Source organism: uncultured Eudoraea sp., from assembly GCF_947260015.1.
Classification (GTDB): domain Bacteria; phylum Bacteroidota; class Bacteroidia; order Flavobacteriales; family Flavobacteriaceae; genus Eudoraea.
In genome coordinates this window covers 1-55,622 of the sequence record NZ_CAMYOM010000019.1, presented here as the reverse complement: position 1 = coordinate 55,622, position 55,622 = coordinate 1, and the positions used below count along the sequence as shown (strand labels likewise).

At 39.1% G+C, this 55,622-nt stretch carries 43 protein-coding genes, 1 tRNA gene and 1 pseudogene; 22 read left to right on the top strand and 23 right to left on the bottom strand.

Annotated features, from left to right (window positions below; genetic code table 11):
• The first annotated feature begins 28 nt into the window (after positions 1 to 28).
• The 6 genes from Q0X66_RS09705 to Q0X66_RS09680 all read left to right on the top strand — a co-directional run bounded on the left by Q0X66_RS09705 (position 29) and on the right by Q0X66_RS09680 (position 11,824).
• On the top strand, positions 29 to 5,401 hold the full coding sequence (locus Q0X66_RS09705; RefSeq protein WP_297705781.1) for a SprB repeat-containing protein: 5,373 nt from the start codon (positions 29 to 31) through the stop codon (positions 5,399 to 5,401).
• A complete protein-coding gene (locus Q0X66_RS09700) occupies positions 5,373 to 5,945 on the top strand; it encodes a hypothetical protein (RefSeq protein WP_297705779.1) in 573 nt (190 codons plus the stop codon). Before Q0X66_RS09705 ends, Q0X66_RS09700 begins: the two co-directional genes overlap by 29 nt.
• Before the next feature lie 425 nt (positions 5,946 to 6,370).
• Positions 6,371 to 10,339 (top strand): T9SS type B sorting domain-containing protein, encoded by a 3,969-nt coding sequence (locus Q0X66_RS09695; RefSeq protein ID WP_297705777.1) that lies wholly within the window; start codon positions 6,371 to 6,373, stop codon positions 10,337 to 10,339.
• 20 nt (positions 10,340 to 10,359) lie between these two features.
• Positions 10,360 to 11,301, top strand: coding sequence for a type IX secretion system membrane protein PorP/SprF (locus Q0X66_RS09690; RefSeq protein WP_297705775.1), 942 nt, complete (start codon positions 10,360 to 10,362; stop codon positions 11,299 to 11,301).
• Between the two features lie 45 nt (positions 11,302 to 11,346).
• The gene (gene folB / locus Q0X66_RS09685) at positions 11,347 to 11,706 is read left to right on the top strand and encodes a dihydroneopterin aldolase (RefSeq protein WP_297705773.1); all 360 of its coding nucleotides are present in this window, start codon (positions 11,347 to 11,349) and stop codon (positions 11,704 to 11,706) included.
• Positions 11,707 to 11,753: 47 nt separating this feature from the next.
• Positions 11,754 to 11,824: transfer RNA gene (locus Q0X66_RS09680), tRNA-Cys, on the top strand.
• Between the two features lie 101 nt (positions 11,825 to 11,925).
• Here the strand turns inward: Q0X66_RS09680 and Q0X66_RS09675 are convergent.
• The 3 genes from Q0X66_RS09675 to rnr are packed head-to-tail and all read right to left on the bottom strand — an operon-like array spanning position 11,926 to position 15,536.
• Positions 11,926 to 12,591 carry a LysE family translocator gene (locus tag Q0X66_RS09675; RefSeq protein ID WP_297705771.1) on the bottom strand — a complete coding sequence of 222 codons (666 nt, stop codon included), beginning with the start codon at positions 12,589 to 12,591 and terminating at the stop codon, positions 11,926 to 11,928.
• Between the two features lie 17 nt (positions 12,592 to 12,608).
• Positions 12,609 to 13,289: a head GIN domain-containing protein gene (locus tag Q0X66_RS09670; protein ID WP_297705769.1), complete on the bottom strand. Its 681-nt coding sequence runs from the start codon at positions 13,287 to 13,289 to the stop codon at positions 12,609 to 12,611.
• 57 nt (positions 13,290 to 13,346) lie between these two features.
• Positions 13,347 to 15,536: a ribonuclease R gene (gene rnr / locus Q0X66_RS09665; protein WP_297705768.1), complete on the bottom strand. Its 2,190-nt coding sequence runs from the start codon at positions 15,534 to 15,536 to the stop codon at positions 13,347 to 13,349.
• Positions 15,537 to 16,149: 613 nt separating this feature from the next.
• Here rnr and rpiB point away from each other — a divergent pair.
• The 3 genes from rpiB to Q0X66_RS09650 are packed head-to-tail and all read left to right on the top strand — an operon-like array spanning position 16,150 to position 17,952.
• The gene (gene rpiB, locus Q0X66_RS09660; RefSeq protein WP_297705766.1) at positions 16,150 to 16,581 is read left to right on the top strand and encodes a ribose 5-phosphate isomerase B; all 432 of its coding nucleotides are present in this window, start codon (positions 16,150 to 16,152) and stop codon (positions 16,579 to 16,581) included.
• A gap of 9 nt (positions 16,582 to 16,590) precedes the next feature.
• A complete protein-coding gene (locus Q0X66_RS09655; RefSeq protein ID WP_297705764.1) occupies positions 16,591 to 17,508 on the top strand; it encodes a cation diffusion facilitator family transporter in 918 nt (305 codons plus the stop codon).
• A gap of 3 nt (positions 17,509 to 17,511) precedes the next feature.
• Complete coding sequence (locus Q0X66_RS09650) at positions 17,512 to 17,952, top strand: GNAT family N-acetyltransferase (protein WP_297705762.1); 441 nt, start codon at positions 17,512 to 17,514, stop codon at positions 17,950 to 17,952.
• 57 nt (positions 17,953 to 18,009) lie between these two features.
• Here Q0X66_RS09650 and Q0X66_RS09645 read toward each other — a convergent pair whose 3' ends face one another.
• The 7 genes from Q0X66_RS09645 to rnpA all read right to left on the bottom strand — a co-directional run bounded on the left by Q0X66_RS09645 (position 18,010) and on the right by rnpA (position 25,442).
• Positions 18,010 to 19,233, bottom strand: coding sequence for an acyl-CoA synthetase (locus tag Q0X66_RS09645; RefSeq protein WP_297705760.1), 1,224 nt, complete (start codon positions 19,231 to 19,233; stop codon positions 18,010 to 18,012).
• Entirely contained in the window at positions 19,188 to 19,439 is a 252-nt protein-coding gene (locus Q0X66_RS09640; RefSeq protein WP_297705758.1) for an AMP-binding protein, read from the bottom strand. Before Q0X66_RS09640 ends, Q0X66_RS09645 begins: the two co-directional genes overlap by 46 nt.
• A 56-nt stretch (positions 19,440 to 19,495) precedes the next feature.
• Positions 19,496 to 20,557: a Gfo/Idh/MocA family oxidoreductase gene (locus tag Q0X66_RS09635; protein ID WP_297705756.1), complete on the bottom strand. Its 1,062-nt coding sequence runs from the start codon at positions 20,555 to 20,557 to the stop codon at positions 19,496 to 19,498.
• A gap of 182 nt (positions 20,558 to 20,739) precedes the next feature.
• Positions 20,740 to 21,603: a fructosamine kinase family protein gene (locus Q0X66_RS09630; protein WP_297705753.1), complete on the bottom strand. Its 864-nt coding sequence runs from the start codon at positions 21,601 to 21,603 to the stop codon at positions 20,740 to 20,742.
• A gap of 35 nt (positions 21,604 to 21,638) precedes the next feature.
• Entirely contained in the window at positions 21,639 to 23,282 is a 1,644-nt protein-coding gene (gene glgP, locus Q0X66_RS09625) for an alpha-glucan family phosphorylase (RefSeq protein WP_297705751.1), read from the bottom strand.
• 161 nt (positions 23,283 to 23,443) lie between these two features.
• Entirely contained in the window at positions 23,444 to 25,072 is a 1,629-nt protein-coding gene (locus tag Q0X66_RS09620; RefSeq protein ID WP_297705749.1) for a S41 family peptidase, read from the bottom strand.
• Entirely contained in the window at positions 25,053 to 25,442 is a 390-nt protein-coding gene (rnpA, locus tag Q0X66_RS09615; protein WP_297705746.1) for a ribonuclease P protein component, read from the bottom strand. The genes Q0X66_RS09620 and rnpA overlap by 20 nt, the downstream gene beginning before the upstream one ends.
• A 128-nt stretch (positions 25,443 to 25,570) precedes the next feature.
• Here rnpA and Q0X66_RS09610 point away from each other — a divergent pair, with 128 nt between their 5' ends.
• Together Q0X66_RS09610 and Q0X66_RS09605 are read left to right on the top strand one after the other, a co-directional pair.
• Positions 25,571 to 27,421: a CBS domain-containing protein gene (locus tag Q0X66_RS09610; protein WP_297705744.1), complete on the top strand. Its 1,851-nt coding sequence runs from the start codon at positions 25,571 to 25,573 to the stop codon at positions 27,419 to 27,421.
• A 3-nt stretch (positions 27,422 to 27,424) separates the two neighbouring features.
• On the top strand, positions 27,425 to 28,630 hold the full coding sequence (locus Q0X66_RS09605) for a succinylglutamate desuccinylase/aspartoacylase family protein (RefSeq protein ID WP_297705742.1): 1,206 nt from the start codon (positions 27,425 to 27,427) through the stop codon (positions 28,628 to 28,630).
• Positions 28,631 to 28,668: 38 nt separating this feature from the next.
• On the opposite strand, the gene Q0X66_RS09600 is transcribed toward Q0X66_RS09605, so the two are convergent.
• The 6 genes from Q0X66_RS09600 to Q0X66_RS09575 all read right to left on the bottom strand — a co-directional run bounded on the left by Q0X66_RS09600 (position 28,669) and on the right by Q0X66_RS09575 (position 37,088).
• Positions 28,669 to 30,534: a M1 family metallopeptidase gene (locus Q0X66_RS09600; RefSeq protein WP_297705740.1), complete on the bottom strand. Its 1,866-nt coding sequence runs from the start codon at positions 30,532 to 30,534 to the stop codon at positions 28,669 to 28,671.
• A 12-nt stretch (positions 30,535 to 30,546) separates the two neighbouring features.
• Positions 30,547 to 32,175: a S8 family peptidase gene (locus tag Q0X66_RS09595; RefSeq protein ID WP_297705738.1), complete on the bottom strand. Its 1,629-nt coding sequence runs from the start codon at positions 32,173 to 32,175 to the stop codon at positions 30,547 to 30,549.
• A gap of 13 nt (positions 32,176 to 32,188) precedes the next feature.
• The gene (locus tag Q0X66_RS09590; RefSeq protein WP_297705736.1) at positions 32,189 to 33,085 is read right to left on the bottom strand and encodes an SMP-30/gluconolactonase/LRE family protein; all 897 of its coding nucleotides are present in this window, start codon (positions 33,083 to 33,085) and stop codon (positions 32,189 to 32,191) included.
• Positions 33,069 to 33,929 (bottom strand): MBL fold metallo-hydrolase, encoded by an 861-nt coding sequence (locus Q0X66_RS09585; protein ID WP_297705734.1) that lies wholly within the window; start codon positions 33,927 to 33,929, stop codon positions 33,069 to 33,071. The genes Q0X66_RS09590 and Q0X66_RS09585 overlap by 17 nt, the downstream gene beginning before the upstream one ends.
• A gap of 73 nt (positions 33,930 to 34,002) precedes the next feature.
• Complete coding sequence (locus Q0X66_RS09580) at positions 34,003 to 36,228, bottom strand: SulP family inorganic anion transporter (protein ID WP_297705731.1); 2,226 nt, start codon at positions 36,226 to 36,228, stop codon at positions 34,003 to 34,005.
• Complete coding sequence (locus tag Q0X66_RS09575) at positions 36,225 to 37,088, bottom strand: universal stress protein (protein ID WP_297705729.1); 864 nt, start codon at positions 37,086 to 37,088, stop codon at positions 36,225 to 36,227. Before Q0X66_RS09575 ends, Q0X66_RS09580 begins: the two co-directional genes overlap by 4 nt.
• 185 nt (positions 37,089 to 37,273) lie before the next feature.
• Between Q0X66_RS09575 and Q0X66_RS09570 the strand changes: the two genes are divergently transcribed.
• Positions 37,274 to 39,109, top strand: a complete 1,836-nt coding sequence (locus tag Q0X66_RS09570; protein WP_297705727.1) for a sodium:proton antiporter — start codon at positions 37,274 to 37,276, stop codon at positions 39,107 to 39,109.
• 111 nt (positions 39,110 to 39,220) lie between these two features.
• On the opposite strand, the gene Q0X66_RS09565 is transcribed toward Q0X66_RS09570, so the two are convergent.
• The 3 genes from Q0X66_RS09565 to Q0X66_RS09555 form a co-directional block, all read right to left on the bottom strand.
• A complete protein-coding gene (locus tag Q0X66_RS09565; protein WP_297705724.1) occupies positions 39,221 to 39,454 on the bottom strand; it encodes a GTP-binding protein LepA in 234 nt (77 codons plus the stop codon).
• 89 nt (positions 39,455 to 39,543) lie between these two features.
• Positions 39,544 to 41,340 carry a translation elongation factor 4 gene (lepA, locus tag Q0X66_RS09560; RefSeq protein WP_297705722.1) on the bottom strand — a complete coding sequence of 599 codons (1,797 nt, stop codon included), beginning with the start codon at positions 41,338 to 41,340 and terminating at the stop codon, positions 39,544 to 39,546.
• Between the two features lie 52 nt (positions 41,341 to 41,392).
• Positions 41,393 to 42,499 (bottom strand): hypothetical protein, encoded by a 1,107-nt coding sequence (locus Q0X66_RS09555; protein ID WP_297705720.1) that lies wholly within the window; start codon positions 42,497 to 42,499, stop codon positions 41,393 to 41,395.
• A 38-nt stretch (positions 42,500 to 42,537) separates the two neighbouring features.
• Here Q0X66_RS09555 and Q0X66_RS09550 point away from each other — a divergent pair, with 38 nt between their 5' ends.
• From Q0X66_RS09550 to dusB, 3 genes are all read left to right on the top strand, one after another.
• Positions 42,538 to 43,761 carry a M28 family peptidase gene (locus Q0X66_RS09550; RefSeq protein ID WP_297705718.1) on the top strand — a complete coding sequence of 408 codons (1,224 nt, stop codon included), beginning with the start codon at positions 42,538 to 42,540 and terminating at the stop codon, positions 43,759 to 43,761.
• Positions 43,762 to 43,948: 187 nt separating this feature from the next.
• Positions 43,949 to 46,360, top strand: coding sequence for an outer membrane beta-barrel family protein (locus Q0X66_RS09545; RefSeq protein ID WP_297705716.1), 2,412 nt, complete (start codon positions 43,949 to 43,951; stop codon positions 46,358 to 46,360).
• A gap of 53 nt (positions 46,361 to 46,413) precedes the next feature.
• The gene (dusB, locus tag Q0X66_RS09540; protein ID WP_297705715.1) at positions 46,414 to 47,406 is read left to right on the top strand and encodes a tRNA dihydrouridine synthase DusB; all 993 of its coding nucleotides are present in this window, start codon (positions 46,414 to 46,416) and stop codon (positions 47,404 to 47,406) included.
• Here the strand turns inward: dusB and Q0X66_RS09535 are convergent, their stop codons facing one another.
• Together Q0X66_RS09535 and rbfA are read right to left on the bottom strand one after the other, a co-directional pair.
• The gene (locus tag Q0X66_RS09535; protein ID WP_297705713.1) at positions 47,407 to 48,612 is read right to left on the bottom strand and encodes an FtsX-like permease family protein; all 1,206 of its coding nucleotides are present in this window, start codon (positions 48,610 to 48,612) and stop codon (positions 47,407 to 47,409) included.
• A gap of 164 nt (positions 48,613 to 48,776) precedes the next feature.
• Entirely contained in the window at positions 48,777 to 49,169 is a 393-nt protein-coding gene (gene rbfA, locus Q0X66_RS09530; protein ID WP_297705711.1) for a 30S ribosome-binding factor RbfA, read from the bottom strand.
• Positions 49,170 to 49,229: 60 nt separating this feature from the next.
• Here rbfA and mce point away from each other — a divergent pair, with 60 nt between their 5' ends.
• From mce to Q0X66_RS09500, 6 genes are all read left to right on the top strand, one after another.
• Positions 49,230 to 49,634 carry a methylmalonyl-CoA epimerase gene (mce, locus tag Q0X66_RS09525; protein WP_297705710.1) on the top strand — a complete coding sequence of 135 codons (405 nt, stop codon included), beginning with the start codon at positions 49,230 to 49,232 and terminating at the stop codon, positions 49,632 to 49,634.
• A gap of 57 nt (positions 49,635 to 49,691) precedes the next feature.
• Positions 49,692 to 51,533 carry a pyruvate kinase gene (locus Q0X66_RS09520; protein WP_297705708.1) on the top strand — a complete coding sequence of 614 codons (1,842 nt, stop codon included), beginning with the start codon at positions 49,692 to 49,694 and terminating at the stop codon, positions 51,531 to 51,533.
• 194 nt (positions 51,534 to 51,727) lie between these two features.
• The gene (locus Q0X66_RS09515) at positions 51,728 to 51,979 is read left to right on the top strand and encodes a helix-turn-helix domain-containing protein (protein ID WP_297705706.1); all 252 of its coding nucleotides are present in this window, start codon (positions 51,728 to 51,730) and stop codon (positions 51,977 to 51,979) included.
• A 3-nt stretch (positions 51,980 to 51,982) separates the two neighbouring features.
• Positions 51,983 to 52,318, top strand: coding sequence for a HipA N-terminal domain-containing protein (locus tag Q0X66_RS09510; RefSeq protein WP_297705705.1), 336 nt, complete (start codon positions 51,983 to 51,985; stop codon positions 52,316 to 52,318).
• A complete protein-coding gene (locus tag Q0X66_RS09505; RefSeq protein ID WP_297705703.1) occupies positions 52,315 to 53,322 on the top strand; it encodes a type II toxin-antitoxin system HipA family toxin in 1,008 nt (335 codons plus the stop codon). The genes Q0X66_RS09510 and Q0X66_RS09505 overlap by 4 nt, the downstream gene beginning before the upstream one ends.
• A gap of 240 nt (positions 53,323 to 53,562) precedes the next feature.
• Complete coding sequence (locus Q0X66_RS09500; RefSeq protein WP_297705701.1) at positions 53,563 to 53,754, top strand: hypothetical protein; 192 nt, start codon at positions 53,563 to 53,565, stop codon at positions 53,752 to 53,754.
• Between the two features lie 173 nt (positions 53,755 to 53,927).
• On the opposite strand, the gene Q0X66_RS09495 is transcribed toward Q0X66_RS09500, so the two are convergent.
• Positions 53,928 to 54,440: a hypothetical protein gene (locus Q0X66_RS09495; RefSeq protein WP_297705699.1), complete on the bottom strand. Its 513-nt coding sequence runs from the start codon at positions 54,438 to 54,440 to the stop codon at positions 53,928 to 53,930.
• A 668-nt stretch (positions 54,441 to 55,108) separates the two neighbouring features.
• On the opposite strand from Q0X66_RS09495, the gene Q0X66_RS09490 reads away from it, so the two are divergent.
• Complete coding sequence (locus Q0X66_RS09490; protein ID WP_297705697.1) at positions 55,109 to 55,336, top strand: SHOCT domain-containing protein; 228 nt, start codon at positions 55,109 to 55,111, stop codon at positions 55,334 to 55,336.
• 99 nt (positions 55,337 to 55,435) lie between these two features.
• Here the strand turns inward: Q0X66_RS09490 and Q0X66_RS09485 are convergent.
• Positions 55,436 to 55,622, bottom strand: a pseudogene (locus tag Q0X66_RS09485) (hypothetical protein); the annotation flags it as partial.

Sequence of the window (55,622 nt, the reverse complement as noted above, 5' to 3'; positions counted from 1 at the left end):
TACAGGCCTGCCTCAAGGCGATTATACTGTGAGGCTTAATCAAAGAAAAGGAAGTGCCTCGTGCGACTTTTTTGAATATTATACCGTTTCCGGACCGGCCAATGGTCTTTCGGGCGGTGCTGCTTTAATTCAAGACTATACTTGTCTTCAAACAGGTACTATTGAGGCCCAAAATATTACCGGAGGAACAGCGCCTTATGAATTCTCAATAGATGGAATAAACTTTGTTTCCGGAGCAGGGGCTGAGACTTTTACTGGTCTAACAAATGGCTCTTATACTATAAGTATCCGGGATGCTAATGGTTGTCTTATTGTGACCAACCCTATAACCATAGACCCTTTAAATCCACCGACTGATCTGGACTTTGTTTCCTCAGCACCAACTTGTCCGGCCCTAACCTCAGATGTTACCGTATCAGTTGTTAATGGGAACACACCTTTCGTGTTTGAAATAATTGCCCCTGCGGCAATTCCGGCCACCTCTACTTCTGGTGGTTCTGCCAATTTTGATGGTCTTACACCCGACACCTATACGTTCAGGGTTACAGATGATAAAGGTTGTACTTACGAAGAGAGTTATACCATTACGCCGGTAATTCCTATTGGGGTTGTAGGACAATTGGTAAGCAATATTAGCTGTCTAGGTGATGCGGACGGGGAGGTTTTATATACCGTTTCTGGCTTTAACACTTCATACGACTATACGGTAACCGGACCATCTGCATTCAGTGGATCCGGAGAAACAAACGCAACAATTCCTTTGGCTGGTTTACCAGCAGGAACTTATGATATTACAGTAACAGATAATGATACAAACTGTTCGGACACTGCAAGTGTAACGATAAATGCCCCAGCGGCAGCACTTACTATATCAGCAAATGAGACACAGCCAACCTGTACAGATCCTGGCAGTGTAGTACTTACGGCTGTTGATGGTTGGGGAGGCTATACGTATTCTTTGACCTATCCTGATACAGTTACTATAGTGACTAACGGCACCGGTGCTTTTACCGGTCTGGTACAATTAGGAACCTATATTGCATCTGTTACCGATGCCAACGGTTGTATTGCTACTACAACATTTGATTTAAATGCTGCTTTACCTCCTGTATTAGCAATAGTTCCCAATGATATTTGTTATGATAATCTTACCGGTTTAACATTAACTGCCAATGTAACGTCCGGAGGCGATGGAAACTTTGAATACAGAATTAACGGCGGGCTTTATGACACAAATAACGTTTTTGCCGGCTTGGGTCCGGGAACGTATACCATTGACGTCATTGATGGAAACAATTGTACCGATACAGATACAATTACCATAAATCCTGAATTGACAGTTACAGCTTCCGCAGCTAATATTACAGCTTGTGGAACAACAACAGATGTAACGGTAACCGCAGCAGGTGGTGATGGTAATTTTGTTTATGCAATTGTAGCTGATGGAGTAGCGCCTATTCCCGGTGATTTTGGTGTTGTAAATCCAATTACAGTTACCGGAGCCGGGGATTATGATGTATACGTTCGTGATAACAATGGAAATGTAACATTTTGTGAAGCTATGTACGATATCACTATTGTACAGGATGCGCCTATAACTATTACCCCAACATCAACCCCTGCAATATGTTTTGGAGATAGCAATGGATCTATAACAATTGTAGCTGCTAATGGTATGGGGCCTTACGAATACAGTATTGACAACGGAACAACCTACCAGGTATCAGGAAATTTTGTAAACCTCGGTGCCGGAACATATCCTATCAGGGTAAGAGATGCAAACAATTGTGAAGAAACGGCTTCCATAGACGTGCTGGAGCCAACACAATTGGTGGCAGAAGCAGTACAAACGCAGCCTTATACCTGTCTTCAATTAGGAGAAATAGCCGTAGGAAGTGTAACCCCAACAAGTGGAGGTTCAGGAGATTATCAATATAGTCTAAACGGTGGTTCGTGGACTGCATCTACACCTGGCGGTGCAACCTTTACAGGGTTAATAGATGGCACATATTCAATCAGGGTAAGAGACGCGAATGCAGTTTCCTGTTCTATTACGCTGCCGGATGTTATTATAGCGCCATTACCCGTTGAGCCGGTATTAAGCACAAGTATTACTTATAATTGTGATGGTACAGGGAATATTACGGTATTACCAAATGATCCTTCTTATCAGTACAGCTTAGATGGCGGAGCCTTACAAGCTTCCAATGTCTTTAATAATATTACCATTGGCAATCACCTTATTACCGTAGATTATGGAAGCGATTGTACTGTAGATACCAGTGCTATAGTAGTTGCAGGTAATGCTTTTGATGCAAACATTACGAATTTTACTAATATCAGTTGTAATAGTCTGTCTGACGGTACAATTACTTTTGAAGTTGAAAATTTTGACCTTGTAAATGGTTTTGAATATTCAGTAAACGGGGGTGCATTTTCGGCGCCACAAACGGTTTCTCCGGTAACGGTTAATGGTCTTAGTGCCGGAGTAAATTCAATTGAAGTAAGGGATGTATTAGATAATTCCTGCTCCGTTATGCTTTCAGAAACCTTAACCGAACCCACGCCTGTAGTTGCTTCTGCCGGCATTACGGTAGAATTTACCTGTAATAATACAGGTGCTACAATTACAGCCAGTGCCACTGGAGGTACGCCAGGTTATGAATACCAATTGGAAGATAATGTAGGTGGTATAATTACTCCTTATCAAGCCGGAGTTGATTTTGTAGGTGTTCCTGCCGGAGACTATATTGTTAGAGTTAGAGATACGAATAACTGCGAAGATCCCATAGACGCCCCTATTACCGTAGTTGCCCCTATGAATCCAACTTTTACTACTACGCCAACAGCTTGTTACAGCGGCTCTAATGATGGGACAATCCTGGTAGATGTAACTTCACTTCCTGGTAACGGAGGCTTTCAATTCAGTATTAATGGTGGTCCGTGGTTAACACCTACACCGTCAACGGCAACAAGTTATACTTTTAATAATTTATCTGCTGGGACTTATACTATAGATGTCAAGGATTCTTTTGGTTGTGTTGGAGTACAGCAAAACGTAACAATAAATCCAAGCCTTGCCGCAAACGCTGTTTTAACTGCAGATCTGACCTGCCTGGCACCAGCATCAATTACAATAAATGCAATTGGTGGTTCAGGGACATATTCCTATGAATGGTCTAATGATGCTGGCGCAACTTACTTTAACACCAACTTTGCCGGGAATGTCTTTAGTTCCAATACAGCGGGTACCTATGTTTTCAGGGTAACAGACACAACAGTGCCTGCCGCATGTATTGTGACCACTAATTCGGTTATTATCAGCCCTGCAGATACTCCTGTGATTACATCAGTTACGCCCACACATATTCTTTGTAATGGAGATAGTACGGGAATGCTGGATGTGGTTATTGATACTTCTATAGGTAGCCCTCCATATGTCATTGAGGTAATTGAGACTATTTCAACAACGAATTATGGAACCCAGACCACTGGCCTTCCTTCGGGGGACTATGAAGTCACTATTACGGATGCGAAGGGATGTGTTTCTCTTCCTTTTCCAGTAACAATAAATGAGCCTGATGCAATTGCATATAGTATTAATTTAATACCAATTACTTGTAATCCAGCTACCGGAACAGATCCGGGTTCTATAACCGTAGAAAACTTAAACGGAGGTACTGCAGAATATACCTACCATTTAACAGGGAATAACGGGTATTCAGCATCTTATTTGACAACTGCCGGAGGTGAAGATCATACCTTTGCTATACTTGAATTTGGTATTTATGAAGTTGATGTGGTTGACGCCAATGGTTGTTCACTGAGAACAACTAATATAATTGCATCACCTCCAAATGATTTGGATATTGATGTTTCTACGTTAACCGCAAGCTGTGCTGCCGGAGGTACGGCCATAGTAACTGTTTCATCTGCGGTAGGTAGCGGTAATTATGAGTTTGCAATTTTAGATAGCTATACTCTCCCTTATTCGGCTTCATATCAGGCTCCGGATGTTGTTGGTGGAGATACTTCCACATTTACATCACTTATACCTGGAGTTACTTACACCTTTGTGGTTCACGATTTAACCACTAATTGCTATTATTTTGAAACTGCTGCTACCCCAATAGATTCTCCTTCAAATATGACGTTAACGTCATTGGTTGAAGCAAATGTAACATGTACGGGGGCTGCAGATGGTAATGTGAGTTTCACTTTTGATAACTACGATGTAGGTGCCACACAGGTCGACTACGAAATATTTAATGCACAATCTAATGTAACCACAGGTTTTACGGGGTCTTCGCCAGTAAATCCCCCTGCAGGACCTGTAAGTATTCCAAATTTTGCAACATTACCTCCTGGTGTATACTATGTATTGTTAACAGAAATTAATGGTGCGTTTGCTGGTTGTTCAATTGGTTCTTCAAACTTTACCATCGATGAATCAACCAACTTATTATCGGTTACAGCAGCTTCTCCAGTAAATGATAATTGTAATGTGAATGCGGGCGTCATCACGGCTACACCTCAATTTGGTAGTGCCCCATATGAATTCCAATACTTACTGGATACGGCGCCAGCTCCAACTGCTGCTTCACCCGGATGGACAAGTAGTACCACTGCAAACGTTGAATCAGGAGATTATATAGTCTATATTAAGGATGCATATGATTGTATTCAAAATGATCCTGTTACTGTAGCTTTAGATGCAAGTCCAGATATTTCAATTGTAATCGTAGATGAATGTGTGGCAGAAGGGCAATTTGAGATTCTGGTAACCCTTGATGCTGCCGGTGTGGCCCCATATCAATTAAGTATTGCACAAAACATTGCCGTTCGCGACGTGAATGGTTGTGCAGATACTGAGCCTTTTACTATTATACCGCCACTGGAGTTTACTGTAATGCAAACTACATTGCTTGATTGTGAGCCGGGTGCTGCGGCTAATGCCGAGATAACAATTGAAGTAACATCAGGTTCAGGAAATTATGAGTTTGAAATTGATGGTCCGGGCGCTATTGATCAGGCTAGAATTGCTCTTCCATCCAATCCATATACTTGGACTGGAGCAAGTGGAGCTGGTTCTTATAATGTAATAATTCATGATATTAGCACCACACCTCCTAACTGTTCGCAAAGTATTATTGTAGATGTTCCAGCTGCAGTATTACCTGAGTTTACAGAAATACACACTGATGTAACTTGCAATGGCGGGGCTGATGGTACAATAACATTAATTGAAATAGACAATGGTAATAATCCATTGACCTATACCTTAAATCCTATGCCTGTGGGTGTGGTTTTAAATGACAAAACTTTCGAAAACGTTCCGGCTGGCACTTATGATATAAGAGGAACCGGGTATTATGAGTGTCCCGGCACCTATCGTTGTTGAATTTGGTTGTACTTCAGGAAATAATCCTGAAAATGCCACAATAACAATAGATGATGCCTCAATTACAGGTGGAAGTGGCTCTTATGTTATCTATGAATTTATAAATGACCAGGGTACTCCGGCACTTGGGGATGATGTAGTAGTTCAAACAGGTGCTAATACCACCTATATAGAAACTGATGTTGCAGGTGGTAGCTATACTATCAATGTCTATGACAGCAATGGTTGTTTAGGAACCACAAATGCCATCATACAGCCTTATGACGAACTGCTTACCGCTACTGCGGCAATTACAAATGCCATAAGCTGTAATCCGGGTATGGATGGTGAAATCACCATAACGGTAACATCAACCGCAAATGATCCGGCTAAATTTGAATACAGTATAGACAATGGTGCTACGTACCAGGCCTCAAATGTATTTAGTGGATTAGATTTTGGCGTCTATAATTTCCTTATCAGACATGTAGATACTGGATGTATATTAACAGCTACGGAGACCATTACAGATCCTAATACTTTTAATATAGTACTTACTAAATAGATCCTAATACTTTTAATATAGTACTTACTAAATTACAGGATGTAATCTGTTTCGGTACTGAAACAGGTGAAGTTACCATAGAATTAACCGACGCTACTTACGTAGGGCCTTTTGATTGGACTATCTATGATACGAATGGCACTCCGGCGAATACAGCCGATGATGTTTTAGTAAAAAATGGAACTAGTCCCACAAACGGACCAACTGCTGTAATAACCTTATTTGCAGGTGATTATCTTGTTGAAGTTATTCAAAACAACCATCCAAACTGTACAAATACGCAATTATTTAACATCGCAGGTCCGCCGGCAGCTATTACTGCCAATGCCAATGTATCACAAATTACCTGTATAGGAAACGATGGCATTATTGAGATCGTAGATGTTCTAGGAGGCTGGGGTGGCTACACTTATTATGTAGGAACAGTGCCGCCAACTGGTCCTGGAGATTATGTTCCCGGTCCAAGGTTTGAAAACCTTGTAGCAGGTACTTATGAAGCCTGGGTAATAGATTCGAGCGGTTGTGAAGAGATGATCCAGAACAACATTGTTCTTGTAGATCCTCTTCCAATTACGGCTACTTTGCAAATAAATCAGGAAAACTGTACCAATCTTCAGGGTGAAATTGAAGTAATCGGAACAGCTGGTGGACAGGGAAGTAATTATACTTACCAATTGATAAAAGATGCTGCGCCTTTTGGTGCGCCACAGACTTCAACCGTTTTCTCAGGTCTTGGAGCAGGAAGCTATGAAGTTCAGATAACAGACCAGTGGTCTTGTACTGTAACAATAGGGCCGGAAGTGCTTTATGAAGAGATGTCATTAATAAGCACTGTGGTGAAACCTATAGACTGTACCGCATCTCCGGATGGTGAAATTACAATTACAGTAACCGGAGGTTCTGCGAACCTAAGCTATATTGTTACATTCCCTGATCTTATAACCTCTGTTGTTAATAATACCGGTATTTTCACAGGATTAAATCAAGCCGGAACCTATTCGTTTCTGGTGACTGATTTGGATACTACTAATCCGGTTTGTACAAAAAACATAAACCAGGAATTAGATGCTCCAACTCCTGTTACATTTGATCCACATACCGTGGTAGATGTCTCTTGTAACGGATTAAGTGACGGAAGTATTACGGTAAACCTGGAGCCGGTTGCTCTAGGAGTAAACGATAACCCAATCTATACCTACAATCTTTACGACGCAGCAATTTTAATTGCCGGACCACAAACCAGTCCAATTTTTAATGGTCTGCCTGCCGGTTCCTATGAAGTAGAAGCTATTTCGGACAGAGGATGTTCATTAAGGGAAGTTGTTATTGTAGATGAACCAACTATCTTAACAGTTGCCGCGGTAACAACTGCGTTCAATTGTAACCCCAACAATACGGTTAATACGGCTACGATTACAGCAACGGCCGGAGTGGGAACAGGAACAAGTCCGTATTTATACAGTATTGATAATGTTAATTTCCAAACTTCTAACACATTTGATGTTGTAGACACAGGGCTTGTACAAAATATTACTGTCTATGCTCTGGATGCAAATGGATGTACAGCCACAGATGTGGTAGTAATAGATCCGTTAAACGTATTCACCGTAGCTATTTCGCAAGACGTCGCTATATCTTGTGCGGTACCTGAAGAAATTACTATTACTGTTACGGATGATGGTAATCCCGGAAATACGTATACTTACGAATTACTCCCGCTAGGCAACCCTAATGGTGTATTAACATCGACCCCAACAAATACAACTGCAGAGTTCGATTTAACTGCAGTGGGTAGTTATACCTTCAGGGTTACGGATACGACGACCGGGTGTTATGTTGATTCGCCCTATAGTATTGCTCCTTATGATCTTATTGATGTGGTAGCAACAGCGACATTGCCTGTAGTATGTTTCGGGGATACGAATGGAGCCCTTGAAGTAGATATTACGGGATATGCCGGTGCTTATAACTATGAAATCTTTACTGCAGCAGGTGTTAGTACCGGAATTACAGGTGCGGGAGACACGGCTACCAACCCGCTAACCATTTTAGGTGTGGCCGGAGGAAACTATTTTGTAAGGATTACTGAAACAGCAGCGCCTTTATGTGTTGAGGACTCAAACATCATTACAATTATTTCTCCGGATATGCCTCTTGCGGCTACAATTAATGAGGTTGCAAACGTTACTTGTACCAACGATCAGGGTGAAATTATTGTAGATCCTGAAGGAGGTTATCCCCCTTATGATATAGTGTTGACAAACACAACAACTGCCGCGGTTTATACCGTGAACGATGTAAATAGTTACTTGTTCACAGGACTTTCTGCCGGTAATTTTACCATTGCAATTACTGATGATGGTGGATGTGTTCTTAACGATACCCAAGTGCTCGTAGAACCAGTACCAATCACAGCAGATATCACTGCAACCCCAACAACATTGGTTTGTTATGGAGATACGAATGCTACGGTAACCGCTATAAACGTTCTTGGAGGACAAGGTGTCTATCAATATCAATTAAATTACTATGATCCTACCGGAACAGTAATAGATTTTAGTAGTGGTGGACAAACCAGTCCGGTGTTCAACAACATTGGTGCTGGCATATATAGCATTACTGTTTCTGATGGATGGAATTGCGATGTGGAGACAATTCAGGTTGCTATCACTGAACCAACAGATGTTTCCGGTTCATTAATTCAATTGGTGCCGCTTACGTGTACAAACCCGGCGGAAATTGAATTGACCGCTACAGGCGGGACCGCACCATATGAATATAGTACGGATGGCATAGCTTATTCACCAATGTCCGGAGGCAATACTCATGTATTTACAGTTCCGGCTGGGATATATCAATATTATGTGCGTGATTCATTTGGATGTGAGGCAACTATTTCTAACCAGGTGTCTATAGATCCTATAATCCCATTGTCTATAGTCATAGATGAAAGCGCAGCGATCATAAATTGTACGGGTGAGATGACGGCTACAATTATGGCCCAGGCTTTTGGAGGCTTAGGTAGTTATACCTACGAATTATTCGGCGATGCCGCTTTAACCAATTTAATTGCAGGACCACAGACAGATGGGAACTTCTCCATGTTGGGTGTTGGTAGTTATTATGTAAGGGTTATCAGCATGGATTGTGTTGAGGTATCTAATGAAATAATTATAACAGAACCCGTGCCGCTTCAAATAGACAGGGAGGAATTCACAGATGTTACCTGTGCCGGGCAGAATGATGGAACAATTACGGTTGAAGTTTCGGGAGGAACAGGCAACATACTTTACGCTATTACACCAAACCTGAACCAGTTTGATACAGAAAATACATTTGTTGATCTGGAGCCGGGTGTATATGATGTAATCGCCCAGGATGAGAACGGTTGCTTTATACCTTTCCAGTTCACAATTGTAGAACCTGCTCCTCTTGATGTAACCTATACTGCATTACCTGAAGTATGTCTTGGTAGTGAAGATGGTTCAATAACGCTGAGCATCTCAGGAGGTACAGCACCATATAGTACGGCGTTTAATTCCAATAATCCGGCTGATTATGTTTTAGATCAGACTTCATTTATGGATCTGGCTGCCGGTACCTATGTGATATTTGTACGTGATGCTCAGGATTGTGAAACTAATGTAATTGTTGTAATTGATCCGGGCGTAAACTTAAATGCTATCGTAGATCCTGTTTATGAATGTACAGATATCCTTCCGGAAAATTATATCAACATAACCATGGAAGATCCAACTGTTCTTGGTTCTGTAATGTATGCTTTAGACTCAACAGACCCTGCAGATATGCAATTGAACCCCGATTTCAGGAATATTAGTCCGGGGACTCATTATGTGGCTATTTCACATTCTAATGGCTGTATGCAAACTGTAGATTTTGAAATTATGGCTTTTGAACCATTGACATTGGTTCTGGAACAACAAAACCTTAATGAAATAACCGCGATTGCAACGGGAGGTCTGGAAGATTATACTTTCTATTTCAACGACCATAATAATGGTACAGATAACACCTATTATATTATTGAAACTGGTACGTATACAGTTACGGTAATAGATGAAAATGGGTGTGAGGTATCTGCACAGATATTTATGGAGTTTATAGATATAGAAATCCCTAATTTCTTCACCCCCGATGGTGATGGTATGAATGATTATTGGATTCCTGAAAATATTGAAGGATATCCTGAAATACTAATAAAAATATATGATCGTTATGGTAGAGTAGTCGCCGAAGAAACTATAGTGCCGAACGGATGGGATGGATTATACCACGGCAATGAGCTGCCTACGGGAGATTATTGGTACGTCATTAAGTTGAATGGTGAGCGTGATATTAGAGAATTTGTAGGGCATTTTACCCTTTATAGATAGAGAACTTAACCTAAAGAATTATGAGCAAGAGATTGCTATATTTAATATTGTTGTTTTGTGTATCCACGGGGAACGCACAAGAGCTTACACTGCCTCAATTATCGCAGTATTTAGCAGACAATCCCTTTGTTGTATCACCAACCTATGCAGGAATAGGTGACTATATTAAAGTGCGAATAAATGGTCTGACTCAGTGGGTAGGAATAAAAGATGCTCCAGACACACAGTCTTTGGCTGCAGACGGCAGGGTAGGTAACCGCTCGGGAGTGGGTATGATTCTTTATAATGATAGTAACGGAGAAACTAAACAAAGAGGGGCGAGGCTGTCTTTTGCACATCACTTGACATTGGACAGGTATGAAGATGAATTTCTTTCATTTGGTCTTTCATACAATTTTAATCAGTTTAGGATAGATATTGAAAATTTTGATGGTCTGGACCCAAGCGTTACCGATGACCGCTCCACAACAAACCACAATTTCGATGTTGGTATTTTGTATAGAAAAGATAAGTTTTATGCCAGTCTAAACGCCTCTAACCTCTTAGACAAGGACTTATCTAAGTTTAATCCAATTTCAGAACCTAACGAATTAAGGAATTATTATCTCTATACGGGTTATAGATTTAGTAAGAAAAAAAGCAATTTTGAAATAGAGCCTTCTATTTTCTTCCAGTGGTTTGAAAGTGACGGGCGATCAGTAACCGATTTGAATGCAAAATTCAGATGGTATGATTTTGAAGATTATTACTACGCCGGTGTAACTTATCGTTTTCTTAATGATCAGATAGGAAGCCCGTTATATATAGCGCCCTTAGTTGGACTTAAAAAAAGTAATTTTTATTTCGGCTACTCATACCAGATCATTTTGAATGAAATACTTGGCTTTAGTACAGGTACCCATGTAATTACAATTGGGGTAGATCTCTTCCAGGGTATAAGTAATTGCAGGTGTACATATTAAAAAATCTCGGGTGTTTAGGTTAAGTTTGCTAAAACTTAATAGAGCGTGGGTAAAATTACCGTAAGTAATATCAGAGTTTATGCCTATCATGGGTGCTTAAAAGAAGAAGGCGTTATTGGCGGTGACTACCTTGTTACTGTAGAAATCTTCTCAGACTTACAAAAAGCCAGTATTTCGGATAATTTAGAGGATACTTTGGATTATGTATTCATTAACAGGATAGTTAAGGAAGAAATGCGAATCAGTTCAAAACTTCTTGAGCATGTAGCAAAAAGAATGCTCGATCGCATTTTTGATGAAATGGAAACTGTTACTAAGGCTGTGGTTTCCGTTTCTAAAATGAATCCACCTATTGACGGGGACGTAGAAATGGTAACTGTAACTCTTAAGGAAAAGAGGGGCTAAGTTTCTTTTTCTTAGTTGGAAAAAATAGTACCTTTGCGCCTTTAAATGGCATCGTGGCCGAGTGGCTAGGCGCAGCTCTGCAAAAGCTTGTACAACGGTTCGAATCCGTTCGATGCCTCGAAAAACCCCTCAATTAATGAGGGGTTTTTTATTTTAACAGTAGTTCTTGGTGAATAGTGTCTTTGAATGATTTATCTGCTTTCTTATTTTAAGTATTTATTACTCTCTTATATATTCAATTCCCTGCTCTATGTTTAATTTGTCTTTTGGCAGAAAACCTTTAATAATAAGTACAAGTCCGCATATAACCAGAATTACCCCCAGGGCTTTCTTAACCAAACGTATCCTTTCTGTAGTAAGTTTACGCCGAAGTTGCTTTGCCAGTAGTATTTTGAAGATATCCGTAATTAAATATGCCCCCAGCATTGTTGAAAAGAATACAATAATTCTATTGGGATCGTTGTTAAGGCTTGGTCCCACAATAATAATAACACCCAGCCAAAATACAAGCACTCCAATATTAATAAAATTAAGCAGGAAACCTTTGATAAAAAGACTTAAGTAACCACCTTTTCTTGGTTTGATATCTTGCCTTCCTTTTACATAGTCCCTGTTAAAAAAAATGGTAAGGCCGTAAATAAGAAGAATTACACCCCCAAACACATAAAGGCCCGGTTGATTACTTAAATTTTCCAGTAATTGGAAACTACTGAAATATGCAACTGTAAGAAAAATTATGTCGGCCAGAATAACACCCAGGTCAAAAAACAAACCTGCCCTAAATCCTCTTGTTGCGCTGGTTTCCAGAAGCACAAAAAAAACAGGCCCAATCATAAAGGCTAATAAAAAACCTAAGGGTATCGCTGCCTGAATATCTTCTAACATTAAACTATAGAATTCCTTTACATTCTTGTTACTTTACCTCCAAAAACAGTTTTTTCGTCCATTTTTGCTGGATCACCATAAACTAATACTTCTCCTCCGGCTTTCACGGTAGCCTTTACATAATCAGAAGCGAAAATCTCCGCATTGGATCCCGCATTTACGTTTACCGTAGTAAATTTTGTTTTAAATTCTTTTCCTAAATAAGAACCTCCGGTATTGATTGCTACATCTTGTACATCTGATGTGCCCGAGGTGGCTATAACTCCGCCTGAAACAGATCTGATTAACATCTGCTCCACCTCTGCTTTTATTTTTAACTCACCTCCCTCCTGAGCTTTTAATTCAATTACTTCCTGACTAATCAACTCTTCCGAGATAATTCTTGCATCTTCATTAACGTCAATTACCAGTAAATTCTGTGAATAATAAAGATTTACAAATGTCCTGTATCCACTAAAAATCTTGGTTATCTCCATGCGGATTTTTAGAACTCCACCTGTGTTTACAAAATTAACCTTATCTGTATTTGCTCCGGTAATTACGGCTTTATCTTCATTTGATTTTATCAGGTTCACAGATAACCCATCATACGCTTTAACCTCTGTGAATTTGGTTAAATTTATGTTGATTTTTTCATCCTGAGGCCTTACCATCAGCATAAAAAACAGGAAGAAAACAAAGAGTATTACTTGTTTCATCATGTAGGTTTTAGTGTTTATCTAATGAAAATAAACAAATTCTATTCCAAAAATTATTTATTCTCCAGGTTTGCCTAATAATGTGAAATCTAAATGGCGTTTTACTAAATCTGTGCTTTTTACCATTACCATCACTTTATCTCCAAGCTGGTACTTTTTATGTGTACGCTCACCAATTATGGCATATTCCCTTTCATCAAAGGTATAATAATCATCCTTTATATCTCGTATTCGCACCATGCCTTCGCATTTGTTTTCAATGATTTCAACATAAATTCCCCATTCTGTAACTCCCGAAATAATACCTGTAAATTCTTGATCTTTATGATCTTGCATAAACTTTATCTGCATATATTTAATAGAATCACGTTCCGCACTCGCCGCAAGACCTTCCATATCTGAAGAGTGCTTACACAATTCCTCATAAATTTCCTTTTTAGGAGATTGACCTCCGTCTAAATAATGTTGCAATAATCTATGCACCAACACATCGGGATATCGCCTTATAGGTGATGTAAAATGTGAATAAAAGTCAAAAGCCAAACCGTAATGCCCAATATTGTCTGTACTGTAAATTGCTTTACTCATACTTCGAATAGCTAAGGTGTCTACAAGGTTTTGTTCTTTTTTGCCTTTAACATCCTCCAGAAGCTTATTTAAAGAGCTGTTAACAGCTTTTTTATCCTTTAAGTCAAGCTTATGTCCAAAACGTGAAATAATGCTGTTTAGTGCCATTAACTTCTCTTCATCCGGCTGATCATGAATTCTATATACAAATGCTTTTGTTGGTTTTTGTTTACCTATAAACTCAGCTACTTTTCGATTTGCCAACAACATAAACTCCTCAATTAACTTATTTGAGTCTTTGGCTTCTTTAAAATAAACACCTTCCGGTTCGTTTTCAGCATTAAGATTAAATTTAACTTCCACTTTATCGAATGAAATAGCCCCGGAATCCATCCTGTCATTCCGCATTTTTTTAGCTAAACTATTTAAAGTATTAATTGCATAAACAGTATCCTCACCTACGGTGTAGGCTTTGTTTCGTATTGAAACTGACTCGGGAATTGATTTTTCGCCGGTTTCCAATATATGCTGGGCCTCCCCATACGCAAATCGTTCGTTTGAATTTATAACTGTACGCCCAAACCATTGGTTTTTTATTGAACAATGGTCATCCATTTCAAAAATTGCAGAGAATGTATACTTATCCTCATGCGGCCTTAAAGAACAAGCGTTGTTAGATAATATTTCAGGTAACATTGGTACAACCCGGTCTACCAGATAAACAGAGGTTGCTCTTTCATAAGCTTCCTCTTCTAATACGGTATCTGGTTTTAGATAATGAGAAACATCAGCAATATGGATGCCAATTGAGAAATTGCCATTTTCTAAGATTTCAAACGATAAAGCATCGTCAAAATCTTTTGCATCCTTTGGATCTATCGTGAATGTAAGAAGTTCTCTTAAGTCTTTTCTCTTTAAAATTTCTTCCTGTTTTATTGAAGTATCTAAGGTATTGGCATAATTTTCTACTTCAGCGGGAAATTCGGAAGGCAATCCATATTCAGCTAATATTGCATGAATTTCTGTATTGTGTTCACCCGGTTTACCAAGTATTTCTATTATTTTACCATATGGTGATTCCGCTTTCTCTGGCCATTCGATAATTTCTACCAGTACTTTTTCCCCATTCTTTGCTTTACCTACGTTTTCAGGAGGAATAAATATATCTGTATACATTCTTATATCTGTGGGCCGTATAAATGCGAATGTTTTCTGTAAATCTACTATACCGACAAATCTTTTCTTTTTTCGCTCCAGAATTTTTTTAATTTCTCCTTCTGGTTTTTTATTACCTTTCTTATTAAATATATCTACTTCAACAATATCACCATGAAAAGCTCTGTTAACTCTATTATAGGGTACAAAGATGTCATTCTCTAATTCATCTACAACCACATAAGCATTTCCTCTCGCCGTAATATCTACTTTTCCCTTATAATAATTTCCATTTGCGACGGCCTGGTATTTTCCTCTTGTATTTTCAAGTATTCGTTTTTCGTTTTTTAATTCACCTAATCTTCTAATTAATAAATTTCTGCTTTCAGTATCAATAAGTTCCAGCTTTGAAGCAACTTGTTTATAATTAAAACTCTTTGATGGCTCCTTCTCCAGGACGGTGAATATACCTTTTGTAATTTCATTTTTTTTGTGACTTTTTGCACGTTTCTTTTTCTTCGACATTAATTCTTTATTTGCGCGGAAAATTACGAATTATAATCCAGAGCATTATATTCCTTAAATTACATTTAGATAAACTCACCTTGTAAATAACATATCAACATTTATTAATATATTAATTATTTGTTTTATTAATTTATAAAAAAAATGGTGATTATGATTGTTTGTTAGTACCACTTATAAATTTTATGAAGATTTGTTGCTATAAACAAATAAAAGAGTTTATTGACAATTTAGATTTTACCATTTATACTAACAGTCAATTACTTAAGTTTTTTATGAACGACTATTCATAAGTGGTTTCAACATAAAACTACTTACAAGTAATTTTTTAATTATTGTTAACTACTATACTATTTCCTTTAATATCTTTCTGCTAAATAATAAGAACAAGATTTTTTAAATATCAACAGGTTTTGTAAAGCATTTTTTTAAGCAGACTAAAAAAATATATACTCACTTCTTATCCTCCGGTTATTAACAAATCACTAAAAGAAACACTAACCTACAAACCAAACAGTTACGTTTTTTTTAAAATTACAATGTTAACAATATTAAGAATTAGGTATACCAATGGTATTTGTAACTTTGTATTAATTGTAAATACCTTAATATTATGAAAATATCAATTGGTAATGATCATGCAGGTACGGAATATAAACTAGCAATCGTAGGTCTTCTTAAATCGATGAGTATCGAAGTAATCAATCACGGTACAGACGGCTCAGATAGTGTAGATTTTCCTGATTTTATACATCCCGTTGCAATTGATGTTGAAAACAATAATGCAGATTGGGGAATTATTATTTGTGGTAGTGGAAATGGAGCAAGCATGACTGCAAATAAACATCGTGCTGTTAGAGCAGCACTTTGTTGGAATAAGGAAATTGTAGAATTAGCAAGGGAACATAATAATGCTAACATACTTAGTTTGCCTGCTCGTTTTATTTCACTTAATCAGGCTTTAGATATGGTTAAAACTTTTCTCAACACAAAATTTGAAGGAGGCAGACACGAACGTAGAATTGAAAAAATACCCTGTTCTTAAATCAATTCGATGGGCCAGTCACATTCTCATAATCATTCCCATAATCACAGGGATTTAAAAGGAAGAAATCTTTTTATTACAATATTCCTGAATATTTTAATCACCATTGCTCAGGTCATTGGTGGAATAATATCGGGTAGCCTCTCTTTATTATCAGACGCGCTCCATAATTTTAGTGACGTACTTTCCCTGGTTATAAGTTATGTTGCTACCAAATTATCAAAAAGGAAAGCCTCTACTAACCGGACATTTGGCTATAAGAGGGCAGAAATAATTGCGGCTTTCGTTAATTCTTCAACCTTAATTGTTGTTGCAATAATATTAGTGAAAGAGGCTATTGAGCGATTCAGAAACCCGGTTGAGATTGAATCAAATTTAGTTATATGGCTAGCTTTGTTAGGGATTGCAGCAAATGGATTTAGTGTTCTTTTAATTAAGAAAGACGCTGAAGTAAACATGAACATGAAATCTGCTTACCTTCACTTGTTTACAGATATGATGGCTTCTGTTGCCGTTCTAATAGGTGGGTTGTTGATGAAGTTTTATGAACTATATTGGGTAGATCCTGTACTAACCATCATAATTGCCTTATACCTTATTTATATGGGATATGACCTTTTGAAATCTTCAACCAGGGTTCTAATGCTTTTTACCCCGAATACCATAGAAGTTGAGCAAATAGTATCAGCTATCACGAAGATACAAGCGGTAAAAAATGTACACCATGTGCATATCTGGCAGCTAAATGAAGACGAGGTACACCTGGAAGCACATATCGATTTTGATGAGGATATACACTTATCGGAATTTGATAAAATACTGGAAAAAATAGAAGAAGAAGTCTATCATAAATTTGGTATAAACCATTTGAATATACAACCCGAATTTGGCAAATGCGATAGTAAAAGAGTTATAGTGCAAGATTAATAGATGAATATTCAAGCAAAATCTTTTCAGGACCTGACCAATCAGGAACTCTATCAAATTCTTCAATTAAGGACTGAGGTTTTTGTAGTGGAACAGGATTGTGTATATCAGGATTTGGATGGAAAGGATACAAAAGCCTTGCATATAATCGGCACAGACAAAAATGAGATTGTAGCATATGCCCGAATTTTCAAAGCAGGTGATTATATGGATCAAACGAGCATAGGACGTGTGTTAGTTAGGAAATCGGGGAGGCAAGCAGGGTATGGAAAAGAAATAATGCTGGCTTCAATAAAAGCCATTAAGGATAATTTTAAAGAAACTACAATTCATCTTTCCGCGCAGACTTATTTACAGAAATTTTATAATGAATTAGGTTTTACAGCTGTGGGAGAAATGTATTTGGAAGATGGTATTCCGCATCTTCTTATGGTAAAAGAATAGTCTGAATTCTAAACGAACAGTCTACTAATTTCAATAAAACCTTTAATTAAAAACATCTTAAAAAAGGGGTTTAAGTTTATTTTTGGTGACTTTACCTAAAACATTTGTCGGGAGTTTATTCTGAAGGATGTATTTGCGTGGAATTTTATAAACAGGCAACCTGGTTTTAAGCCATTTAGAAATTTCATCAAAATCCAATGACGTTTCATTTGACACCAAACAAGCCGCTACAACCTCTCCCCACTCCTCATCTTCTACCCCAATTACAGCAGCATCATCTATGTCATGATGACCTCTTAGGACGTCTTCGATTTCCAGCGCAGAGATCTTATACCCACCAGATTTAATAATATCAACACTATCACGCCCTAAAATTTTGTACATCCCATCGTGAAACATAGCAATATCGCCTGTTATAAACCACCCATCCTTAGTAAAGGCTTTTCTTGTAGCTTCTTCCTTTTGCCAGTATTCCTTAAACACGCAAGCTCCCTTAATTTGAATTTCTCCGGGTATATCTTCATCAACTATCTTATTATCCTTATCTGCCAGGCGCAACTCTACCCCCGGCAATGGAAGCCCAACATAGCCCGGTCGTCTCTCCGACCGATATGAATTAGAAAGCCCCATACCAATTTCTGTCATTCCATAGCGTTCCAGCAGCGTTTGCCCGGTAATAGATTTCCACTTATTAAAAACAGGAACAGGCAATGCCGCAGACCCTGAAACCATTAGCCGTAACTTAGATGCTGCCTCAGACATCAGGAGTTGATTCTCTTTTTTTTCGCCTTCCCAAAACGTAATTAATTTATAGTAAATGGTAGGCACAGCCATAAAAAGAGTCATCTTTCCTGATAAAAATACTCGCCAAACTTTCTCAGCGTCGAATTTGGTATGAAATTCACAACATGCGCCACTCCATAGTGCGCAATGCAATACATTGATAATGCCGTGAACATGGTGTAAAGGCAGAATATTTAGAATATAATCTTTCTTTTCCCATTCCCAGGCTTCTACCAGGGTGGTAATCTGGGACTGTATAATACCATGAGTGGTTACTACACCTTTGGGTTTGTTTGTTGTGCCACTTGTATACAACATCATAGCCCTTCTGTTGGGTAATAAATCCGGAAGACCCGAAGAATTCTCTTTAAAGATCTCCATTATAGGAATAATAATCAGGTTGGAGTTTGCTTTAAGCGGCTCAAGAACATCCTGAAAATCTCCATGTACGATTATAACTTTGGTGCCGGAGGAACTGCAATTCCACCCGCAGCCCATATTCCCCATAGTATTGCCGTATATTCAAAAGAGGGAGGCACTAAAAAGGCTATCCTGGCCTCGTTTAAATCAGTTGAATTATTTAAAAGATTGGCAGCGACAACATATGATTGGACCAGCAATTGTTGGTAAGTGTAATCGTTACCATTTGAAACAATTGCGGTTCTGTCTGTATATAATTTGGCTTTTTGGAAAAGATCTATCATGGATTTATAAGTTGCCAGGAATCAATGAAATCAAGAAAAAGATGAATACAAAGACCTTACAAATGAACTGTTTCGCCTGTTCTAAAAGATTTATCTGCGGCAAGAACAATTTTTAAGCTGTTAACAGCATCGGATAAATGATTGGTAAGGTCAAGGTCTTTTTGAATAGATTTTAAGAAATATTCCTGCTCCAATAAACAAAGTCCATCGTGATCCGGCTCATCTTCAGTGCTGACCAACACGTCTTTTTTAATAAATTTTCCATTAGAATCCAACTCACTAAAATGTAAAATTAGACCACCGGTTTTGGTATGGCCTTCAATATCATCTGAATCGCCCTTTTTTTCATCAGCAATAGAAACACAGCCTTTAGGACCGATAACATCCTTTACAAAAAATGCCGTCTCACTTATCATAGGCCCCCAACCCGCCTCATACCAACCAACAGAACCATCATTAAAGCGCACTTGCAACTGCCCATAATTGTACATGCCGGCACTTATTTCTTCTGTTAACCGAGCTCCAATAGCACTTACGCTCACGGGCTGTGCCCCTGTCATTAAGCACATAATATCAACGTAGTGAACTCCACAATCAACAATTGGCGACATAGACCGCATTAGCTGTTTGTGCGTATACCATTGCTCTTCCGAACTTTGTTGATTAAGGTTCATTCGCATCACCAGAGGTTTACCAAGGGTTTGCGCAGTTTCCACAAATTTTGTCCAGGCAGGGTGTACCCTTAAAATATAGCCAACCACTAATTTTTTCTCTTTTGTAATAGCCAAATCAACAAGTGCCTGAGCCTCCTCGACCGTTAAGGCTATAGGTTTTTCAACAAAGACATGTGCCCCGGCCTCCAGACTTTCCCTCACATAGGCTGCGTGAGTATCGGGATAAGTGCTTATAGCCACAGCATCGGGCCTGGTAGCGGCCAGGGCCTTTTTAAAATCACCAAATTTAGGCAAGCCCCCCAATTCCTTAGATAGACGTTCACGACTTTCTGGTTTTCTACTAACCAATCCGGCAATTTCAAAACCAGGTAATTTGTGATAAGCACGAGCGTGGCTGGTTCCCATATTTCCGCAACCCACAACAAGGATTTTAATTTTATCCATATTCAGTTCTTATAACATGAAGAATCAAAGAAAGCAAGAGTTCAACAAGCTTAAAAATAGTACACTTTTATTTATTTGACGGCAAATCACCCAAATAAAATATTAGTGAGCTCCTGTAAACCATGGATAGACGAATCGAGCTTGTTAAAAAAGCCTGTTACAAAAAAAAGAATAAGCAGACTCTATTGAAAATGTGCCTTTAATATTTCCATTACTGATTTGTAATAAGACTTTCCAAACAAATTCAAATGAACAAGTAAATAGTATAATTGATAGATTGCCATGCGATTGGATTCACCTGGCAGAGAAGGATTAATTTCAAAATAAGCAGAATAAAAAGATGAGCTAAAACCACCAAAAAGACGCGACATTGATAAATCTATTTCGCTATGTCCAAAATATACAGCCGGATCTATAAGATAAGGCTCACCATTTTCGGCAATTAAGTAATTTCCACTCCATAAATCGCCATGCAACAAGGATGAATTAACATCCGGACAACAGGAGGTGATAACAGTTTGTAGTTTCTCAATACCCGGAACGTCATTTTTAGTTAAATATTTTCGATCAATGGCAGCTTGAAATTGCGGACTTAATCGCTCTTTTATATAAAATGAAATCCAATTGTCATGTTTTTGGTTGGACTGTGGCAAATTTCCAATAAAATTTGGATTTTCCCATCCATAATAATCGGAACTGTTTTGATGCATAGCCGCGAGTTGAGCACCAAAAATTTCCATATCCTTAGATTCGGGGCTTTTAGAGGTCACATACTCCATTAACAGACAAGCTCCTTCATCTAGCTCTTTAACACCGTAAACAAAGGGAGTTTTTAAGGTTTTGGTTTTAGTAATAGCCTTCAAACCATCCGCTTCTGCTTCAAACATGGACTTGGCTGTCAAGGAACTATTTAGTTTGCAAAAAACACGATCAGAAGCTGTATATAGTACAAAAGCCCTGGAAATATCACCACCGGAAACAGGCACACAGTTTTTGATTTTAGCGCCAAGGTGCAAACCAATAGAATCCTTAAGTTCAGGTTTCATTTTTCTTGCTTAAAAACACTCAGAAGCATTCTCTTCTATTTATAGAGAATATTATAATACTCATCAGCCATTCTGCGGCTTGTAAAAGCCGGTACCACCCCATCAATTCCTTTAAAAACCATTTCCTGCCATTTCTTAGGATTCTCATAGAAAGTAGGAAGAACACGTTGCTCCAGGGCGTTATAGAGATTGTCACTGTCAAATTTATCCTGTTCCCAGGCGGGAGATTTATAATCTGCTTCGGGAAGAACGAACGAATTCTCTCCATCTACAGCAAATTCCGGGATCCAGCCATCGTTAATTGTTAAGTTTAAAGAGCCATTCATAGCAGCTGTCATCCCGCTGGTTCCGGAAGCTTCCCTGGTAATTCTGGGGGTATTCAGCCAGACATCGGAACCTGTTTTAAGTTTTCGCGAAAGCTCCATTTCATATCCAATAAGGACTGCCATATTCGGTTTATACTTTGTATAATTTACAAGGTGATTAAACATGTCTATAGAATAATAATCTGTAGGATATGGTTTCCCTGCCCAAATAACCTGAACCGGATAGTTTACTGAAGAGGCAAGTTTTTCAAAACGCTCAAGATCATATAATAGTAGGTCTGCCCGTTTATATTGAGCAAATCTTCTTGCCCAGACTATAGTAAGCACATTGGGATCAAAAAGCTTCCCCGTCTGATCTAATACAACATCAAAAAGTAAGGATTTTAGTTCCAGTTTTCGCTTTTTAAAAGCCTTTTCATTAAGGCTTTTCCAGGCCTTTTCAAGAACACTATCCTGCCAAAAACGTTGATTTTGGGAATTGGTTATCGGGATAATTTTAGTTGTCCCTTTAAAACTATTCCACATATTGTTGGCTACAATTGCGTGGAGTTTGGAAACGGCATTAACTCTTTTAGCCATTCTGAGTGCGGCTACGGTATAGTTTAACATATCATCATTTACCACTTCTTTTTGCAACTCATCTTCCGTAAGCGTTTTTCCAAAAAAGCCACAACTATTCAGGAGATGCCCATTTCGCTCCATGTTACCGGCTTTTTCAGGAGTATGTGTGGTAAAGAACAGTTGTTTTTTGGTAATTCCAATATTACGCAGGTAATAGAAAGCCGGTAATGCATGTCCTTCGTTTAAATGATATATGTCTGCCCCCCCTAATTCCTGAACAACCTTGGCGCCTCCGATGCCAAGCACAATATTTTGCGAGATACGTGTTAATGTATTGTTGTCATATAAATGATCCGTAATTGTCCTGGACAAATGATCATTACCAGGCACATCTGTGGTAAGCAGATAGATTGGTACAGAGCCAAATATTTCCGGCTTAAGAACATATGCGCGTACTTTAACGGAAGGATTATCGTGAATTTTTACTTCTACTTCTATTCCGGAATCTTCAAGGAAATTATAGTGCTTTTCAATAAAACTGGTTTGTAAGGTCTGGTCGGTGTTTCTGCCCTGGTCATAATACCCATATTTCCAAAGCATTCCTATTCCTATCATATTCTGCTTCAATTCCATTGCTGAAATCATATGTGATCCAGCAAGATAACCCAGGCCACCGGAATAGATTTTAAGCGCCTGATGAATACCAAATTCCATACTAAAATAGGCTGCTCTTTTTTTATATTTTGCGCTTGTTTTATAGGGATGATACCATTTGTTGTATTTACTTAACATATAAGGGTGTTTTTTAAGAAGCCACTAATGTAAAATAATAGAATTGAATCAGGAATAAAAGAATCTTTTTTTTGGTATAAACTAATAAGATCCCCGGGATTAATATTCTATTGAGTTTACGAATATCACCAGGTATGAGAAACTTAAACCGAGATGAATCTCTATCTTAAAACAGACTGGTATTTTGAGTTATCATCCAGCAGGCCGGTAGCGGTTAATATGGCCTCATCATTTTTTAAATAATACTGATAAAGGCCTTCTCTGTAGAAATAGCGCTTAATAATTTCGTCCTGAAGACTTATCTGAATTTCCTTTTGATAGGTTTCGAGAGCGTTGAGTTTACGTTTATTAATTTCTGCTAACAAGCTTTTATAGCTATCCTGTATATCTGCGCCATATATAGCCTTGTCATCACCGGAAATTGCTTCTTTTAAAGCCTTTTCCGTGTTTGTTTCAAAATTAAAATTGCTCTGAGAAACGTAGTCTCTAAAATCTTCAAAGTCAGAAGGGTTAAAGCTAAAGTCGTCAATACTTGTAATGGTATTTTGATAGTAATACTTGGTGGCGAAATCAAAAACAACATGATTTACCAAAAGAGCCTTGGTTAGCGCATTAGTTTTTAGTGCAGCTATTTCAATATCCGGCATTACCCCTCCGCCATCTTCAACTTTTCTGCCATTTCTAGTCTTAAACTCATTAAAATTTGTGGTTTTTACCGCATTCCCACTCTTATCTCTGTTCCAATAATCCAAAGATTGAATACAACGACCGGAAGGGGTATAATATCTGGAGATGGTAACTTTTAATTGAGTACCATAGGTAAGCCGGAGTGGTCGCTGAACCAGTCCCTTGCCAAAGCTTCTCGCCCCAATAATTACTGCGCGATCCAGGTCCTGCAGACTTCCTGAAACAATTTCACTGGCCGAAGCGCTTCCGCCATTTACTAAAACAACCAATGGGATCTCTTTATCAAAAGGCTGATTTTTTGTTTTGTATTCGCTGTTGAATTTTTTTACTTTGGATTTGGTAGTTACAATCAGTTCTCCTTTAGGCACAAAGAGATTTGTAACATTGATTGCTTCAGATAATAGCCCTCCCGGGTTTCCTCTTAGATCTAAAATAATTTGCTCAGCACCTTTCCCCTTTAAATCGCGCAGAGCTGCCTTTGTCTGGGAAGAGGCCTTTGCATTAAATTTGGAAAGCACTATGTAGCCTGTATTTTCATTTACCATGTTGTAAAACGGGACGGCATCAACCTCTATAGCCTCTCTTTCAATTATAGTTGTATTTATTTTACCTTGCCTTTGGTAGGTTACTTCCACTTTGGTATTGTTGGCTCCTTTTAATAATTCACTTGCATCATCTTTAAAATCTGAAATGGAGATGTCTCCAATTTTAATGATTTCATCTCCAGCTTTTAAACCTGCTTTATCTGCCGGATAGCCTTGATATGGTTCAATAATTACCAGTTTATTATCAGATGAGCGGACTAAAGATCCAATACCGGAATATTCTCCTGCATTATTTATTTTATAAGCCTCAACGTCCTGTTCATTCAGGAATTTAGTATAAGGGTCAAGATCATCCAGCATATTCTTTATGGCAGTATCCATAAGCTCTGCAGGATTGGTCTCATCTACATAATTCATATTTAACTCCTTAAACAAGGTGGTAAAAATTTCTATCTGTTTAGCAATTTCAAAAAAATCACTTTTAAAACCAGTTCCAACGATAAGCATAACAATCGCTAGCGTCGGTATCAGTACTTTTTTATTTAATAGTCTTTTCATCAGGCACTTTTTTTAAAAATTTCTGTAGAATTACCCGCATATTCATTTCTACTTCTTCGTATTGAGGCATTTCTTTTCCAAGGTATAAAAATAGGAACGCAAAGCTTCCCTCGATGTTGTTAAAAATTTGTTCTTTGTTTAGCCTGTAGCTTTCTCTTAACAGTCTTTTAATCCGATTTCTTTTTACGGCACTTTTAAAATTTCTTTTGGGCACGGTAACTCCACATTGAATTTTTGTTTTGACCGGGACTTTTATTTCCAAATAGATTAGCTTTAAAGGATAGCTGGAAATAGATTTTCCTTCTTTAAAAATCTCACGAATAAGGCTCTCACTTTTTAATTTTTCTTTTTTTGGAAATTTTGAGGACATAACGCAGCTAAATTAAACAATAAAAACCACGCCCCGGCTGTATGATAAATATCATATTTATCCGTGTGCTAGGATTTTATCTTGCATTGGATTATATTTCGAGATTATACGTCTAAATACCACTTATTATGGGGGAGTTGAATGTAAAAAAACTTACCAGGAACGAGGATAAAGTTGGATATATTGATCAATTGCTTACAGACATTGAGGCACTTGAATATATGCTGGAAAATGATATGTTTAAAAAGAGGCCTGTCCGCATCGGAGCAGAGCAGGAATTCTGTCTTGTTGATGAAAACTGGGAACCTACTAATAAAGCAGATGAAATCCTTGAAGATATCAATGATCCCCATTTTACTTCTGAGTTAACGCTTTACAACCTGGAAATTAATCTGGACCCTCTTGTATTGAATGGTCGATGTTTTTCTGAGTTGCATAAACAATTAAAAGAATTACTTAAAAAAGCCAAATCAAGCGCAGCCAAACACGGCACCAAAGTTATTCTAACCGGAATATTACCCACAGTAGACACGAAGTTTTTAGAAACGTCATATATGACGCCTTTAAAGCGCTATCAGGTTTTAAACGAAGCAATTAAAGATATAAGGAAAGACGATATAGAGCTACACATAAAAGGGGTAGATGAGGTAAACCTTCATCACAATACCATACTTTATGAAGGCTGTAATACAAGCTTCCAATCACATCTTCAAATAGATGCAGAGAATTTTGCAGACACCTATAACTGGGCACAAGCTATTGCAGGCCCGATACTTTCTGTATGCACCAATTCTCCTTTGCTACTTGGCCAGGAATTATGGGAAGAGACACGAATTGCACTATTTACTCAAAGTGTTGATACCAGAGCAAGCACCTTCATTCTCAATGAAAAAGAATCAAGAGTAGGTTTCGGCAATGATTGGGTTTCAGGATCAGTAGCGGATTTTTATAAAGATGCCATAATCAGATTTAGAAGTCTGTTAACTACCGACTTTGATACCGATAGCATGTCATTGCTTAAAAGCGGGCAAACGCCAAAATTAAGGGCATTAGCGCTTCACAATGGGACTATTTATAAATGGAACAGGCTTTGTTATGGCGTAACGGATAACGTACCCCATGTGAGAATTGAAAATAGATATATGCCATCCGGCCCTACGACAGTAGATGAAATTGCAAATATGATGTTATGGGTAGGGGTAATGATGGGAAAACCGAAAGCCTTTGATGAAGTTCATAATAAAATGAATTTTAGTGATGTAAAAGGCAATTTCTTCAACGCCGCAAGGTATGGTATGGCTGCACAGTTTCATTGGGATGGAAAACTGATTAGTAGCCAGCAATTACTACTCGATCACTTTTTACCTATGGCGTTCAGAGGACTTTATAGCATGGGTATTGAACCAAGAGATGCAGAACGTTATTTATCCATTATTGAAAACAGGATTCGTTCAAATAATGGTTCCCAATGGATGATTAAATCATTCCGAAAACTCAAAGAAAATTATAAAATACCAGATGCGGTTAAGATATTGGTAGCCACGATGTATGAGCGACAGGAAAAACGCTACACCGTAGATGTTTGGCAATTGCCAAGGGGAGATGAATATGTGATTCCTGAAGCTCAGCTTAAAGTTAAAGATCGAATGAACAGAAAAACAATGACGGCACAGGAGAATGACAGCGCGGAGTTAGTTTTAAAAATGATGCTTTGGAAAAATATTCACCATGCTCCAATATTAAATCATGATCTTGAACTAAGCGGGTTGCTTACCTGGACAGATGTTAAAAATTACATGGAGAACCCGGCTAAGCTGAAAGAAAATATTAGTACACTAATGACCAGGGATTTGATCACTGTAACTCCGGAAACACCTTTAAGAGAGGCCAAAGAACTTATGAGTTCTAATAGCATTAATTGTTTACCCGTAGTTGAAGGAAAAAATTTAATTGGAATTATAACAACCAATGATTTATAATTCATGACGCAAATCCAAGCTAAGTCAATTAAAAAACTGAAATCAACAAGAATAATAGGTCATGTTTCTAGTAAGGAAACGGGCCCTACCGTGGTTTATTTTGCAGGAATACACGGAAATGAGCCCTCAGGGGTTGAGGCTCTGGACCAAGTTTTTAAGCAATTGAAAGCCAGTGAGCTGCAAGTAACGGGATCGGTTTTTGGAATTAAGGGCAATTTGCCGGCATTACTCGAAAAGAAACGTTTTTTAGAGCATGACCTCAATCGAATTTGGACACGTTCCGGCATAGACAAAATAGAACAAAAAAGTAAACCGGAGCGATCCGTTGAAGAAAATGAATTGTCTGAACTACATCAGCTAATTTCAGATATATTTGCGACTCACGCACCCCCTTATTACTTCATTGATTTTCATACCACCTCCAGTCCTACTTTGCCATTTATCACAATAAATGACGCCTTAATAAACCGGGAATTTGCTCGTTTATTTCCTGTGCCTATAATCCTGGGGATAGAAGAATATCTGGAAGGCCCGCTGTTAAATTACATAAATGAGAAAGGATATGTTTCCCTGGGATTTGAATCCGGGCAACACTTCACGGAAGAGGCGGTAAAAAACTCAGTTTCCTTTATCTGGTTGGCAATGATTTATTGTGGAGTACTTACTAAAGAACAAGTACCTGACTATAAAAAATATCACGATCAACTTAATTTGGCGGCAAAAGGGAATAATATTTTCTATGAGATAATTCACCGACGCAGAATTACCGAGTCTGATGATTTTAAAATGTTGCCCGGTTTCCGCAGCTTTGAAAAATTAGAGAAAGGCATAACAATGGCTAATCATAATGGGGAGCAGATTACTGCATATAAAGACACCATAGTGTTCATGCCTCTCTATCAGGCTCAGGGTGAAGAAGGGTTTTTTCTTATTCGCAAAATACCCGGATGGATATTATCTTTTTCTGCATTTTTACGGAAAATTAAATTTGATTCTTTTTTGGCTTTACTTCCGGGAGTTTCATGGTCAAATGGGACTCGTGATAAGCTCATGGTAAATTTAAAAGTAGCCATGTTCTTTAATAAACCTTTTTTTCACCTTTTGGGGTATAGGAACAGAATGGTAGATGAAACCCATTTAATATTGAATAACAGGGAACGGACCGCCAAAAATGAGATGTACAAAGACGCTTTTTGGTTTAACAAATAATTACTCTATATAAATATATTCCGGGCCTGAGTACTTAATTACTCAGGAGCTTGCCAAACATTGTTTTCAAGGTTTATATCGGCCATTAGCTGCGAAGGGTCAATTATTACCGCTTTGAGAGAACTGACAGGTTTATCAATAACAAATTCAAATACAGGATAAGCCCATGGCCAATCTGGTAAAATTGTTCTCTCAATATTTGGATAAGGATTATCTTTTTGCCCTCTCATAATACGCAATGGAGTATAAAAAGTTTCTCTTGTTCCATCCTCATAAACCAAAAGAAGGTCAATTGGCATTGGCATAAGGCCTTTTCTTTCCAGGATTATTTTGGTTTTATCACTTTCAGCTTTAACTTCTTTTATTCCATAGTCAATGGTATTTGTGGTTTCTGTCCAATCCAAAAGATACCAGTCTAACTCTATACCGGACACCTTCTCAGCCGTTCTTTTGATATCATTTGGGATAGGGTGTTTAAACTTAAAGTTATCATAATAAGACCTAAGCGTTTCCATCAATTTATCCTGTCCTATCACATACCCCAATTGGGATAAAAATATAGATCCTTTATTATAGGCAGAAATGCCATAGGCCGAATTAAGATTATATCTGTCGGCATGAGTTGTTTGAGGTTGTTCCTTCCCGGATTGTTCTAACGAAATATAGCTGTTATAAGTACTTTCAAACGGATTAGCTTTCTCCTGATTCATCACTTCGTTCATGCATAAACTCGAAATGAATTGGGTAAAGCCTTCGTCCATCCATGCATGTTTTAATTCATTGGTAGCCAATAAATGTTGAAACCAGGAATGCGCTAATTCATGAATCGTAACACCAACCAGGCTTTCAAACTTTCTCTCCCCGGTAATAAGTGTACCCATGGCATATTCCATACCACCATCTCCACCCTGTATTACCGAATATTGATCATATGGATACATGCCAATATTCTTATTAAAAAATGTCATGGCTTCTGCGGTCTTCGGCTGAAAATTTTTCCAGTTTTCAAGAAGTTCCGGCTTGTTTTTATAAAAGAAATGTAAAGTTGGGCCGTTTTCCATCTTTAGTGAATCATGAATATATTCAGGGTCGGCGGCCCACATAAAATCATGTACCATAGGAGCTTTAAAGTGCCAGGTAAGTGTTTTACCCCCGGATTTTTTGACTTTACTTCCCGGGGCTTCATAGCCATGACCTATTTCCTGAGGGTTTTGTAAATAACCACTTCCCCCTACAATGTAATTTTTATCCAGTGTAAGTTTAACATCAAAATCACCCCAGACTCCGTGAAACTCTCTCCCTATATATGGATCTGCATGCCACCCTTCAAAATCATATTCGGCCAGTTTAGGATACCATTGGCTCATGGATAGTGCAACTCCTTCAGAATTATTCCTTCCGGCACGTCTTATTAGTACAGGAACCTGCCCCTCAAATTTCATAACAAATGTGCATTTACCTCCAGAGGGAATTGGTTTAGCCAAACTCACCTCCAGCACGGTACCTTCAAGACTGAAAGAAACATTTTCTCCATCCTGTGTAAGGGAAGAAGCTCTTAGATAACCAATCTCATCAGGATTGAGATTAGCGATCCGACTTTGGCCATTTGCAAACATTCTCCCATCAGGATCCTGAATATTTTGCAATCTAATATCCATTTCGCTCCCCGGCTGAAATGCGTTAAAGTACATATGAAAATACACACGACTTAAATCATCAGGTGAGTTGTTAGAATAGACCAAAGTTTGAGTGCCTTTATATTGGTAATTTTCAACATTCACGAAAACTTCCATTTTGTAGTCAACGTGCTGTTGCCAATAAGAATGATTTGTTTGAGCCTGCAGACTTACCAAACCTGCCAACAGGACAAGAATGATTTTGGGGAATTTATTCTTTAAAACCATTTAATATAAAAATTATAAACTTTTAGAAAGATTACTCGCCATTATTAAGGCATTATAGGCGTTGACCATCTTTCCCGATTTAGAAACCTGATTAAAAGGTTTGGTTTTTTCAGCATCGCCGGACAAAACAACTGAAGCACTGGAACTCAACCCCGATTCAATTAAGACACGCTTTACTTGAGGAGCCGTAAGTTTTGGGTAATAGGAGCGAATAAGTGCCGCTATTCCTGCAACCATTGGCGCAGCCATTGATGTACCGCCCTGAAACTCGTATTCATTTTCTGGCATTGTTGAATAGATATGTCCACCGGGCGCGAAAACATCAACATTCATTTTGCCGTAGTTAGAAAATGAAGCAACCATTTCTGAACCATATTTATCGTCCAGGGCACCTACCGTGATAAGGTTGTCTGCTATTTCATTACCGTTAATATCGGCTTGATCATTTGGAAAGTTCGTATTATTGGGATTATCCAGGTCCAGGCCATCGTTGCCTGCAGCATGTACAATAAGTACGTCATTGTCTGCTGCATATTTTATGGCGTCATAAACCCAATCTGAATTCGGGGAATAGGATTTACCAAAGCTTGCATTGATAATTATTGCTCCATTATCAACGGCATATCGGATTCCAAGAGCGATATCTTTATCGTATTCATCACCGTTGGGTACTGCCCGGATACTCATTATTTCCACATTGTTAGCAATTCCGTTTACTCCCAGCCCGTTGTCGCGTTCGGCAGCAATAATCCCGGCAACGTGTGTTCCATGACTTTCATCTTTTACCCTGTTATTAGGATTTCCGTTACCATAACCCAAATCCATTAGGTCATAAGGATTGTCACCTACTATTTTCCTGCCGTCATAATCCAAATTCAAATGATAATTCAATCGCCCATTAAAATAGTCGATGCCCCTGTTTAGTTGTTTATAAACAGCAGGGATGCTATCAGCAAAACTATACATCTGCTTAAGTGTTGCAACATATTTAAGCAAGGCCTCATCTTCTGTTTGAATAGCAATAACATCTTTTTTGGAATACTCATTTTTTCCTAAATGTTTTTTTATAGCTGCATCCGACTCTTTAACAGAACTTAGAATCTGCTCATATCGTACTTTGTTTTGCGTTGCTTCTGAAAACTCTTTCTGATGTTCGGCTTTAGCTTTTTCCTGAATGGCATTATCGCCTAATTTAAGCTTAATGATTCTTGTATATTCTAATTGCTCATCAAAGGCTTCACCTAAAAAGTTATATCCGTGTATGTCGTCAATGTAACCATTGTTATCATCGTCCAAACCATTACCGGCACGCTCTCCTTTATTGGTCCAGATAACATCATCAAGATCTTCATGACCAAGGTCAATACCGGCATCCAATACGGCTACGATAACTTTTTTGCCTTTTTTATTTTTAATAATATCATTATAAACTTGGTTAAGGCTGATACCCGGGATGGTATCCGAAATTAAATCTGCATGCCCCCAGGTTTTATTCTCTTCATCTGTGAGTTCAGATATTTTCAATGGTGTGGTATCAATATTTTCAATTGGGGTCAATACCAGGGCTGTACTGCCGCATCCGGCAAGAAAAACCATAACGAGGCTCGAATATAAAGCCGATTTTAAATGTTTAACAGTCATATTAAATTTATGTTTATCGATTTATTTTATAATAATAACTTCCAGGCGACAAAGCTACAAATGTTTCAAGACAACCTCTGTCTGCCATTGTAACATAACAATTAAGTCCTTTTTCCCCGCCAAAGGCAATGTTAGAGGGCTTTTTGCCCTTTAAAAGCACCTCTTTCAGAATCTTTCCTTCCGGAGATACAATAGCGATAGTACCTTTGTCATAGCGCGTGAGATAAAGATTTCCTTGCATATCACATCGCATTCCATCCAGTCCAAAATCCGTAAAGTTTATAAATTTCTTTTTGTTGCTTAGCTTTCCATCCTCCAGAATATCATATTTCCACACTACCCTTTGTACAGATTCATTCACATAGAGGGTTTTATTATCCGGACTAACTTCTACGCCATTGGTGGTTCCCATTCCTTCTTCAATTAATACAATTTCCCTTTCGGGGCTAACCATCCAAAGCTTGCCCGTACTTTCAGCCCAATTTGGATCACTGAGGTATATTACCCCTTCGGGGCCAATGGCAAGGTCATTGGGTTGATTCATAGTTGAATCCTGTGCCCATACTTCAGGGACTTTTGTGCCTTTTTTAATTCTGTAAACTTTATGACCCAAATAATCTGCGATAAACATATTCCCATCAAGATCAAAACGTATGCCATTGCCAATACTGCCTTCCGGCAAACTAATAAAAACTTCACCTTCCCCTGCTTTATTTACTTTACCAATGGTACCTTCCCTGGCAAAATTTACCGCAAAAAGCTCTCCATTTCCGTTTACGGCAGGCCCTTCAATACCAGCTGTGAAAGCAAATTCCGCTGTAAAATCTTCACTGCGCTGTGGTTCATCTTTACAGCTGTAAAGCGTAAAAAGAAAAAATAGACCAATTAATATATTAATTAAAAATCTCATTAAACGTATAACTTTTATTAAGTCTAACCCCCTTTTCGGTATGTGTTACTGTACAAACTTCATTATGTGCATCGTGCTCCATAAACAAATAATAATTATTGTCTGCAGCGGTGTTCAAAAAAGCTGCCTTTTCCTTAAGAGTGATTAAGGGTCTTGTATCATATCCCATTATATATGGTACCGGAATATGCCCAGCAGTTGGCAGTAAATCTGCCATAAAAACCAGGGTTTTGCCTTTATATAGGATATGAGGCAACATCTGTTTGTCTGTATGCCCGTCTGCAAACAAAACTCCAAAATCCAGCTCAGAGTTTTTTAGAAAGGGTTGTTCTGTACGATCTATAAATTTTAACCGCCCGCTTTCTTCCATTGGGAGTAGATTTTCTTTTAGAAAAGAAGCCTTTTCCCGTGGATTGGGGTGTGTGGCCCAATTCCAATGATCTTTGTTGGTCCAGTAATGAGCATTTTTGAACGCAGGTTCATATCCTGTGTGATCCTTATTCCATTGAATGCTCCCGCCACAATGGTCAAAATGAAGGTGAGTGAGAAACACATCAGTAATATCATCCCGGTGAAACCCAACTTCTTTTAAGGATGCATCAAGGGAGTAATTACCCCACCGGTAGTAATAACTAAAAAATTTATCGGATTGTTTATTGCCCATACCTGTATCGATAAGAACAAGCCGACTTCCTTCTTCAATAAGGAGCAATCTGGCGGCAATATCAATCATATTATTTCCGTCTGCCGGATTGGTTTTGTTCCACAGGGATTTGGGCACTACACCAAACATTGCACCTCCGTCTAATTTAAAATTTCCGCTTTCAATGGGATATAAAATCATTCAAGAAATCTGAGTCGTCTGCAAAATAACAAAAGCTCTAATGATTATCCTTAAAATTAGAAGTTTTTAACAATCAATGAAGAATCTTTTTATGCTGTACCAGGTTATGCAACTGCTGGCCAAAATAAATCATCCTTTTTATTTCCTGAACACCCAGCAGACGTTCTTTTTTTAAAATGAGCAAAGAAGAACCATTAGATTCGATATGATAGTAGGGATGGCTTTCAAGGAATAAAACCATTTCATCTGTGAAGAGTTCCTGTATCGCTTTTTCATTTTCTCCGCTGAGGTTAAAACGCCTGTTGAAATCCGGATGGTTTTCAATGCTTATATCTTTGAATCCTGCGAGAGAATAAATTAATTGCAATAAACCTTCCTTGTCCAGGGTAAAAACGGGGATATCAACGTCTAATTTAATATGCATCATTGTGGTTTTTACGACTTCTTTTGCGATAAAGGCACCTTCGGTCCATTCCAGATCAAAGACCCTACAGCCATTTTTTGCATCCTTTAAAAGATTATAGAAATAGCCAATTTCTCGGGTATGGAAGAAGACAAAATTCTTCAAAAAAGAAGTTTTGGTGTTTTTTTTGGCTATATACCTCCAGCCGTAATCCATAGCCGCTTCTTCCAGGTCTTTTTGTCTTTTTGTAAAATACCGTTCAATTGGTTTCAGAGCAGCAACGGGTAATATTTTGCGAATGGCAAAGGGATGAAAGGAATCGGCCTCATGTTTATCCAAACCAATAAGTTCAATGCTTCCCCCTTTTTTGTCAAAAGCGGTATTATAGTTCTCCAGACCCTCCAGGACGGTATGATCCACAAAACTGCACATGGAAAAATCCAGCACTACATGCTCGTTTTCCGGGACTGCGTCCAGTTTATCCTTTAGTTTATGGAAATTCAGGAAGCTGCAAAAATATTTTACACTCACATAAAAATTCCCTTCATCCTTTTCTTTAAAAAGAAGGATATTGGGTTTAAACAAATGGCTAAGGAACAGGGAAATACTTTTATTAATAACCATATGAATTAAAATCGTAACCAAAATCCCGACCCCAATTCCTGTAATAAGGTTTGTAAATAAGGTGGTAAGTAAGGTGGTTAAAAAAATTAGTATTTGCTCTTTCCCCACGCGCGCAATTTTTCTGAATGATTCAGGATCTGCCAACTTATATCCCGTATACACCAAGATGGCTGCTAATGCCGCCAGGGGTATCCGCTTAAGCTGCTCCTGAAAAACAAGTACAAAGCCTACCAGAAACAGGGCGTGGAAGAAATTTGCAGACCTGTTGGTAGCCCCGCTATTTACGTTAACCGAACTTCTGGCAATTACCGTTACTACATTCAGACCCCCTAATAATCCACTAACGGTTGTGGCCAATCCAAGCGCTTTCAGGTCCTTATTGACATTAGATCTTCGGTTTAACGGATCAAGCTTATCCACAGCCTTTATACTTAACAAGGATTCTATACTCGCTATCAGGGTAATAGCAAAAACCGCAAGGATAAACTGTTTATCCCACATCTTGGCAAAATCAGGGAATGCAAGATTAGACAACACATTATCAGGAATGGATACTAAAAAATCTAGCCCAATGGGATAGGGTTTGCCAAGGAGCGTATAGATGTAACTTAAACCGACCGACAGGATCAATATCCACATAGGTGCAGGGATGAGCTGAAAGAACTTGTTCCTTATTTTAGAATAAAAGACCATGATCAGGAGACTAACAATTCCTATTACTGAGGCAAACAACATATCATCGCCTGCCTTATTTACTAAGTCCAGTAAGTCATTTGGGATGGTAAGCAATAACTCTATGATTGTACCTCTGGAGTTGTTATGGCCCACCATAATATGAAATTGCTTCGCCAGAATACCTATTCCAATTGCGGCGAGCATACCTTGTATGGCTGAAGCCGGAAAGAAATCGGCCAAACGACCCATTTTTAAAAACCCCAGAAGAAGCATCAAGATGCCGGAGAACACTATGGCGGCTAAGGTGAATAAATAACCCTGGTACAAATCCCCTTCACCAAGGACAGTAATTGCCCCTAATAATACAATGACCAGGCCATTACCGGGCCCGGCAATGGTAACCTTAGAACCCCCCAGTAGTGCAACTATAATGCCTCCTACTACCGCCGCGATTATACCCGAAATAGGTGGGGCTTCACTTGCTAAAGCCAATCCCAGGCCAAGGGGAAGCGCAATAAGCGACACCACGAAGCCCGAAAAAATGTTTTTGGGCAGGGATTTAATAAAAAGGTTGGTATTGTTGGTTTTTGCGGTCAATCTTTTTTGCGTATAATCAATAAATCAGTGGGTAAATCAGACAAAATATATTCAAGGTCATGAGGGAAAATACGATCTAAAAGACCTGTTTTTTTTGGGGCATTCATTACTAGTAAATCTGCTCGTACGACCTCTGCATAATGACCTATGGAATAGCCCCGTTTCCCAAAAATACTCTGCATTTTTACCTTAATGTTTTTAAAGAAATTTTCCGGCAGAGTATTCAGGATTTTACGTACCCTGGAATCTTCTCTTTGTTTTAGTCTTTCTTTCATGATATTTGCTTTCTTTAAGGATCGGTCATCTTCAACAGTAACATGAATTTCTTGCTGCCTGATCTCTTCTACAATGGTTACCTGCTGTGCCCCCAAAGCGTTACCTACATAAAATGCATCTAAGATAGCAACAGGTGTTTCCGGCGCATCCAGGCCATTTACCACAATATGCTTGCAGGGCATGCGATCTGCTGTGGGTTTTATAAGCAACAAAACCGAACAGTTTACTTTTCGGGTCAGGTTTCTGGCTATACTTCCCACATAGAATTGATACATATTTTCATGCTGTAGCGCACCAAGCATCAATAAATCGATATTGTATTTAGTACAGGCCTCCGAAATTACTGAGACCGGTTTTCCTTGTTCCCACTTAATTTCTATGGCATCATCGGGAAAGTCAATTTTCTTCAGGAGTGCATTAATAATACCTGATTTTTCCTCAGTTTTTTCCCCAACATGAAGTAGAATTAATTTGGCATTAAAAAAATGTGCAATTCGCGTGGTTTCCAGAATATTTATTTCCAGAGTGGGCGAAAAAGCAAAACCGAATAAAATTCTCTTAAAAGGATGGGGATGCGTTTCCATTACTTTTATTTTGGTTGAATATAACACATATATACCTATTATGATCGATGAATTAAAATTCCAAATAAGGGCGTCCTTGAATTATTATCCGGACTTATGTGTTATAAACACTTGAAATTCTATTTCTTGAACTATTCCTAATCGAAATTCATTTTAATTACTATTTTTAAAGTCAAAGGAAAAAGATGTTAGAACTAGCCGGGATAATTATTTTAGGGATCGTCGCGCAGTGGTTTGCATGGCGTTTAAAACTGCCGGCCATCCTGCCCCTAATTCTAATTGGTCTTCTCGTAGGGCCCATAGCCACTTTGTATACCGCGGATGGTTCTAAACTAATAGAACCAGTCTGGAATGGAGAAAAAGGACTATTCCCGGGTGAGGGGCTATATTATTTTCTTTCACTTGCAATTAGCATAATATTATTTGAAGGGGGCCTGACACTTAAGCGTTCCGAGATTAGAAATGTGGGCCCTGTAATTACCAAACTAATAACCGTGGGAACTCTGGTTACTTTTTTTGGAGCAGGCGTTGCGGCTCATTTTATTTTTGGCCTTAGCTGGAAAATTTCTTTTTTGTTTTCAGCTCTGATCATTGTTACCGGTCCTACAGTTATTACGCCTATCCTTCGAAATATTCCTTTGAAAAAGGATGTTTCCGCAGTTCTAAAATGGGAGGGAATTTTAATTGATCCAATTGGCGCATTGGTGGCAGTACTTGTATTTGAATTTATCAGTGTTGGCGAAGGACAGGAATATACAAAAACAGCATTAATAGATTTTGGTAAGATTATACTTTTTGGAACTACTTTCGGCTTCACTTTCGCCCATGCGCTGGCGTTTATTATCAGAAAGAAATACGTGCCTCACTATTTATTAAATGTGGTTTCCTTGTCTGTCGTGCTGCTGGTATATGTGGAATCTGATATTCTGGCACACGAATCCGGTCTTCTTGCGGTTGTGGTTATGGGCTTGGTTATGGGCAATATGGACCTGCCAAACATTAAAGAGCTGTTGTATTTCAAGGAATCCCTGAGTGTGTTGCTTATTTCTATCCTCTTTATTTTGCTGGCGGCTAATATTAACATCAGTGATATGGAGTTGATATATAACTGGAACACTGTGATGATATTTCTTGTAATCGTCTTTGTGATTCGGCCTATTGGGGTTTTTCTAAGTACAAAAGGCTCTGATTTAAAATTGAATGAAAAATTTTTTATAAGCTGGGTTGGCCCCAGGGGGATTGTAGCTGCAGGGATTGCATCACTTTTTGGTTCCAAATTGCTTCTAAAGGGCGAACCCGGCGCAGAATATATCACTCCACTGGTTTTTATGGTTGTATTAGGTACCGTTTTATTAAATGCTACTACCGCACGCTATGTAGCCAGATTGTTAGGGGTATTTCTAAAACACTCTGAAGGAATTTTAATTTTAGGCGCATCCAAAACGTCCAGGCTTCTTGCCAGTTACCTGAAGAAGAACAACAGGCATGTGGTTTTGATTGACACTAACCATGCAAATATTGATGCGGCCAAAAAACTTGGGCTCGAGGCCATGGTGGCCGATGTGTATTCAGACACCCTTACAGATGATATAGAGCTTAATGATATGGGATATTTAATGGCACTTACAGGTAGTCCTGAAATCAATGAATATGCCATTGACAAGTTTAGAGATCAACTTGGAGAAAATGGCTCCTTCAGACTTGTCAGTGCTGATGAGATGAACCACCCTGAGAAAAACCCTAAGGAAGGCCTCTTCTCACAGAATGATGATTTTATTAAAATGATGGAAGTTACCAGACGTTATCCTGCGCTTCACGAAATAGAACTAAAGAATGCCAACCATTACAAAAAACTAATGGATATTACCAAAGAAGATGACGAGATTATCCCGGTATTTCTAAAAGCTTCGGATGGGAAGGTATCTATCATATCCTCGTCCGGTGCAAACTCTGAATCAATTTCGGATGGTTCTAAACTGGTTTATTTGGGCAAAATGTTTGATTTGGATAAAATACACTGAATCAGGAAGCATGCTAAGCCTGTGATTTTGAAACTTTCGAATTCATAAAATCTATTTGAACCAGAAATCCACTGTCTGGCAGCAGGCTTCAGGGAATATCAAAAATTTGAATTAACCATTAAATGGGGCAGTTTTAGTAATTTCTACAGAAATGTCTTCTAAAGTAACATTGTGTTTTTCGCCTGCCAGTAAGTTGTAAAAATGAATTGAGGACTCTCTTTTTATCTTACCCTGGAGTAATTCAGGGTCAATTTCACCGCCTTCTTGTTTCCAGGTAAAAACGGAATGCTGCAGTATCTGTATAGTCTTATGGGCAGCTTTAAATTCAGCAATATAAGTCGTCATTTATGGGGAATTTTAAACTATATCTATTAACTAAACGGATTCAAAATTATTGTATTTTCCTACAAATAATCTAAGTAAAAAGAAGAAAACTAGTCGTTCAATTTAAGAACAGCCATAAACGCTTGCTGAGGTATTTCAACATTGCCTACCTGCCGCATGCGTTTTTTACCTTTCTTTTGTTTTTCCAACAGTTTTCGTTTCCTTGAAATATCGCCACCATAACACTTGGCGGTTACGTCTTTTCGCAGTGCTTTAATGGTTTCCCTGGAAATAATTTTGGCGCCAATGGCAGCCTGTATTGGAATATCGAACTGTTGCCTTGGAATTAATTCCTTTAATTTTTCACACATTCTTTTGCCTATATAGTGTGCATTGTCATAATGGACAAGGGCAGATAAGGCATCAACGGGTTGCGCATTCAGCAAAATATCAACACGTACCAGTTTAGATACCCGCATGCCAATAGGAGAATAATCAAATGAGGCATAGCCTTTAGAAACTGTTTTAAGCCTGTCGTAAAAATCAAATACGATCTCTGCAAGGGGCATGTCAAAATTTAGTTCAACACGTTCCGTAGTCAGATACGTCTGATTGGTAATTTGCCCCCTCTTATCAATACAAAGAGACATTACATTTCCTACAAAATCTGATTTGGTAATTATTGTGGCCTTTATATAAGGCTCTTCAACCCTTGCAACGGTTGAAGGATCCGGAAGGTCGCTCGGGTTATTAACAATCAATGGAACATCCGGATTTTTTGTGGTAAAGGCATGATAACTAACGTTTGGTACCGTAGTGATGACCGTCATATCAAATTCCCTTTCTAACCGCTCCTGTATAATCTCCATATGCAGCATTCCAAGAAAACCACATCGAAAACCAAAACCGAGAGCCGCACTGCTTTCCGGAACAAACACTAAAGAAGCATCATTGAGCTGCAATTTTTCCATAGAGGAGCGCAGTTCTTCGTAATCCTCTGTATCTACGGGGTAAATACCGGCAAATACCATTGGTTTTACATCTTCAAAACCAGCAATAGCGTTTTTGGTTGGATTGACTGCATCAGTAATGGTATCCCCAACCTTTACTTCCCGCGCCTCCTTTATTCCTGTAATCACGTAGCCAACATCTCCCGCTTTAATACTGGGCTTAGGTTCCTGTGTAAGTTTCAGAGTGCCTACTTCATCAGCAAAATAAGTCTTGCCTGTAGCAACAAACTTAATTTTCTGACCTTTTGTGATAACACCGTTAATAACTTTAAAATAGGTTTCCACCCCCCTGAATGAATTATAAACAGAATCGAAAACCAGGGCCTGTAACGGCTCATCTACGTTCCCTTTTGGAGGAGGAATACGATCAATAATAGCAGTTAAAATAGCTCCGATACCAATGCCTGTTTTAGCACTTGCCGGGATTACATCTTCAGGTTTACACCCTAATAATGCTACAATATCATCTGTTACTTCTTCCTGATTGGCACTGGGTAGATCCACCTTATTTAAAACCGGAATAATTTCAAGATCATTTTCCAGAGCCAGATAAAGGTTAGAAATGGTTTGCGCCTGTATGCTCTGGGCCGCATCAACCACCAAAAGAGCACCTTCACATGCCGCTATTGAGCGCGACACTTCATAGGAGAAATCCACATGACCGGGAGTATCTATTAAATTAAGAATATATGCCTCGCCTTCATATTCGTATTCCATTTGAATAGCATGACTCTTAATGGTAATTCCACGTTCACGTTCCAGATCCATATTATCCAGAAGTTGTTCTTTTTTTTCCCGTTCCGTAACAGAGCCTGTAAAATCTAACAGCCTGTCTGCCAAAGTACTCTTGCCATGGTCTATATGGGCTATAATACAGAAATTACGAATGTGCTTCATTTTCTTAGTCCGGCTATTTCAAATTGGCTGCAAAGATACAGTTTTCTGCTTCTTAATCCTGCCACTCGGCAATAAACAAATTGGTATCGCGGGTTCCGCCATTATTACGGTTACTCGAAAAAACCAAAAATTTGCCATTATTGGAAAATACCGGAAAAGCATCAAAAGTTTTTCCATGTGTAACCCGTTCCAAATTCTTTCCATCTATATCAATAAGATAGAGATTAAAAGGAAAGCCTTTTTCGGCCTCAAAATTACTGGAAAATAGAATCTTTTCCCCTGAAGGATGAAAGAAAGGACTCCAGTTGGCATTACCAAGAAAAGTTAGTTGCTTTAAATCACTGCCGTCAGAATTGCAAATATAAAGTTCCATTTCTGTGGGTTGTACCAACCCCCTGGCAAGTAAATCTTTATATTCGGTTATTGCTTCATCGGTTTTTGGCCTGGAAGCACGGAAAATAATTTTTGTGCCATCCGGAGAGAAAAAGGCACCTCCGTCATAACCCAACTCATCTGTTATTTGTAAAACGTCTGTACCATCTAAATTCATGGTATACAATTCAAGGTCCCCACTTCTTGTAGAAGTAAACACTATTTTATCTCCCTGAGGAGAAACAGTAGCTTCCGCATCATAGCCCGGTTCGTCAGTAAGTTGAGTAACAAGATTCCCTTTTAGATCAGCCACAAATATGTCGAAGGAATCATATACCGGCCAAACGTATTTCCCGTCCTTGCGCAGCGGAACTTCAGGGCATTCTTTCTTGACTAAGTGTGTGGAAGCGTATACGATATGCTCGTTATCAGGAAGAAAATAGGCACAGGTAGTGCGCCCCATTCCTGTACTTATCATGGGGGGTTTGCTATCCTTGAAAGTCTCCTCAGCATTCATAAGAAACATCTGGTCGCACTGCAATTCCCAGCCGGGATTGTTTGACTGAAAAACAAGTTTTCTATCGTCAAAACTCCAATAGGCTTCAGCGTTGTCCCCGCCAAAAGTGACCTGGCGAATAGACTTAAAGTGCTTTTCTTCTTTATAGATCAGGGTATCTGTACCAGCCATAATGGAGTCGGGTTTTTCCTTAGCCGGAATTGGTTCTTTGGAATCGGTTTTGCAACCAAAAAACAGTAATAAAATAAAGAAGTACACCAAAGTTTTCATAGGATGATTAATTTTGTGCCAAATTAAATGCAAAACTGATGAAAAAAATAATTATTAGTGTATTTTTTATACTTGCCTTTGGATGTAAAACTGAACAACCTAAAATACCCACCATGGAAGAAGAGGTTCAGGTCCTGGCAAGTGACGATTTTAAAGGCAGGGAAACCGGGACAGAAGAAGAACTGAAGGCTGCAGATTATATAAGGGGACTAATGGTTGAAATGGGGCTGGAGCCCAAAGGCAATGCAGGAACATATTACCAGACCTTTACATTTAAACCAAAGAAAGACCCGCATCAACAAACAACTTTTCAAAATGCAGGTGACAGCACAATAACCGGGACTAATGTTATTGGTTTTATAGATAATAAGTCTTCAAATACCGTAGTGATTGGCGCTCATTATGACCATTTGGGAACCGGAGGGGAAGGCTCGCTGCACAGAGGTGAACCAGAGGTGCACAATGGGGCAGATGATAATGCCAGCGGCGTGGCGGTACTCCTGGATTTGGCAAATAAGATCAAGGGCCGGGAACTTTCCAATAACTATCTGTTTATTACTTTTTCCGGTGAGGAAATGGGACTATTAGGCTCCAATTTTTTTACAAAAAACCCTACTCTCGATCTGAAAGAGGTTGCTTATATGTTTAACCTGGACATGGTGGGCAGGCTAAGGGAAGACAAAACACTTTCGGTTAGTGGCACCGGGACTTCTCCAATCTGGCCACAAGTATTAAATGCGTCTAATTCAGGGTTTAAATTGGTGTTAAACGAATCGGGCGTGGGCCCATCTGATCATACCTCTTTCTATTTGCAAGATATCCCGGTCTTACATTTTTTTACAGGACAGCATGAAGATTATCACAGGCCCTCAGATGATGCAGAGAAATTGAATTATGATGGGATGCGGCAGATAAGTTCCTATTTGTTAAGCCTTGTTGTAGAATTGGATGACGATAATAAGCTGGCATTCAGAAAAACCAAAAATGAAAGCGAAGAAGTGCCTAGATTTAAAGTGACGCTTGGTGTAGTCCCTGATTATCTGTTTGATGGGAAAGGCATGCGCATTGATGGAATAAGCGAAGAAAAACCTGCTCAAAAAGCAGGTTTACAGAAAGGAGATATTGTCATACAACTAGGGGATAGTACTGTTGTTGATATGATGAGCTATATGCGCGCCCTGTCCACTTTTGAACCTGGCGATACAACCTCAGTGCGGGTATTGCGCAATGACCAAACACTTAAAAAGCCAATCACATTCTGATTTCCACATAATTGTACCAATTAAAAGGCCCCGCTGTTTGGGCAACCAGCCATATCCGGTAAAAGGTGTAAAGAATTGCGCGCAATGGTCCGGGGCAAACCAAAAAGACAGCCAGATGTAATAGCTTCCTTTTTTTTGTAAATAAAGTAAATTATTTAATAGCTTTACCGACTAAACCTACCAATCTGTGAGATTCCCCGTACTATTCTTCTTAGGAATATTACCCTTAGCCATGGCCGGTCAGACCTTTGAGGTAACCGGATCTGTAAGGGATACAGAGGGGAAACCAATTCCATTTGCAAACGTAATACTCCTGAAAGCATTGGATAATACCCAGGTAAATGGAATTTCCGCAGATGACTCGGGGCGCTTTAACTTAAAAGGGATTCCGGAAGACGTATACTATTTGCAGGCAAGATACTTCGGATATAAATCTACATTGGTTCCACTGGAAATAAAACGAAATATAAAAATTGGCGCTCTTGTATTGGAGCCCGATAGCGAATGGTTGAATGAGGTGGTTGTAACCGGCCAGAAACCGACTATAGAACGAAAGGCGGACCGGATTATTTTTAATGTTGAAAATACGGTAGTTGGTGAAGGAAGCAGCTGGGATGTTCTCCGTAATGCCCCCGGGGTCATTATTGTACAGGACGCTTTGGAAATTAGAGGGCGACCGGCGACAGTTTATCTCAATGATCGTAAAGTGCAACTATCCGAAACCGAAATCCAGGAATTTTTAAAGGGGCTTTCAGGAGATATTATTTCCTCAGTAGAAGTGATCCCGAATCCTCCTGCCAGTTATGAAGCTACAGATGCGTCCATTGTCAATATCCGCACCAAAGAAAATGTAGTACCAGGCTATAAGGGAAACCTTAGAGGACAATATACACAGGCCTTCTATCCTAAATACAGCTTTGGTACCAGTCATTATTTCAAAAATGACAAAGTTGGAATTTTTGCAAATTATGTAATCAATCCAAGAAAAGAGATTAAAAAAGCAGATAGCCATATTAATTTTATTAATGATCAAGGGGATGTATTTGCCGCCTGGAATACGTTATTAGATCAAACTACACGTTCTCAGGACCAGCAGGTGAATTTGATCCTGGATTACAAACCGAGCGAGCGCGATCTGTTAAATTTCACATCCAACCTTAGCTTTTCCCCAAATAAACGATTTGTAAATAGGCTGGATACCGAAATGCGGAACGGCTCAGGAGTGCTCGATTCCACAATGCAAACCAATAGCGCTGTTGAAGATGACTTAACAAACCTTTCCTTTGATCTCAATTATGATCGTAAGCTGAAGAAAGAGGGAGCAACAATAAAGGCCAATGCACACTATACTTACTATGAATTATCACGGTTGCAACAAGGATCCAGCGATTATTTTGATCCCTCCGGGGCCTTTATACGAAATTTTACTTTTTCTACAGACGCCCTTCAGGACATCAATATTTTTACGGGGCAGGTAGATTTTTATACGCCAATAAAATCCGGCAGTTTTGAGACCGGACTCAAAGGCTCTTGGATTAATACGAATAGTGGGATTGATTATTTTGATGTAAATGACAATCAACCCCCTTTTGATATTGCCTTGTCGGATAATTTTAAATACCGGGAAGGGGTTTTCGCCGGCTATGCCAGTCTTTCTCAGGATTGGGAGAAATGGTCTCTTAAACTTGGCCTGAGGGCGGAACAAACCAACATAGAATCGAATTCAGAAACTTTGTTGCAGATCAACACACAGAACTACTTTGAACTTTTCCCGTCCCTTTTCCTTACCCGGAAATTTGGCGCAGATCACAGCCTTACCTTTGATTATAGCAGGAAGCTTACCCGCCCTAAATATTCAGACCTGAACCCATTCCGGTATTTTCTCAACGAAAATAATTTCTTTGAAGGGAACCCGAACTTAGTCCCTAATTTCAGCCATAATTTTAATTTAAATCTATCCATCAAGGACACCTATTTCATAGACTTGTACTACAGAGATAATGGACGATATATAAGTAGATTAAGTTTTCAGGACAATCAAAATCAGACCTTAAGACAGATCAAACAGAATGTGCAATCGAGCACCTCTTATGGACTGGATTTTACAATTTCTACTTCTGTCACCCCATTTTGGGTCCTGTATTTTTACAACTCCCTTTTTTATGAAGACGAGACCTTTTTGGCCGTGGAAAGTGCTATTGATACGTATACCAACAAGGTGACCGGTTATTACGGGTATCTGAATAACTCTTTTACACTCTCTAAGGACAGGAGTTTTACCGGGGAAGTTTCTTTGACCTATTTAAGCGGGTTTTTGTTTGGTTCCTATGAGGTCTCTGAGCGCATCGTGCTGAATGTTGGATTGCGTAAGTCTTTATGGGACAACAGGGCGGTGATTTCCCTTTTAACCGAAGACCTCTTAAACAGGGCCAATTCACTGTTTGTTACGCGCTACGCCAATCAGGATAATTCTTTTAAAGAGAACACGGAAACACAGTTTATAAGGTTGGGCTTTATCTATAATCTGGGGAATTACCGACTTAGTAAAACGGATCGCAACATAAAGAAAAGCGAGTTACAACGACTTGATAACGAATAAATACCCTTTAGTTCCTTCTTTATTTTTAATTTTGTCGCGCTAAAAGATACCAGATGCCAAAAATTGGTGACATAGTTCTGCCGGAATTTCCCCTATTACTCGCTCCCATGGAGGATGTGAGTGACCCTCCTTTTCGTGCACTTTGCAAGGAGCAGGGGGCAGATTTGGTGTATACCGAGTTTATTTCTTCCGAAGGCCTTATACGCGATGCAGCCAAAAGCGTTATGAAGCTCGATATTTATGAAAAAGAGCGGCCCGTGGGGATTCAAATTTTTGGCGCAAACCTGGATTCCATGTTGCGTTCCGTAGAGATCGTAGAGAAATCCAAACCGGATATTATCGATATAAACTTTGGCTGTCCTGTAAAAAAAGTAGTAAGTAAAGGCGCGGGTGCAGGTATTTTAAAAGATATTGATTTAATGGTCTCTCTTACCGAGGCTATGGTTAAACATACCCACTTGCCTGTTACCGTTAAAACCAGATTGGGTTGGGATGACAAATCCATAAAAATTGTTGAGGTGGCAGAACGGCTTCAGGATGTGGGCTGTAAGGCTATTTCTATTCACGGGAGAACCCGGGCACAGATGTATAAAGGCAGTGCAGACTGGAGGCCTATTGCTGAGGTAAAAAACAATCCGAGAATGCATATTCCCGTTTTTGGTAATGGGGATATTGATACGCCGGAAGCAGCCAGGCTAATGCGTGATGAATACGGACTGGACGGCGCCATGATTGGCCGTGCAAGTATTGGCTACCCCTGGTTTTTTAAGGAAGTAAAACACTACCTGAAAACAGGGTCACAGCTTGCACCTCCTACCATGGAAGAACGGGTAGAGGCCGCCAGAAGGCATTTGCAGATGGCAATTGACTGGAAAGGGGAGAAGCTGGGTGTTTTTGAAACCCGCAGGCATTACACCAATTATTTTAAAGGAATACCCAACTTTAAGGAATACCGGATGAAAATGGTGACCAGTGATGAGGCACCGGATGTTTTTGCCGCCTTTGATGAGGTGCAGGAGAAATTTGGAAACTATCAGTTTGTATAATCAGGCAAGTAGTTTTTTGGTAACCCTGCTGCTGGCAATTTTAGAGGCAATAATGCCTAATACCACAATAGTTGCCAGAACTACCAACACATTCATTAGTTTGTATTCCACCGGATAAGCCAAAGAGGGTGTTATTTTTAACCACCCAAAAGCCAACTGCGACCAAATAAGCAGGGAAGCGAGAAACAAGCCTATAATTCCACCAAAGCTGGTTACCAGTACTCCCTGGACAAAATAGATACGCCGCAATTCTCTGATCGTAGCTCCAAGATTGTAGAGGGTTTTGGAATTCTGCTGCTTGTCCAGAATCATCATGATAATTGCTCCCACTACATTAAATAAGGCAATGATTAAAACCAGGGTAAAAATTAAATAGGTGGCCAGGTTTTCTGTATTTAGCATGCGATACAGCGCAGTGTTGAGCTGCCGCCTGTTTTTTAGCAGTATTTTGTCGCCAAGTACGGACGTGATCTGGTTTCGGACATCGGCAACATCAGCCAGGGGGTCAAGACTAAAATTAATCCCGGAGATTTGGGTATTGTCTTTTTCGAGGATTACCTGGGCCAGGGCCAGTTGTGTAAAGACGTATTTTTTATCCAGGTTTTCTTCAATGGCGTAAACACCGCTTACCACTACCGGCATATCGTTATAGGGTTTTGCACGCAGGTCCTGTTGAGTGAGCGATCCTTTTCCCGGTTTAGGTGCCAGTATCCGTAACGGATCCTGATAATCGTTTATGGTTAGGCCAAGCAAACTGGCAATCCCCAGGCCCACAACGGTCTGCTGGTTCTTCAGGGCCCAATTCCCCCAGTAAATGGTGCTATCAACTTGTGTAGCTATCCTATAGGCAGTATCCACTCCTTTTATGTAAGCCACACAACTTTTTTGTTTATGCGTAAGATATACCTGCTCTTCCAATTCCTTTGAATAGGAAACCACCCCGGCTATCTCCAATAGCTTTTGTTCCTCTTCAGGGCCAAGAGTAAAAAATTTCCCGTTTTGCGCGGTCGCTTTTAAGTCGGGATCAAAGATGTTGCTAAAGGAAATGCTAAAGGTTTTAAGTCCGGAAAAGCCCGATAATACAATAAAAAGAGCCGCAGACCCTATGACGATCACCAGGAAGGTGATAAAATTTATGATGTTAACCGCATTCTGACTGCTCCTGGAGCGAAGGTATCTTTTTGCTATATAGAAGGGAAAATTCAAGTTAAGTGATTATTTGAAATTTAATTCAATGCTTTTTTGTGATTCCTTTTGCGTACTAGGTCGTTAAAATTTTAAACCATAGCCCTGCTATCCTTAAAAATTTGGCCTAATAATCTATCAAAAGTAATCTATAAAAACTCCAACAACAAAACTCCAAACAATCACTAGGATTTTTTTCTTTTTGGCAAAAGATCCGGATTTGTAATGGGGTTTTCATCCCCTTTCAGAGATTTATCAATGTTCTCTATATAGTCCAGGGAATCATCCAGAAAGAAAGAGAGTTCCGGCATACGTCTGAGCTGATGTCTGGTTAGTTGGGCCAATTGGTGCTTAATAAGTGGCTGGTTAGATTTTATCCCTTCCAGAAGTTCATCTGCCTTTTTTGTAGGGAAGATACTTACATAGACCTTGGCAATAGAGAGGTCTGTAGTCACGTAAACTTTGGAGACAGAAATAAGGGTACCATGCAAGCCGCCGTCGGTTGCTGCGCGCTGCAAGATATCAGCCAGATCTTTTTGAATTACCCCGGCAATTTTTTTCTGTCGCTGTGTTTCCATAGGGCAAAAATACGTACTTTAGAGGTTACTAAAAAACAATCGCAAACAAGTTGGTAATCAATGAATAAAATAGAGCATATTGGCATTGCAGTTAAGGATATTGAAGGATCTAAGCTGGTGTTTGAAAAACTTTTTGGCACGGAGCAATACAAAGTAGAGGAAGTAGCCTCAGAAGGAGTAAAAACCTCTTTTTTTAAGATGGGCCCCAATAAGATAGAGTTGTTGGAAGCTACCAGGGAAGACAGTCCTATAGCAAAGTATATAGAAAGAAAAGGGGAGGGGATACACCATATCGCTTTCGAAGTAGATGATATAGTAAAAGAAATTGAGCGCCTGAAGGGGGAAGGCTTTATAGTTTTGAATGAAACCCCCAAAAAGGGTGCCGACAACAAGCTGGTGGCATTTCTCCATCCTAAAAGCAGCAATGGCGTTTTGGTAGAGCTCTGCCAGGAGATAAAGGGGTAGAAGTAGTACTTCCTTGTTTGTTTTTATTCCTGCTCCCGGCTGTTAAAGGAAGATGCAATGACAGAAATTGGCAAAAAAGAAGAAAAAATACAATGGCTTATTAGTGAGATTTCAGCAATCGTAGCACGATTGGAGCATTTCGAGGCCAAAGCTTCCACCGAACTTTCCGAGGTCCATCCTAAATTTTTTAAAAGTGCCCGTAATCTTATCCATTACCGTGCGCTTCGCAAAGAAGATATAAGGCCAATCCAGAAAAAACTTGCGAATCTGGGGCTTTCCCGGCTCGACAAACCAGAAAGCCATGTTATGGCAAGTTTGTTGGCCAGTAAGGCCATCCTGGAGGGCTTTCTGAACAATGAACCCATTAAAAAGCACAAGGCCGATTTAACTTTCAAGAAAAGTAACCGGATGGGTAAATCTAATGCAAAAGCGCTATTGGGATACCGTTCTAAGGGAAGACGCACCCGTATAATGGTTACCTTACCTACAGCAGTTGCCTATGATTATCAGTTGGCCCATGATATGATTGCCAGCGGAATGAATTGTGCGCGTATAAATTGTGCACATGACAGTGAAAAGGAATGGAGCCTGATGATCGGACACATTAGGGCAGCTTCTGAAAAATTGAAAAAAAAATGTAAGATCTCAATGGATTTGGGAGGCCCGAAAGTGCGGACAGGGGCATTGACAGCCGGTCCAAAAGTTATAAAATTCCGACCCACAAAGGACGTGAGGGGCAATGTTATTAAAGATTGTGAGCTCTGGATGGGCCCGGTTCCTCATCCCAAGGCCGAGCTGTCGCATTTGCCTGTGGCATTAACAAGTTTGGAAAAGCTCAAAGCAGGAGACAGCTTGTTCTTTAAGGATACCCGAAACAAGAAAAGGGAATTTACAATTACAAAAACGACAAAAAATGGCTGTGTTGCCCAATGTGGTAAAACCACTTTTCTGGAAACGGGCATGAAATTATATACCAATTCAGAGTATTCTTCTCCTCCAATCGTGGTAGGGGAAATCCCCAGGGTGGAACCATACATAAGGCTGCACACCGGAGATTTTTTACTATTGCATAAGGATGTTGTTCCCGGGAAGCCTGCACTTAGGGATAAGGAAGGCAATTTAATAAGCCCGGCACAAATTTCCTGTACCTCAGCGGAAGTATTTGAGCAGGTAGGGGAAGGCGAATCTATCTTTTTTGATGATGGCAAGATAGAAGGTATTATTCGCCAACAAAGCCCGGACGAATTGCTCATAGAAATTGTCCAAACCCGGAAAGTAGGAAATAAACTAAGGGCAGACAAGGGAATAAATTTTCCCGGCAGCAAACTGGAGTTCAGCGGTTTAACTGCCAAAGACAAAAAAGATCTCGCATTTGTGGTTCAAAACGCGGATATCGTAAACGTATCATTTGTAAACCGAAAGCAGGATGTAAAAGATCTCATGGCTGAGTTGCAAAAATTAAGTCCTCCAAAAGGATTCGGGATCATCCTTAAGATTGAGACACAAAGTGGATTTAATAATCTGTCTAAAATTCTTTTGGAGGCCATGAAGACCTACCCTGTAGGGGTCATGATTGCAAGGGGAGATCTGGCGATAGAGTGCGGATGGGATAATATTGGCAGGGTTCAAAGGGAAATTCTTTCACTGTGCAGGGCGGCACATATTCCTGAAATCTGGGCAACGCAGGTCCTGGAAAATCTCTCAAAACAGGGGATCCCTTCCCGGGCCGAAATGACCGATGCCGCTATGGCGCAACGCACAGATTGTGTTATGCTTAACAAAGGGCCCTATATTCTCCAGGCCATTAGATTGCTGAGCACCATCTTTAAGGATATGGAGCTATACCAGGAAAAAAATGCACGCCTTTGGCCAGCTATGGAAAGGGCAGATAACCATTGAGTTGTTTCACTGTTATTCTGAACTAATTCACCGAATTTTACAGCGTATTCAAATCAGTACCTTCAGATGCAAAACAAAAAGCTCAAATAAATCAGAGAAAAGTGCATAATATTGCACTTTCTGATTTATTTATCTCAAAAAAGCAATTACTACAACTTAAAAGTGCAATATATAGCATTTATTAATGTTTTTATATGCAAAACCACTATATTTACATTAAAAAGCGCAGTATAATGCACCTTGAAAAACTAGGAAACCTTTTAAAAAGGCGAAGAGAAGTGCTAAATATAACCCAAAGAGATTTGGCTGAACTCTCTAATGTGGGGTTGAGGACATTGAAAGCTCTTGAGAACGGCGAGACAAATCCAACCTTAAACACATTGAATAAAATATTGGAAGTTTTGGGCATGGAATTCAGTATAGCAGTAAGAAAACCTAAATTGTGATAGATGAGAATTGCGGAAGTATATCGAAATGGAGAACTTGCCGGAAAGCTGATAGAACATTCGACTTCCAATTACGATTTTATCTATGATGACAATTGGTTTGCAGATGAAACCGGGCCGGCCATAAGTCTAACGATCCCAAAAACACAAAAGAAGCATCATTCTGCTTATTTATTCCCATTCTTTTTTAATATGCTGTCCGAAGGGGTTAATAAAAAACTCCAATGTCGTCAACTAAAAATAGATGAAAGGGACAATTTCGGATTGCTGATGGCCACAGCAACTCATGATACCATAGGTGCCATAACTGTAAAACCAATTTTGAAAGACAAAGAATGAGCCTTCCTCAAATAAAATATTGTCCGGGGACGCTGGCCAATGGTTTTGAAACCTATAGCCGGAATTGTTTGAATCGTGTTTTTGATGGAAAAAAGGTAAGTCATGTGCTGCCTTATGACCCACCTGAAGAAAGCGAGGAGGTTGCTGAGAAATTCCTGGAAAACCGCAAACGAATATCCATTTCGGGAGTTCAGGAAAAACTATCCCTGGTACTTGAGAAAAACAAATTGCGGTTGACAAGAGAGGGGGAGCAAGGAACCTATATTCTAAAACCAATTCCAGGGGATTTGAAAAAGGTTAATCAAATACCCGCAAATGAACATTTGACCATGCAGATGGCCCGACAAGTTTATGGTATTAACACGGCTGAAAATGCCTTAATCTTTTTTAGCAATGGGGACCCCGCCTATATTACGAAACGTTTTGATGTAAAAGAAGACGGATCGAAACCAGGGGTAGAGGATTTCGCTTCATTGGCCGGAAAAACTTCTGAAAATGATGGTGCGGACTTTAAATATAACTACAGCTATGAAGAAGTAGGAGAATTGATACGGCAATATGTACCGGCCTTTATCGTTGAATTGGAAAAATACTTTCAACTGGTAGTGTTCAATTATTTGGTTTCTAATGGCGATGCTCACTTGAAAAATTTTTCGTTATTGGAAACCGCCAATGGGGACTATACACTTAGCCCTGCCTATGATCTGATCAACACAAGAATTCATGTGAATGATACTGATTTTGCCTTGAATGAAGGGCTGTTCAAAGATGGTTTCGAATCAGACGAAGCAAAGACAAATGGTCGTGTAGGGCTACAGGACTTTCAAGAATTCGGTAAAAGATTGGGTATCAAGGAACAACGGATGGAGAAGCTATTAAATCCATTCCGTGCAAAGCAAAATCTTGCAGAATCATTGATTCAACGCTCCTTCTTAAATCCTGAGACCAAGGAAATCTATTTAAAAGAATACCAATTTCGATGGAAACAAATCAACAAGACATGATTAGATCGCTTTGCTCCTGGACCAAGGGAGCAAAAAATTAAAATTCCATCCCGATAGCTCCTTCTCCATGGTATTACGAAGGAGAAGCTATCGGTACCAAAATCAATCCAATGCCGAGTGTATTACAACCAAACCCAATAGATTTGTCGCCATTGGCTGGTTAAAATATCTTACCGACCCGCCCACAAGTCAGGGGCGGGGGTACATTAATGGAGCCTTACAAATTCAACCCTGCGATTTTTGGCTTTTCCTTCCCGGGCCGAAATGACCGATGCCGCTATGGCGCAACGCACAGACTGTGTTATGCTTAACAAAGGGCCCTATATTCTCCAGGCCATTAAATTGCTAAGCACCATTTTTAAGGATATGGAGCTTTACCAGGAAAAGAACGCACGCCTTTGGCCTGCCATGGAAAGGGCAGATAACCATTGAGTTGTTTTACTGTGATTCTGAACTAATTCACCGAACTTCCACAAAATGATCTAATACTCCTGCAAAAGGAAAAAACGTCTAAATCGCCGTTTCGCAACGGTCAGTTATCCAAGGAGTAAGTCCTTTGGAAAATGGGCATGGACCTATATGTCCTTAGAAAAGGCAAAAGACCGTTAGTACGTTAACGTACCTTCACCATTATTGGTATGGACTCCTGTATTGGGTCCTGTAAAAGTAACTATGCTATACAGTCTTAAATCTCCGGTAGCAAATTCAAACCTGCCTGTACCTCCATCAAAAATGTAGTCGGTATAATCCACGCCAGATCCGACTGAATAGAAATATAGCTCGTCTCCGTTTGCGGCTACCAGAGTCCCGTTAAGGGTATTAATTTCTTCAAAATTGGTACACCAAATGATTGAAAGTGAAAATTTGCCTAGATGGGTGGCATTACCTATCCCCTCGACATTACCCTGGGCCAAAGGAGCACATTCCTCTCCTTCAATGGTGAAAGTCCCTTCTGATCGTATCTTTAAGGGCCTGGTTACAGCTTTAGAAGCTTTAGAAGCCGCTAAATTCTGCTCGGATTGCACCAGCACCGCCTCTTCCAAAGGGTCTAACAGTGGATCTTCGTTACAGCTTAAAAGAAAACCTGCTAAAATGGCAATTAATAAAATAGTTCTCATGAGTTTATTTATTTAAATTAATAATCAAGAAAATACTTACAACTAAAGTAAGGCATATAGGAGAACAAGTCAATGACCATAATCATATCAATGTCCATAATCATTAGGTATCAGATATCTTTATTATCCGGAAAAGCTAAATATGGAACATAAGTAGTATTAAAATGGTTTCTTAAATGGTTAGGGTTAAAGAGGGGATAATTGATATATGGTTGGTTGAAGATGATATTCAAATCTCCTTAAGAACATATCTATCGCATAAAGGACATACTTAGTATTGCCATCCAAATAAATATCTAAAAACTTGCCTTTGCAAATACAGTGTCGTATTGCTTATCTTATGATTGCATCTTGTATTCGTAGAGCGCTATTATCCTAAATTAATTATTTACAACGCATTTATAATGCAGGAAAAGCATTTAAAATTCAGTCTGGATAAAAAATAGCCTCATTAATAGCGACTACAATGGTCTGAATATATTTTTTAACTTGCACTTCAAAATTCTCAGAATAATGTTCAATTTAATTTTATTGATTAGTCCTTTGGCGATTGGTCCATTTCAGATTATAGTAATCATTATGTTCGGATACCTCTTCTGGCGTTTGATCAAGTATATTGTTGAAAGTTTCAAAAGCAAGGATTAAAAGTCAAATTAAAATCTTGAAATATGGAAGGCATAGTGCAATTTTTACCAATGATAGTTCTTTTTGTGGTTGGATACCTCTTCTGGCGTCTTATCAAGTATATTGTAGAAAATTTCAAAAGCAAAGAACATAAAGCCAATTATCTAGATGAATTGAGGGAATTAGGAAATTTACAAAAGGAAGGAGTAATAACGGTAGAAGAATTTGAAAAACAAAAAAAGAAAATACTTGATTCCCAAAAGATTCAATAAATTATTAAACATGAAGTATTATTGAAGGTTATTTAGCAAAAATGAGGAGACCTTGAATTGGGTGCAGCTAGCAAGATTTTTGAGTATTAGAAATAAATCCTAAATCTCCTTAGGACTATTGCTATACTTATTCAGACTCTCTCCTTCTTTGAACACTCCTTTACCTGTTATCTCATCCTTTTCATTGTCCCAAATAACCTCAACAAAGAACTTGTCTATTGCATTATGGCAGGCTGCCCAGTACTTTCTAGAACAGTATACCAGAAGCCACCTTCCATATTGATTT

Excerpts from the sequence above, each read along its gene's own strand:
- Q0X66_RS09700 (WP_297705779.1), top strand. The coding sequence starts at position 5,373 with ATGAGTGTCCCGGCACCTATCGTTGTTGAATTTGGTTGTACTTCAGGA.
- Q0X66_RS09690 (WP_297705775.1), top strand. The coding sequence starts at position 10,360 with ATGAGCAAGAGATTGCTATATTTAATATTGTTGTTTTGTGTATCCACG.
- Q0X66_RS09675 (WP_297705771.1), bottom strand. The coding sequence starts at position 12,591 with ATGTTAGAAGATATTCAGGCAGCGATACCCTTAGGTTTTTTATTAGCC.
- Q0X66_RS09670 (WP_297705769.1), bottom strand. The coding sequence starts at position 13,289 with ATGAAACAAGTAATACTCTTTGTTTTCTTCCTGTTTTTTATGCTGATG.
- rnr (WP_297705768.1), bottom strand. The coding sequence starts at position 15,536 with ATGTCGAAGAAAAAGAAACGTGCAAAAAGTCACAAAAAAAATGAAATT.
- rpiB (WP_297705766.1), top strand. The coding sequence starts at position 16,150 with ATGAAAATATCAATTGGTAATGATCATGCAGGTACGGAATATAAACTA.
- Q0X66_RS09655 (WP_297705764.1), top strand. The coding sequence starts at position 16,591 with ATGGGCCAGTCACATTCTCATAATCATTCCCATAATCACAGGGATTTA.
- Q0X66_RS09650 (WP_297705762.1), top strand. The coding sequence starts at position 17,512 with ATGAATATTCAAGCAAAATCTTTTCAGGACCTGACCAATCAGGAACTC.
- Q0X66_RS09645 (WP_297705760.1), bottom strand. The coding sequence starts at position 19,233 with ATGGGCTGCGGGTGGAATTGCAGTTCCTCCGGCACCAAAGTTATAATC.
- Q0X66_RS09640 (WP_297705758.1), bottom strand. The coding sequence starts at position 19,439 with ATGATAGATCTTTTCCAAAAAGCCAAATTATATACAGACAGAACCGCA.
- Q0X66_RS09635 (WP_297705756.1), bottom strand. The coding sequence starts at position 20,557 with ATGGATAAAATTAAAATCCTTGTTGTGGGTTGCGGAAATATGGGAACC.
- Q0X66_RS09630 (WP_297705753.1), bottom strand. The coding sequence starts at position 21,603 with ATGAAACCTGAACTTAAGGATTCTATTGGTTTGCACCTTGGCGCTAAA.
- glgP (WP_297705751.1), bottom strand. The coding sequence starts at position 23,282 with ATGTTAAGTAAATACAACAAATGGTATCATCCCTATAAAACAAGCGCA.
- Q0X66_RS09620 (WP_297705749.1), bottom strand. The coding sequence starts at position 25,072 with ATGAAAAGACTATTAAATAAAAAAGTACTGATACCGACGCTAGCGATT.
- rnpA (WP_297705746.1), bottom strand. The coding sequence starts at position 25,442 with ATGTCCTCAAAATTTCCAAAAAAAGAAAAATTAAAAAGTGAGAGCCTT.
- Q0X66_RS09610 (WP_297705744.1), top strand. The coding sequence starts at position 25,571 with ATGGGGGAGTTGAATGTAAAAAAACTTACCAGGAACGAGGATAAAGTT.
- Q0X66_RS09605 (WP_297705742.1), top strand. The coding sequence starts at position 27,425 with ATGACGCAAATCCAAGCTAAGTCAATTAAAAAACTGAAATCAACAAGA.
- Q0X66_RS09600 (WP_297705740.1), bottom strand. The coding sequence starts at position 30,534 with ATGGTTTTAAAGAATAAATTCCCCAAAATCATTCTTGTCCTGTTGGCA.
- Q0X66_RS09595 (WP_297705738.1), bottom strand. The coding sequence starts at position 32,175 with ATGACTGTTAAACATTTAAAATCGGCTTTATATTCGAGCCTCGTTATG.
- Q0X66_RS09590 (WP_297705736.1), bottom strand. The coding sequence starts at position 33,085 with ATGAGATTTTTAATTAATATATTAATTGGTCTATTTTTTCTTTTTACG.
- Q0X66_RS09585 (WP_297705734.1), bottom strand. The coding sequence starts at position 33,929 with ATGATTTTATATCCCATTGAAAGCGGAAATTTTAAATTAGACGGAGGT.
- Q0X66_RS09575 (WP_297705729.1), bottom strand. The coding sequence starts at position 37,088 with ATGGAAACGCATCCCCATCCTTTTAAGAGAATTTTATTCGGTTTTGCT.
- Q0X66_RS09570 (WP_297705727.1), top strand. The coding sequence starts at position 37,274 with ATGTTAGAACTAGCCGGGATAATTATTTTAGGGATCGTCGCGCAGTGG.
- Q0X66_RS09565 (WP_297705724.1), bottom strand. The coding sequence starts at position 39,454 with ATGACGACTTATATTGCTGAATTTAAAGCTGCCCATAAGACTATACAG.
- lepA (WP_297705722.1), bottom strand. The coding sequence starts at position 41,340 with ATGAAGCACATTCGTAATTTCTGTATTATAGCCCATATAGACCATGGC.
- Q0X66_RS09555 (WP_297705720.1), bottom strand. The coding sequence starts at position 42,499 with ATGAAAACTTTGGTGTACTTCTTTATTTTATTACTGTTTTTTGGTTGC.
- Q0X66_RS09550 (WP_297705718.1), top strand. The coding sequence starts at position 42,538 with ATGAAAAAAATAATTATTAGTGTATTTTTTATACTTGCCTTTGGATGT.
- dusB (WP_297705715.1), top strand. The coding sequence starts at position 46,414 with ATGCCAAAAATTGGTGACATAGTTCTGCCGGAATTTCCCCTATTACTC.
- rbfA (WP_297705711.1), bottom strand. The coding sequence starts at position 49,169 with ATGGAAACACAGCGACAGAAAAAAATTGCCGGGGTAATTCAAAAAGAT.
- mce (WP_297705710.1), top strand. The coding sequence starts at position 49,230 with ATGAATAAAATAGAGCATATTGGCATTGCAGTTAAGGATATTGAAGGA.
- Q0X66_RS09520 (WP_297705708.1), top strand. The coding sequence starts at position 49,692 with ATGACAGAAATTGGCAAAAAAGAAGAAAAAATACAATGGCTTATTAGT.
- Q0X66_RS09515 (WP_297705706.1), top strand. The coding sequence starts at position 51,728 with ATGCAAAACCACTATATTTACATTAAAAAGCGCAGTATAATGCACCTT.
- Q0X66_RS09510 (WP_297705705.1), top strand. The coding sequence starts at position 51,983 with ATGAGAATTGCGGAAGTATATCGAAATGGAGAACTTGCCGGAAAGCTG.
- Q0X66_RS09505 (WP_297705703.1), top strand. The coding sequence starts at position 52,315 with ATGAGCCTTCCTCAAATAAAATATTGTCCGGGGACGCTGGCCAATGGT.
- Q0X66_RS09495 (WP_297705699.1), bottom strand. The coding sequence starts at position 54,440 with ATGAGAACTATTTTATTAATTGCCATTTTAGCAGGTTTTCTTTTAAGC.
- Q0X66_RS09490 (WP_297705697.1), top strand. The coding sequence starts at position 55,109 with ATGGAAGGCATAGTGCAATTTTTACCAATGATAGTTCTTTTTGTGGTT.